We start from the raw sequence: 46,746 nt of genomic DNA on the forward strand, positions 1-46,746 counted from the left end.
CCGAACATATTTTCGTTTGATTCTATGCCGGTTACGGCATTAATGTCACTGGAGTCAATGGCAGGGAGATTATTATATTATTTTCAATATGCAGACATGCACACTCCTGCACTTTCATCTCGGTAATTGAATTGCCGAGGATTCCCGCTTATTGTCCTAAATGATTCTTCCATTGAACGCACACGAAACCTGGCACGCACTTTTGCTTTATTATAACATAAATCTTAAAGAATACCAGAGCGAATCCCGACACGGATACAAGCTTGTTGCTCGCCGTCTTTAGAAGCGAAAGTCCTCTCACATCTGATTTAGCAAACAGAAAACGCTTCAGATGCAGCTCCCTGTCACATCTGTGACTTTGGCTCTGCGTCTAAAGCGTCTGGCTGATTTTTCTATTTTCTGTTTTCCGGAAGATGTTCTCCTGCTTCAATCCCATTCAAAAAGAATACCAGAACAGCGACCACGCATCCGGTCAGTACCTTGATCCATTTTGCCATTTTATTCTCTCCATGGTAAAATTATCGATTACTCCAGTACTTTTTTGTAAAAGTCAAAGCAGTCGAAGGTTGCAAAATAATCTTTCGGTGTCTCTGCACGGCGGATCAGTTTTGCCTCTCCGTCTTCTGTGAGCAGAACTTCTGCAGATTTCAATTTGCCGTTGTAATTATATCCCATGGAAAATCCATGTGCACCGGTATCATGGATGACCAGAAGATCTCCCATATCTACCTTCGGCAGCATACGGTCGATTGCAAACTTATCGTTATTCTCACACAGAGAACCGGTTACATCGTACATATGGTCGCATGGCTGATCTTCTTTGCCCATAACCGTGATATGATGATAAGCACCATACATCGCCGGACGCATCAGATTTACCGCACACGCATCCACACCAATGTATTCTTTGTAGGTGTGCTTTTCGTTGATCGCCTTTGTTACCAGACAGCCATAAGGTCCCATCATAAAACGGCCAAGTTCTGTGTAGATCGCTACATCACCCATGCCTGCCGGAACCAGAATCTCATTGTATACTTTCTCCACGCCTTTTCCGATCACGCGGATGTCATTTGGCTCCTGATCCGGGCGATAAGGGATACCGACACCACCGGAAAGATTGATAAATCCGATGTGTACACCAACTTCTTCTTTCAGGCGTACTGCCAGTTCGAACAGTTTCTGAGCCAGCAGCGGATAATAATCATTTGTGACCGTATTGCTTGCCAAAAATGCATGGATACCAAACTCTTCCACACCTTTTGCTTTCATGATACGGAATGCTTCGAAGATCTGTTCTGTTGTCATACCGTATTTGGAATCGCCAGGATTATCCATGATGTCATTGCTGATCTTAAAGATTCCTCCCGGATTGTAGCGGCAGCTCATCTTTTTCGGCAGCCTTCCAACAGCTTTCTCCACTTTTTCAATGTGCGTGATATCATCCAGGTTGATGATACCGTTCAAAGATGCTGCATAAGCAAACTCCTGTTCCGGTGTATCGTTGGAAGAAAACATAATGTCATCTCCGGTTGCACCGATCGCTTTGGAGAGCATCAGCTCTGTCATGGAAGAACAGTCGCAGCCACAGCCGTATTCTCTTAAAATCTGGATCAGAAACGGGTTTGGCGTTGCCTTGACTGCAAAATATTCTTTATATCCCTTGTTCCATGCAAAGGCTTCTTTTAAAGCTTTCGCATTTTCGCGGATGCCTTTTTCATCGTAAAGATGGAACGGTGTCGGAAATTCTTTTACAATTTCCTGAAGTTTATCGTAAGTCACAAATGGTTTTTTATTCATCGGTACGTTCCTTTCCTGTTCACTTGCATGAACACCTGCAGAATATGCTGCTGACAGATTCCTTTTTATATCTGCAACTTTAGCACGCTGCTCTGTCAGACAACAATATGTAAAAAATATAATACGGAAGCCTTTGTTTGTCAATACCTGCATGCATGCACTTTTGAATTATTCCAGAGCCTTTTCACTGATATCTGCAAAGAAATTTTTTATCCGATGTTTTTTATCAACAAGATTATTATACTGCAAAATTGCATAATCATTCAAAATACCGCTCTGTTTTTCATTGCTCCACTGCTGAAATGTGCCATCTGTTCCCTGATAGAAGTTCGCTGTCACAACCGGATACTGCTGCTGCAGTTTTTCCAGCCAGCTCTGATAACCGGTCTTTTCAAGTCCGGCAGTATCCATCAGCAGACCACTCAAATAATTGGTACTGATCGCATCGACTTCTTTTTCCTCGATGTCGTAATTCGCCCACATGACAAACGGCACTTCGTAGCTGGTTTTCAGTTTGTCCGTTGTATCGTTTCGCGTGGCTGTGTCTTCTCCTAAAACACGCAGAACAGAGTTGGTGATATATTCTGCAGGCTGATGATCACCAAACATCAGAATGATGGTCTTTTCATCCTCATCCTGGAAATAGTCGAGCAGATTTTCAAAAGCCTCATCGGTTTTTTTGATCAGAGTCAGATATTTCTCAGTTGCCTCGATCTGAACCTGATGAACCGAACGCAGATCTTCGCCGGCATCGCTGAACTGGATCTCATTTGTCAGATCCTCATATTCTTTGCTGTAGCCTCCGTGATTCTGCATCGTCACTTCAAATGCAAACAGTGGACTGCCTTCCTCTTTTTCTTCATAAAGCTCGATCAGCTTGTCAAAAGCAGACTCATCATCCACCCAGCCACGCAGCAACGTTGCATCCGGAAAGTCTCCGGTATCCCGGAAATACTCGCTGTCAAAGCCAAGATACTGATAAACTTTGTCCCGGTTCCATCCGGTTGAATAATAAGGATGAAGAGCTGCTGTCTGATAGCCCAGTTTTCCAAGCTGTGATGCAAGGGACGGCATGGCTCCGTTTAAAAACTGCTGATACGGAACACTTCCGGTCGGCAGAAATGCCATCGTATTTCCGGTCAGAAACTCAAACTCGGTATTTGCCGTATTTCCGCCCTTTACCGAAACATAGAGATTGCCGCGGACGGTATTCTTTTTCAGGGACCGCCAGAACGGCATGTAATCTTCCGTTGTGTTAAAGTCTCCATAGACAGAAAGATCTGAAAATGCCTCATTCATGATCACAAGAATATTTGGCTGATCTTCCATATCCGTTTTGTCGGTATGGTTCTCTTCGCCTCCGGATGAAACGGATGTTTCCTCTGCAATCTTCTGTGCCGCATCTGTGGAATATCCCTGCGGCTTTTCAATATGCAGATACTGCAAGTTGGCAAGATACGCTACCATAAAACCATTGTTTCGGTAAAGGACATTTGGCGTAAACAGAATATCATCCAGTCCAAAAATTTCCTCACAGTTTTCTGTCTGCACATAGCTGACAAAAGCAAACATCAGTACCAAAGATACTGCAACGGAGAGCAGGCGTTTTTTCACATTTCCAAAGGGAAAGTGCATCTTTTCTCCGAGGATCGCGAGCCACAGAAATCCCATAAGTACAAAATACAGCCGCCAGGAAACATCCAGCGTATAATTATCTGCCACGCTTGCTGCCGTGCGAAGCGAATACAGATCCCAGGGCACGATTGGAGAAGAACGAAAACTGACCACAAAATAGTTGACTGTCCCTGCCAGAGCCGGAAAAACCGGTGTAAGCATAGCTCCCCATCTCATATTGCCGGATACTGCTGTTACGATCAGATATAACACCAGATAAAACAGGTAGTTCAAAAAAAAGATTAACGGTGTCAGATCCCATGGTACATGGGTAAAAAACTCCATGCAGCACAAGGCTGCCGCCGGAAGTGCCAAAAACACGATCGGGTTTAATTTCTTTGGTATTTTAAAATCCCAGGCGATAAAACCGCCCGCCAGGATTGCAAGGAGCAGTGCCAGTCCTGCTTTTGCCAGCTGAAATCCATCGCCTTTTACTGCCAGTATTTCTAAAATAATCATAAGAAGAGCTGCACCAAGTGCAACTCCTCTTCTCTTCTTCGACTTTGTCATCGCCTATTTTGCCTCAACCACCTGCATTACATTTGTGGAACGTCCACGGCCAGATACCATGTTGGTTGCCGGATCGCCCGCTGTAAATACAGCCAGTTCTCCTTTCTTAATCAGTTTGCGGCGTAAAATGATCTTCATGGAGTTGGTGATCATATGCCTTGTGCTGTCTTCTGTTTCACCCGGCATCGCATAGACACCCCAGTAAAGCTGCATCCTGCGGACTGCCTGCTCACTCGGAGAGATCGCATAGATTGGTGTCTTCGGACGCAGGCTGGAGATCATCCTTGCCGTGTAGCCGGTCATGGTCGGAACAACCAGACAGGATGCTTTAAGAATCTCAGCTGTGGACACACTTGCAAATCCAACTGCCATGGAAATATCTTTTTTACGCTGTTTTTTATTTAATTTCTGAAGATTGGAGTAATCCAGATGAGCTTCTGTCGTCTCTGCGATCTTTGCCATCATGCGGACTGCTTCTACCGGATATTTGCCCATTGCGGTCTCTCCGGAAAGCATGATCGCATCACTGCCGTCGTAGATCGCATTTGCCACATCACCGGCCTCTGCTCTGGTCGGACGCGGATTGCGGATCATCGAATCCAGCATCTGTGTTGCAGTGACAACCGGTTTACATTTGCGGTTGCATTTGTGGATGATCTTCTTCTGGATATGCGGAACCTGGTCTGCCGGGATCTCCACGCCGAGATCCCCTCGTGCAACCATGATGCCGTCTGCCGCATCCAGGATCTCATCAATATTTTCCACACCTTCTGCATTTTCGATCTTGGCAATAATACCGATATCTCTGCCGTGATTATCTTCCAGGATCTCGCGGATATCCATGATGCAGTCACTGTTTCGTACAAAGGAGGCTGCGATATAATCCACACCCTGTTCAATACCAAACAGAATATCTTCTCTGTCTTTCTGTGTCACACCCGGAAGATGTATTTTTACATTTGGAACATTGACGCCTTTTCGCTCACCCAGCTCACCGCCGTTTTTGATGATACACTCAATCTTGTCGGCAGAAACACGCTGTACTTCCAGACCGATCAGACCGTCATCGATCAGGATCGTGTCACCCTTTCTCACATCGTAGACAAGCTGCTGATAGGTGATGGAACATCCTGTTTCATCGCCTTCTCGCTCTTCTGTATACAGTGTAAATTCCTTTCCCTGCTCCAGAGATACTTTCTTGCCGTCTTTGAGAAGCCCGGTACGAATCTCCGGTCCTTTCGTATCCAGCATCAGTGCAACCGGAATGCCAAGCTGTTCGGAAACCTGACGCACCAGTGCGATACGCTCAGCATGTTCTTCGTAGCTTCCATGAGAAAAATTGAAACGTGCCACGTTCATTCCGCCTGCGATCAGTTCTTTGAGAATGATCTTGTCCATCGTTCTTGGTCCCATTGTACAGATAATCTTTGTTTTCTTCATTATTCCTCCTGCTGCCGCTTTGCGGCCTGACCACATTTTTATTTTTTGATATGTTTGTGCGTAAACAGATGATCCTGGCAATACTCATAATTTCCGTCGCATTTGGAACAGAAACGAAATTCGAGATCATCACCGTCCAGCTCGGTTCTGCCGCAGATCGCACACTTGTGCTTGGTAATACCGGATCTGCCTGACTGACTGGTCTGCCTTTTGAAATTTTGCTTCCGACGGATTTCTTTTGGTGAAACCTTGTTGTAATTTCTCGTCATCAGGAAAAACAGGATGAAATTGAACATGGATGCAATGATCGCCACTCTTCCAGCCCAGTTTGTCTGAAGGAAGGAAAGGACAATGAAAGCTCCGTAAAGAATCCCAAACCATTTGACCTTGATCGGTATGATAAAATACAACAGCAACTCCATATTCGGATAGCAGACTGCAAACGCCAGAAAAATGGACATATTGATATAATATGTGGAAAACAGTGCCTGCCCGAACACGATATTTCCGCCCATCACAGCATATAAGATAAATGCTCCGATAATTGTCGAAATAATTCCTGAAAAAATATAAGCATTATACCGGAACGCCCCCCAGGTCTGCTCCAGTGAATTGCCAAGAGAATAATACAGCATCAGCATGATGATCGTAAAAATACCAGGTGATTCCGGCGGAATTAAAACCCAGGTGATCAGTCTCCAGATCTGCCCTCTTAAGATATAATACGGCTCAAGGCTTAAATAGTTATACAGTACACCCGGTGCCAGGAAATACAGAAAATAACCGATAACATAAGCTCCGATGATGTACGTGGACAGATTGTGTATGGCATACCGTCCGAATTTACGTTCCATTTTGTTTAAAAAGTTCATAAAAGTTCTTTCATCTTCCTTTCCGCATCGTGTGTTCTGCAAGCTTTCACGGGACAAAAATGCTCTGTCCCGCCTGCCTGTCAATGCCGAATCTATTATAAATTTGATTGTATCTTTTGTCAATCAAAGTGCCTGATTTTTCACAAAGTTTACAAACACTTTAGATTATGAAAGGCTCTGCATTTCATCCGCTCTTTTCTCATCCAAATTTTCCCCTTTTGTCTCTTTGCATCTTCGGCATCCGAAATCCGGAATGCACAGTTCATCTCCGATCTGCAGATTGTATACGTTTACCCAGGGATTGGCAAACAGAAGGGCCGAAACGGTTACACCATATCTCTTTCCTAGTTTATATAAAGTATCTCCCTGCTCGATCACATGAATAAATCCAAAACGACATGTTTTTGCATTGTCCATTCTCTGTCAGCTCCACGATTGCTTTCTGCTCGCTCTATTATATGAAGCACAGCCTGCTGCTGTTCACAGATATTCGGCAAACGATAGCCTCCAAGGCTTTCCACTATTTCCAACTTTCTATTGAATTTTCTGAAATCTTTCATTATAATAACCTCAAAATGATGATATGGGATATTTAAAAGTAAGAAAATTTCTCTGTAACTCTGTAACAGAACTGTTTTCAGGCATCCGGTATGGGGCAGCTGTCTTTTGGTCCCGACATCTTATTTTACTTAGGAGGTAATTTTATGGCAGGTTCTACATTTGGAACTTTATTTAAAATAACTACATGGGGCGAATCTCACGGTGCCGGCGTCGGTGTCGTTGTGGACGGATGCCCTGCCGGTCTTTCGCTTTGCGAGGACGATATCCAAAAATTTTTAAACCGCAGGAAACCGGGACAGAGTCGTTACACGACTCCGCGAAAAGAGGATGATGCGGTTGAGATCCTCTCCGGTGTTTTTGAAGGAAAGACAACCGGAACGCCGATTTCCATGCTGGTACGCAATCAGAATCAGCGTTCCAAAGACTACAGTGAGATCGCTTCCTACTACCGCCCGGGACATGCCGATCTGACCTTTGATCTGAAATATGGTTTCCGTGATTACCGCGGCGGAGGACGTTCTTCCGGCCGTGAGACGATCGGACGCGTTGCAGCCGGTGCAATCGCCTGCAAGATTCTTGATCAGCTCGGCATCAAGATTTTAACTTACACAAAATCGATCGGTGACATCACCGCAGATCCGGCCTGCTTTGACCGCAGTGTGATCATGGAAAATCCTTTTTATATGCCGGATGCCGACGCAGCAAAAAAAGCAGGGGAATTTCTTGAAGAATGTATGAAAAATGAAGATTCCAGCGGCGGAAGCATTGAGTGCGTGATCCAGAATATGCCGGCCGGTATCGGTGAACCGGTATTTGAAAAATTAAGTGCCAACCTGGGCAAAGCGATTTTATCGATCGGTGCCGTAAAGGCTTTCGAAATCGGTGACGGCACGGCAGTTGCCCATGCACTCGGTCATACAAACAATGACCAGTATACAAGGGATCCGGATGGAAAGATCATCAAACTTACCAACCACTCCGGCGGTATCCTGGGCGGCATCAGCGACGGAAGTGACATCTTTTTGCGTGTATCCGTCAAACCGACGCCTTCGATCTCAAGAGAACAGTCCACCATTACAAAAGACGGAGGCAGCAGACAGATTTCTGTAAAAGGCCGCCACGATCCGGTCATCGTACCGCGTGCCGTTGTTGTCGTTGAATCCATGGCTGCGATCACGCTGGTCGATATGCTGATGTGCAGCATTACTTCCAACATGACAAATCTGGAGCGATTTTTCCGTAAATAAAATGCTGAAAAAGCATATAAGATCATGAATCCTTTCTGTATGATTCGAAAGGCATTACATAAAAAATACCGACTTTCTATTTTTTGATTTTTCAATCTTATTTCAGAGAAAGTCGGTATTTTTTATATTCTTTATGTTTTTCTGAATCCCTTTGATCCGGTGTCCGTCCTTAATCCGGCTGTCCGGCTTTGGAGATCAGGATACAGTTCGGCGTATCGATCTTGATCGGTTTTCCTTTCATATAAAGCAGACCCTTTTCGTAATCCACCGTGAAGAAGCGGATCTCATTGGACTCATGGTTCAGCACGACCATGGTCTTCTCATCCGGGAATACAGCAATATCTTTTGGATACTTTCCGCTGATCGGAAGGATACAGATCTTGGAAAGCATACCTGTCTCTGGATCAATTTTAAACACGCCGGCTGTCTCAGAACCTGCTGTGGTGCAGTAGAGATATTTGCCGCTCGGTGCGATACGCAGTCCGGAAGAAGCACATCCATAGTGGTCTTTGCTGTCGGAGATGTCCACTTTCTGAATCTGTTCGAATTTGCCGCCCTCTCCGCTCGCATCGTATGCATAGACCAGCACTTCGTTGGTCAGCTCGCAGTTCACATAAGCGAAACGTCCGTCTCTGCTGAAACGGATCAGACGCGGTCCGGACTCCAGTTCGCAGCGGATGATATCATAGAGTTTCAGTTTACCGTTCGTCTGATTTACCGTATAGACTTTGATCTGGTCAATACCATTGTCTACCACGCACAGATATTTATCGTCCGGTGTGATCATCGCACAGGTGACACGCGGGCGGAAATTTCGCTCTGCAACGCTGCCGAGTCCCTGATGGAAAATGCCGTCGAGCACTTCTCCAAGACTTCCATCTTCTTTGATACGCACCACTGTGATCTTGCCGTCATGGTAGCCGCAAACAAAAAGGAATTTTCCTTCTTTGTCTGTTGAAAGGAAACATCCTCTCATACCGTCAATACCGACTTTGTTGATTGGTTCCAGTCCGCCGTCCTCTTTGATCTTCAGGACTTCAACACCTTCATCTGCAATCGAATACAGATATTTTCCATTGTTGGATTTTGCCACATGAGATGCGTTATTTACCGGAACGACTTCGCGTTCTGTCATGTAACCATTTTCTACGTCCAGGTCGTATACATGGATACCAATACTGCTTCCGTGTGTATAAGTTCCGACATATGCAACATACTTATCCTTACTCATCTGTAATCCTCCTTTAACTTGTCAGTCTTGTTTTTATTTTACCATATTTTTTTTGATTTGTTAAGACAAATTAAAACATTTTGCACAAAAAAGATATTGCAATTTTTTATCGATACGTGTATGATATTTTTGGAAGCAAAGAGGTCACTGCGTAAGCACTCTGCGCTATATCCGGCAAGATGCCCGATGTTCGCGGAAAGCACTGCAGACGGCCTTTTTTTGTTGTAAGATTAGGAGGTGCTTCACTAAAAAATAAACTCAGACTGGAGGTATAAAGCATGAGCAACAAGCTGATTGATTTTATCAACATTTCAAAATCCTATGGTACACAGACCGTTCTGGATGATCTGAACCTTTATATCCGTGAAAATGAATTTCTGACCCTGCTTGGTCCAAGCGGCTGCGGCAAAACAACGACGCTTCGTATTCTGGGTGGATTTGAAACTCCCGACTGCGGTCAGGTAATCTTTGACGGTGAAGATATTACGAATCTTCCGCCTAATAAAAGGCAGCTGAATACCGTTTTTCAGAAATATGCACTGTTTACCCACATGACTATTGCCGAAAATATTGCGTTTGGCCTGAAGATCAAGAAAAAAAGCAAACAGTATATTTATGATAAGATCAAGTATGCCTTAAAGCTTGTCAATCTGGACGGATATGAAAACCGTATGCCGGATTCTTTAAGCGGCGGCCAGCAACAGCGTATTGCGATTGCCCGTGCGATTGTAAATGAACCGAAAGTACTTCTTCTGGATGAACCGCTCGGTGCCCTTGATCTGAAACTGCGTCAGGATATGCAGTATGAACTGATCCGCCTCAAAAACGAACTTGGCATTACTTTTATTTATGTAACACACGATCAGGAAGAGGCACTTACCATGTCTGACACGATCGTGGTTATGAATCAGGGCTATATTCAGCAGATTGGCACGCCGGAGCGTATTTACAATGAACCGGAAAATGCTTTTGTCGCTGACTTTATCGGTGAGAGCAACATCATTCCGAGCCTGATGTTAAAAGACCGTCTGGTAAAAATACTCGGCGTTCCGTTTGCCTGCGTGGACGAAGGATTCGGACAGAACAAACCGGTCGATGTCGTGATCCGTCCGGAAGATATCTGGCTTCGCAAACCGGGTGAAGGAAGCATTGACGGTGTTGTCACGCATCTGATCTTCAAAGGCGTTCATTATGAAATGGAAGTCCGTGCAAATGAATACGACTGGCTGGTGCACAGCACCAAGATGTTCCCGGTCGGCACACAGGTTTCCATCCATGTAGATCCTTTTGATATCCAGATCATGAAAAAACCGGAATCTGAAGATGAGGAGGCCGTCAACATTGAAGAATAAACGTTATCTTGCAGGGCCGTACCTGTTCTGGTCGATTTCTTTTGTCGTGATCCCTCTGCTGGTGGTCTTCTACTATGCCATGACAAATGATGAAGGCAGTATCACTTTTGCAAACCTTGCCCAGATCACCACACAGGAAAATTTAAAGGCACTTGGCATGTCACTGCTCCTCTCTTTCGTGAGTACAGCGATCTGTCTGCTGCTTGCCTATCCGCTTGCCATGATCTTAAGCAGCAAGAATGTCAATCAGTCCAGTTTTATCGTGCTGATTTTCATTCTTCCGATGTGGATGAATTTCCTGCTCCGCACCATGGCATGGCAGACGCTTCTGGAAAAAAACGGTGTGATCAACAGCATTCTTTCTTTTGTGCATCTCCCGGCACTGGAGATCATCAACACTCCAGGAGCGATCATTCTTGGCATGGTTTACAATTTTCTGCCTTTTATGGTGCTGCCGATCTACAATATACTGATCAAGATCGACCGTGATGTCATCAATGCAGCAAGAGACCTTGGAGCAAGCTCTTCTTATACCTTTTTAAAAATCATACTGCCGCTGAGCATCCCCGGCATCATCAGCGGCATTACGATGGTATTTGTACCGGCTCTGACAACTTTCGTTATTTCCGATCTTCTCGGCGGAGGCAAGATCCTGCTGATCGGCAATGTCATCGAACAGTCTTTCAAGCAAAACAGCAACTGGCACGTCGGAAGCGGACTTTCCATGGTCCTGATGGTATTTATCATTGCCAGCATGGCACTGGTCGCAAAATATGACAAAGAAGAGGAGGGCTCTTCGTTTTGATAAAGAAATATCTCGAAAAAATATATCTTGCCCTGATCTTCATCCTGCTCTACGCACCGATCCTCACTCTGATCGTGCTGTCTTTCAATAATTCAAAGACCAGGGCAAAATGGGGCGGATTTACTCTGAAATGGTACAGCAGCCTTTTTCAGAATGAACAGATCATGAATGCACTTTACACCACTTTGATCATCTCCCTGCTCGCAGCCGTGATCGCAACCGTGATCGGAACAGCCGCAGCGATCGCGATCCATGGCATGAAACAGAAATGGCGTACTTTATATTCCGGGCTGACCAACATCCCGATGATGAATGCAGAGATCGTGATGGGTGTTTCTCTGATGCTTTTATTTATTGCCTTTCACGTTACGCTTGGATTCGGAACAATTCTGATCGCCCATATCACGTTCAATATACCTTATGTCATACTGAGTGTGGCACCGAAACTGCGACAGACGAGCCGACGTACTTATGAGGCGGCACTGGATCTTGGGGCTTCTCCTCTTTATGCCTTTTTTAAAGTGACGTTTCCTGACATTCTGCCGGGTGTGCTCTCCGGTTTTATGCTGGCGTTTACCATGTCACTGGATGATTTTGTGATCACACATTTTACAAAAGGTCCAGGTGTGGATACCCTTTCTACCAAAATCTATTCAGAAGTGCGTAAGGGCATCAAACCGGAAATGTACGCACTTTCTACCCTGCTGTTTGTTACGGTTCTGGTACTTCTGATCCTGGTCAACGTATCACCGAAAAAGGACGCAGAGACAGCGGCAGCCAGAAAACACGTCCGCCGCCGTTCCAGAGCCGGCAGGATCCTGATCAAACGTGTGATCCCTGTCGCGATCTGCCTGGTATTTGTCGGAGGCGGTATTTACTATGCTTCCAAGGGTCAGATGCTGACAAAAGAAAAACTGATCGTCTACAACTGGGGCGAATACATGGATCCGGATGTCATCACCCTGTTTGAAGAAGAAACCGGCATTGATGTTGTATATGAAGAATTTGAGACAAACGAGATCATGTATCCGAAGATCAGTTCCGGTGCCATTGCCTATGATCTGGTATGTCCTTCAGACTATATGATCCAGAGAATGAGGGAAAATGACCTGCTCGCCGAAATCAATTTTGACAATATTCCGAATATCAAAAACATCGGCAAAGACTATCTGGAACATTCAAAAGAGTTTGATCCGGAAAACAAATACTCGGTTCCGTACTGCTGGGGTACCGTTGGTATCCTCTATAATAAGACCATGGTAGATGAGCCGATCGACAGCTGGAGTGTTCTGTGGGATGAGAAATACAAAGACAACATCCTGATGCAGGATTCCGTCCGTGACGCATTTGGCGTGGCACTCAAATACCTCGGCTACTCCTTAAATTCCACGGATCTGGATGAACTGAACGAAGCTAAAGACCTGCTGACCCGCCAGAAACCACTGGTACAGGCATATGTCATCGATCAGGTCCGTGACAAAATGATCGGAAATGAAGCAGCGATCGGTGTCATTTATTCCGGTGAAGCCATCTACACCCAGCAGGAAAACCCGAATCTGGAGTACGTGATCCCGAAAGAGGGAAGCAATCTCTGGATCGATTCCTGGGTGATCCCGAAAAATGCCGAGCACAAGGAAAATGCTGAGAAATTTATCAACTTCCTCTGCCGCCCGGATATCGCCCTGATGAATTTTGAATACATTACCTACTCAACGCCAAACACCGCAGCACGCGAACTGATCGAGGATGAAAGCATCCGCAACAGCAAGATCGCTTTCCCGGATCTTTCCACTGTACCAAATCTGGAAACGTTTCAGTATCTTGGCACAAAGAACGATGAGGTGTATAATGAACTTTGGAATAAAGTAAAATCAAAATAACCCGGAGGTATATACTATGAGTTTTAAAGAGATCAAACCAGAAGAACTTCAGAAAAATCCATTTCAGATGATTGGAAAAGAATGGCTGCTCGTAACAGCCGAAAAAGACGGAAAAGCAAACACCATGACTGCTTCCTGGGGCGGTGTCGGTGTGATGTGGGGCAGAAACGTGGCCTTTATCGTGATCCGTCCGCAACGTTATACAAAAGAATTTATCGACGCTTCCGATAAGCTTTCTCTCTCTGTTCTTGATGAAGAGTACCGCAAGACACTCAGCTATCTTGGCTCCGTATCCGGAAGGGACGAAGACAAGATTGGAAAAAGCGGCCTTACCGTAGTTCACACGGACGATGTTCCGTATTTTGCCGAAGCAAATACCGTGATCACAGGCAAAAAACTCTATGCACAGGAATACAGACCAGAATGCTTTATCGATTCATCTCTTGACGAAAAATGGTATCCTCAGAAAGATTATCATACCATGTACATTCTGGAGATTGAAAAAATACTGGTCCGTGAATAAAACATTTGTACAATCTTGCATAATTGTTCATAGAAAAAGTGACAGATTTCGATTGTGAATCTGTCACTTTTTCTATGATGTGTGACACCATGATGCCAGTTCAAAAGACCGTTTAACCAGGTATCTTATTTATGCAAAGAATTTTGTATAATATCCCATCACAAAGATAAACAGGACGATCAGCGGCAAAATGTATTTCACATAAAACGCGATCTGTCTTGGGAATTTCATACCTTTTCCGGTATTCGTCTCTTTGAGGAAATTCTCATATCCCCATCCAAGCTTCGTCGTACAGAACAGCAGGTAGACAAGACTTCCAAGTGGCAGCAGATTGTTGCTGACAATAAAGTCCTCCAGATCCAGGATCGTGCTTCCAGCTCCAAGTGGTGTGATACCGCTCCATACATTATAGCCAAGCACGCATGGCATAGAAAGAACCAGTACACCGACCAGATTGATCAAAACCGCCTTTTTGCGATCCCATCCTTTCAGATCCATAGTAAAAGAAATGATATTTTCAAAAACGGCGATAACCGTAGATAAGGATGCAAATGTCATAAACAGAAAGAATAACGTACCCCACAATCTTCCTCCTGCCATGGCGTTAAATACATTCGGCAGTGTGATAAAGATCAGGCTCGGGCCGCTGTCCGGCTGCACATTGTAGGCAAAACAGGACGGAAAAATGATCAGTCCTGACATCAGTGCCACAAAGGTATCCAGCACACAGATGCTGACTGCCTCGCCTGTCAGGGCACGCTCTTTTCCAATGTAGCTTCCAAAGATAGCCAGTGCCCCGATTCCGATACTGAGCGTAAAGAATGCCTGTCCCATCGCAGCATAGACCACTTCACCGATCCCGGCTTCTTTTACTTTTCCGAAATCTGGATACAGATAGAACTTCAGTCCTTCCTGTCCGCCCGGAAGCAGGACCGAACGAACTGCCAGAACGACCATCAGGGAGAGCAGACATACCATCATCACTTTTGTGATACGCTCCACACCTTTCTGAAGACCTTTTGCACAAATGCCGAAGCAAAGCAAAACAGCGATCGCCATAAATACCGTCATCAGTACCGGCTGTCCGAGCATATGACTGAAGGCCTCCCCTACCTGATCGGAATTTAAGCCATCAAACTGTCCCGTTGCCATCTTCACAAAATACAGGATCATCCATCCGGCGATCGTTGTGTAGAACATCATCAGCAAATAATTTCCGGCGATCGCACCATATTTATACAAGTGCCATTTCGTTCCTTTCGGCTCCAGAACATCAAACGAACAGGCTGCACTTTTCTGACTCGCACGTCCGACCGCAAACTCAGCTACCATGACCGGCAGACCGAGGATCAGAAGAAACGCCAGGTAGATCAGTACAAACGCCGCTCCTCCGTACTTTCCAACAATGTACGGAAACCTCCATACATTTCCAAGACCGATGGCACACCCTGCCGATATCAAGATAAAACCAAGTCTTGAACCAAACTTCTCTCGTTCCATTTCTTACTTTTTCCTTTCTTTTTCATCTTTTCTTTGACAAGCAAAAATTTGTGCCCTATACTCTTCTTTAGTTTTACAAAAAGTAACTCTGAAAGGATTTTCTATGACACGTACATTTGTTTACTCCATATCTGCCGAAGAATCCGGCACAAAAATAACGGATTACCTGAGAAATCACGGCTATTCCCGCCACATTCTGACCTGTCTGAAGCATACCGACGACACGGTTCTTGTAAACGGTTTAGGCGTTTATATGAACTATGTCCTTCAGCCGGATGACCGGCTGACCATTGTGATACCGGAAGAAACACCGTCGGAACATATCGTTCCTGTAAACCTTCCTTTTCCGGTTGTCTATGAAGATGAAGATCTGATGATCATCAATAAACCATCGGATATGCCGATCCATCCATCGATCCATAATTATGAGAATACACTCGCCAACGCTGCTGCCTGGTATTTTGGGCAAAAAGGAGAAAACTTTGTTTATCGCTGCATCAACCGACTGGACCGTGATACCACCGGACTTCTGATCCTGGCCAAAAACCGTTTAAGCGGTGCCCTGCTCTCCAGAATGAGTGCAGAACGTAAGATCCACCGGCAGTATCTTGCCATCGCTACAGGAGAGATTCCAAAATGTGGTACGATCGATGCACCGATCGCGAGAGCCTGTGATTCTGCCATCCTGCGGCAGGTTGATTTTGTCCATGGTGAACGGGCAATAACGCATTATCGCCTGCTTAAATTTGACGGTTTTTATTCTCTTGTGCTTTTACAGCTGGAAACGGGACGTACGCATCAGATCCGGGTTCATATGAACCACATCGGCCACCCGCTTCCCGGAGACTATCTTTACAATCCGGATTACCGGCTTATAAAAAGACAGGCTCTCCACTCTTGTCGGCTGACTTTCTGCCACCCGATCAGTGGAAAGCCCATGGATTTTACTGCCCCGATTCCGGATGATTTTAAAACATTTGCGTGCGGATGCGTGGAACTTCATCAATATGCAGATAACGGCTGATGCTCTTTACGATCAGATCGTGATCAGAAAAATGATCCTGCCCTTCGACCAGAATGGCTCCGATCACACCTACTTCTTCGATGCGGATCGGAAATCCTCCTCCGCAGGCTGCGTAATCTTTCTCATCAAGATACCAGTCTGCGAGCGTCTCTTCACTTTTACGCAGAAGCACACTCGTATAAAGGGAACTTCTCTCTAAGGTACGCACGGTATTCATTTTTCGCTGAAGCCACCGTTCGCTCTGAAGGTTCACACTGTCAGATGCATACTGAAATACCGTCAGCCCGTTATTCAGACGGATACTGACTGCCACCGGAAGTTTTCTTTTGATTGCTTCCGCCACGATACAGTTGCCCACCTCCCATGCATCTGCATTTGTAAAGTGAGAAAACTGCAAGATCTCTTCCTGCATATCAAGCAGTCCCAATAATTCATCAATCGTCATATGCTATCACTCCTTTTGTATCACTATGACTGTCTTTTATTCTACCACTCTTTTTGTCCGGACTCAACAAATTTCTGCTTTTCACATGCCTTTCAAAATGCTATACTGAAGACAGGATGTCTGGATCAAAACAGGAAGCCGCAATATGTGCCTTCTCGTCTGATACCCACATCAAAAATATTGAAAAAAACAGAAAGAGAGGTTTTTCCATTGAAAAAAATAGCAAGTTTCACCATAGACCATATCAAACTGCAGCCGGGCATTTATGTATCCCGCAAGGACCACATCGGTGCAGATACGATCACAACGTTTGATCTTCGCATGACTTCCCCAAATGAGGAGCCTGTCATGAATACCGCTGAACTCCACACGATCGAGCATCTCGGTGCTACTTTCCTTCGCAATCATCCGACTTTTGCTGATAAAACTGTATACTTTGGCCCGATGGGATGTCGCACCGGTTTTTATCTGCTTCTCGCAGGAGATTATGAATCCAAAGACATCGTCCCTCTGGTCACAGAAATGTTTACCTTTATCCGCGATTTCCACGATGAAGTACCTGGGGCATCACCAAAAGACTGCGGCAATTATCTGGATATGAATCTTTCCATGGCAAACTACCTGGCAAAAAAATATTTAGATGAAGTTCTGACCGATATCAAAGCAGACCGCCTGATCTATCCGGAATGATCACTTTCCTTTCAGGTAAACCTGCCGGATATAACGGTAAAGATAATCTTCGCCTTTTTTATCGAGGATTGTCAACAGTTTTACCAGATCTTTTTCTGTCTGGGGATGCATCATATAATGGTGCTTCCCCTTTTCATAATACTGCAGCGGGAAATGATCGTTATAGTTTTTTCCGTTGTAGATCTTGGATGCCGCCATACGATCCATCATCATCTCTGCGATATATTTTCTCGGCATCGGCATACCGGTCATCGGGTTGCCGTCTTTTTCCACACTGTAATCGATCCAGTATTCAAAATGATGGCGGTTGCGTCCTTTGTGATGCAACCATGCTTTGGATACGCCGGTCTCTTCTCTCTCTGCATTGTTCGGACTGCGGTTGCCCTGATAATATTTGCATCCGACCAGAAACTCCGTCGGCGAATATTTTGACAGGTCGTGTGTCAGTCCCTGTTTGTAAAGTCCGATTTTAAAACACTCTTTCATCACCAGGATCTTATGCCTTGTGATGGTTGTGAAGTGTCCGATTACTTTCTTTAACATCTTTATGCTTCCTTCCAATCAACACAATTACCGTCCTTGACGATACCTGTACCTGTCTGCTGTCCGGCAACAGACGCCATTTGTCCTCTTCCAAAATGCCCTCACTCGTATCCAGAGCCACATTCCAGCGATAGCCGCCCGGCAAAGCCGGAAGTGCAAAAGTATGCTCCATCCAGTGCATATTATAGGCAATATAGATCAGTTCATCCTCATCGGCATATTTGCCGCAGTACATAACACCGATCTTACGGTTCTGCCCGTCCAGTTCCCCATACCACGCACTGCTGCTGTGATAGGAAATCCCCGGAAAACCGCAGGATAAGCTGTCCGTCATGCTCAGTTCCTGTCCCATATGCAGGATTTTATGCTTTTTGCGAAATGCGATCAGATCTTTTACAAACCGGAACATTTCACTGTTTCCGGATTTATATCCTTTCCAGTCAAGCCAGGAAATCTCATTGTCCAGACAATATGGATTGTTGTTGCCAAGCTGCGAGTTGCAGAACTCATCCCCGGCAAGGATCATCGGCGTTCCTGCCGACAAAAGCAGCATACACCATGCATTTTTCATCTGACGGTTTCGAAGCTCCAGAATTTTCTTTTTGCGGCTTTTTCCTTCTTCTCCGCAGTTCCAGCTGTAATTCTGCACTCTTCCGTCACGGTTCTGCTCGCCGTTATCTTCATTGTGACGTTCTTCATAAGATACCAGGTCACATAATGTGAACCCGTCATGGCTTGCTATGTAATTGATCAGCCCGCTGCCCTTTGGATTCCGCCTCATCCGCTCTGCAAATGCTTTCAGGCTCTCTTCGTCTCCTTTTAAGAAACGCCGGACATCGATCATAAACCCATCGTTGCACTCTGCCACCATCCGCTTTTTTGGCAGATTCTTCTTGCCATAGATCTCCTCCACCGGAAAATAAATATTTAAAAGCTTGGTATCTGCAAACAGCGGATCCGTCGCCATCAGGTTACAGATGCCCTGCACGCCGCGGACATGAAATCCATCCACATGATATTCCTGCACCCAGTATTGCAGACATTCCGTAATATAACGCGGGCTGCATCCTTCCGGAAAATAAAATTCCATTAGAACTTCGATACCAAGACGGTGCATGGTCTTTACCATATCTTTAAATTCACGCACCGGATCTTTTGTCGCTGCATAGGCACGTTTCGGGGCAAAATGAAAGGCCTTTGTATAGCCCCAGTAGTTCAGACGCTTCGGAAGCTCTTCTTCTTTACGGTACCGGGCATGTGTTTTCACAGACTCCATTTCAGCGAATTCATAGGCCGGCATCAGCTTGATCTGATTGATGCCAAGCTCTTTGAAATATTCTGCCTTCTCGGTGATTCCAAGGAAGGTTCCCTTATGACGCACACCGGAATAACGCTGTTTTGTAAACCCACGTACATGAAAGCTGTACATCACGGCATCTTCGTATGCGATCTGCGGTTTCCGGTCATCCTCCCAGTCGTAATTTCCGGCGATCATCGCACAGCGGACTTCGTGTCCCTCCGGATGCTCCTCACCAAATTTCCCGGTTCCGATCAGTACTTTTGCATAAGGATCCAAAGTTACTTTTCCATCTATGCAAAAATTGTATTCATATCGTGCAGATGCTATTTTTTCTGCTTTGACACAGACGATATCTCCAATCGTGTTTGTTGCAGGAAACGGTATTTCCTGTATTACTTCTTTACTGCCTTTTTTATAAAGAAGCAGGCTGGCTTCTTCGTTGTTTTTGCGTTCCATCGAAAAGACGATTCCGTCTTTGACCGGAACGGCTCCCATTGCCTGGAATGTTTCCACTTTCATCAACCTTTCTGTGACTCTATTTTTTCCGCCAGATCATTTAAATAAACCCATCGATTCATCTTTTCTTCCAGTGCATGCTCCGCCTTTTCTTTTTCTTTCATCAGTTCGTTTAATTTTCCCGGATTTGTTGCATTTGCCAGAATCTCAGCTTCCAGAGCGGCGATCCCATCTTCTAAGTGTGCGATGTCGTCATCGATCGTTTCAAATTCTTTCTGTTCTTTATAGGAAAATTTCAGTTTTGTCTTACGGTTCTGCTTCCAGTCTCTGGAAGATTTTGAACTCCCTTCCTCAGACTTTCCCTTTCCGGATTTCCCGAAAAGTGCATTCCCGCTTTCCGATGTTTCTTGTGATGTTCTTTTCTGTTTTGTTTCCAGATAGTCGGTATAACCACCTTCGTACTGCTGCAAATGACCGTTTCCGTCAAATTCAAAAATGCGGTCCACCACATTGTCCAGAAAATAGCGGTCATGGGATACGGTGATCACAATCCCCGGAAAACTGTTCAGGAAATCCTCCAGAATCGTCAGCGTCTGAATATCAATATCATTGGAGAGCTCATCAAACAGATATACATTTGCCCCGGTAAAAATAACTTTCAGCAGGTACAGTCTTTTTTTCTCCCCGCCGGAAAGCTTGGATACCGGTGCATACTGCATTTCCGGTGTAAACAGAAATCGCTCCAGCATCTGAGATGCCGAGATCTTCCCGTCTTTTGTCGGCAGATACTCTGCCACATCTTTGATGTAATCGATCACCCGCTGCTCGGTATTCATATCCGGCACTTCCTGTGCAAAATATCCAAGCTGAATCGTCTCACCGATCTCCACGCTCCCACTGTCCGGCTCGATCAGCCCGGCAATGATCTTGATCAGCGTTGATTTGCCGCATCCGTTCGGTCCGATGATGCCAAGCCGCTGATTTTTCAGAACAATGTAATCAAAATCATCGATCAGTACTTTCTCTCCGTAGCGTTTGCTGATATGATGCAGTTCTACTGTCTTTCTGCCCATCCTTGCAGCTGTTGCTTCAATCTCAAGTGTGGCGTCACTGACCGGTGCTTTTCCCGCTTTTAAAGCCTCAAGACGCTCCAGTCTCGCACGCTGTTTGGTACTTCTCGCACGACAGCCGCGTTTTGCCCATTCAAGTTCCATACGAAGGACGCTCTGTCTTTTTCGCTCCGTTGCCAGTGCCATCTCTTCTCTTTGCACTTTCAGCTCCAGAAATTTTGAATAATTTGCTTCATAACTGTAAATTTTCCCGTGATCCAGCTCCAGGATCCGATTACTCACACGATCCAGGAAATAGCGATCATGCGTTACCATGATCACGGTTCCTTTATAACGATTCAAATAGTCTTCCAGCCATGTGAGCATCTCATTATCCAAATGGTTGGTCGGCTCGTCCAGCAGCAGTACATCAAAATCCTGCACCAGTGTCCGTACAAGTGCTGCCTTTCTCCTCTGACCACCGGAAAGCTCTGCCAGCGGCTGCTCATGATCCAAAATGCCCAGCTGATTGAGCATGCTCTTTGCTTCACTTTGCAGTGTCCAGTCCATGTCCCACATACCATCTGTCACATAGGAAAGTACGGTTTTTTCTTCCGGAAATGCCGGATTCTGCTGCAGGTATGCGATCCGGATCCCGTTCTGTGTGATCACCTGCCCTTCATCTGGCTGTTCCAGTCCAGCAAGCACACGCAAAAGTGTTGTCTTTCCGGTTCCGTTGATACCGATCACACCGATCTTCTCTCCTTCGGAAATGCCACAGGAAACGTCATCAAAAATCACTTTTCCGCCAAAAATCTTGCTGATATGTTCTATATTGATAATATTCATAAAATGCCGGCTCCTTGTCTCTGTCTTCTATACAATTATACTAAAGCAAAAGATGCATTGCAATAAGAAACTGTAAATTGTCTCTTTTCACAATGCACCTTGCATTATATTCACACTCTTTTTCCGTTTCAAAGATCAATATCCAGCTCAACCGGACAATGATCAGAACCCATGATTTCCGTGTGAATCTTGGCATCCACCAGTTTTTCCTTCAGACTTTCCGAGACACAGAAATAATCAATACGCCATCCGGCATTTTTCTTCCTTGCCTGGAAACGATAAGACCACCAGGAATAGATTCCTTCCTGATCCGGATAAAAATAGCGATAGGTGTCGATAAATCCCTGTCCCAGCAATGTAGAAAATTTTCCGCGTTCCTCATCCGTAAAACCGGCATTTTTTCGGTTGGTTTTTGGATTCTTCAAATCAATTTCTTTGTGTGCCACATTCAGATCTCCGCAAAATACAATCGGCTTTTTCTCTTCCAGCCCTTTCAGATAGGAAAGAAATGCATCTTCCCATCGCATACGGTAATCCAGTCTTGCAAGTTCACTCTGCGAATTTGGCGTGTAGACCGTCACCAGGTAAAATTCTGCAAATTCCAGGGTGATCACGCGGCCTTCCTGGTCATGTTCTTCGATACCGATGCCGTATGCCACGGACATTGGCTCTCTTCTGGTAAAGATGGCCGTTCCGGAATAGCCTTTTTTTATCGCATAATTCCAGTACTGATGATAACCTTCCAGTTCAAGGCTGATCTGCCCTTCCTGGAGTTTGCTTTCCTGAATACAGAACATATCCGCATCCAGCTCCTTAAAAATATCTAAAAATCCTTTCTGTACACAGGCACGCAGCCCGTTTACGTTCCACGATATCAGTTTCATCCATCATGCTCCTTCCTCTGCTTTCTTTTTATCATATCATCTTTTCTTTTACAAATCTACTTGCATTTCTTGTACTTGTCTGTTAAAGTGGAGGAAGTGTTACAGCGAATCCAAGAATGCCTGGGCATTCTTGCTGCAACGAACAGTAGCATAACTATAAAGAAATGAGGTAAATACGAATGAGCGATTTTGAAAACGGATGTGCTGGTTCCTGCGATGCATGCGGTTCCAAAAGTGACTGTGAAAAAGCAACCGTTACTCTGACACTGGACGATGGTTCCATGATGGAGTGTGCGATCCTGACGATCTTTGAAGCAGATGAAAAAGAATACATTGCACTGCTTCCGCTGGATGAAAAGGGCAATGCTTCCGAAGAAGGTGACGTGTATCTGTACCGTTTCCAGGAAGTAAACGGAAATCCGACACTGGATAACATCGAAAGTGACGAAGAATATGAAATGGTTGCGGATGCATTCGATGAATGGCTGGATAATGCAGAATTTGAAGATATGGAAAACTAATCTTTTTCATGGAGCAATTTTTCTGTGTATGTTAAAATCCCCTGCAGATTTTTGTCTGCAGGGGATTTTTAACTCCTTTAAAAATCATTTCTGCTGTTTTCCGTCACAGTTTGACAGATGGCTTATTTTCTGTTGTTTTTGCGTCGTATGCCGGATACAAACAATGCGATGAGTGCTGCAAGAGACGCTGCAAGCACGATTGAAAGTAAAACAATCGGGGAATTGTCACCGGTTACGGCTGCCACCCGGACATTCGAGTTTGAACCAGAAGCACCTTTGTTCGTGCTGTTGGTGATTGTATTGCCGGTCACATTCAGCTGTACTGTCTGTACATCGGCATCCCCTTTGGCAATCCACTTGCCGTCTTTATAGAGCTGACGCTCATATGTCACATTCAGTGTATAGGTTCCGGCTGTTGTAAACTGGAGTGTTCTGGCATAGGCGTTTGTTTCGTTCAGATCTCCTTTTCCTGTTCCGCAGGTCCAGGATACCGGAAGATAACGCACATCTCCTTCGATCGGTGCTTTGTTATCCATCCGGTCACCAACTGCCTTGAAGGTAATGTTGGCACCGGTCGCATAATTGCCGCCATTTGTCAGTCCTTCAATCTTATTGTTGTCTGTTTCTCCGATCCAGTTGATCTTTGGCAGTGTCTTGGTCTCTTTCTTCTTGCATATGCCACACTTACGTTCTTTTTTACCCTTCTTCTCATGCGTTGCTTCGTCTGTGACTTTCCATTTGCTCCAGGTATGAGCAGCCAGTTTGCCTCGTGTGATCTTGCAGCGTTTGCAGGTGCTCTTTACTTTGCAGGTTGCTTTTGTCCAGTCATGCCCAAGAGCTGCTGATCCTTTGATTCCGCAGCGTTTGCAGACGGCCGCTTCTGTACAGGTTGCTTCCTTCCAGTCATGCCCAAGAGCCGCTGCTCCTGTTACCCCACAGAGCTTGCAGATGGCTGCCTCCGTACAGGTCGCTTCTTTCCAGTCATGTTTGCAGATGGTCGCCGTAACTTTATATTCTCTTGTCACGGTTTTTCCGTCTTCTGCGGTTCTGGTAAGTTTATAGATGACCGGTATTTTATCTGATGCAGAGAAATCTACTTCTTTTTCACTTGCCGGATCTACGGTCACACCTGCCGGAACCGTGATCTTCGGTGCCAGTTTTTTCAGATCTGTATCGCTCTTCTGCATAAGAACGGTGATTGTCTGTTTTTCCTCATCGATCGTCACTTTGGCATCTTTCACTTCAAAAGCAGTGATCTTCAGATTCGTATTTTCTGTTTCAGATTCTTTTGTTTCCGATTCTTTCGTCTCAGACTGTTTCGTTTCGGATTCCTTCGTCTCTGACTGTTTTGTTTCTGATTCTTTTTCAGACTCCGTTGACTTCACATCTTTTGCTTTTGCATCTGCCTTTGTTTCCGGCTGCTTCTCACTGATCTTCGTCTCAGGCTTCTTTTCCGTTGCCTTTGTTTCCGGTTTCCTGACTTCTGTTTCTTTTTCGGTTACCTTTGCTTCCGGTTTCTTCACTTCTGGCGTTTTTTCGGTTGTTTTCGTCTCAGGCTTCTTTGCTTCGGTTGCCTTTGTCTCCGGCTGATTTTCACTGATCTTCGTCTCAGGCTTCTTTTCCGTTGCCTTTGTTTCCGGTTTCCTGACTTCTGTTTCTTTTTCGGTTACCTTTGCTTCCGGTTTCTTCACTTCTGGCGTTTTTTCGGTTGTTTTCGTCTCAGGCTTCTTTGCTTCGGTTGCCTTTGTCTCTGGCTGTTTTGTCTCTGCAGCCTTTGTCTCTGGCTGTTTTTCGGTTGTCTTTGTCTGAGCTTCTGTGATCTCAATCGTCAGTTTCGGAAGCACCACATCTTTTGCCAGCTTATAATCATCCGTAATCTGTGCGGTAAAGGTATACTTGCCTGCTGTGGAATCCTCTTTATAGTCTGTTTTCCATGTAACATCTTTGATCTTGATATCCTCTGCTTTTTTGCTGTCTTTCTCTTTATAGCCTCTGGCAGAAAGCTTATCCGGAAGTTTCATATCTTTGACCTTTGTTCCCCTGGCAAAAGAACCTTTTTCCAGTTTCGGATCCGTAATGCTGATTACACGGATCTGCTCTTTTTTCTCTGCTTTTTCTGTTCCGGCTTTGGCAGAGACTTCCGTTGTCTGTCCGTCCACCGGTGCTGCTATCGCACTGCCCGGCATCGCAGTTGCCATAACTGTGACTGCCAGTAGCACTGCCAGTATGTTTTTCCTTCTCTTCATAATATCCACCTCCTGATTCTTGATCACGGTTTTTATTCTACGATATCCCTGATATTTCGCTGTGATTTTTCTCACATCTGCGGTAACTTCACAAACCCCCTGTAATCATTTATTGTCAGGTCTCACATGCGTTCGCCCTGAATATTCCCACCATAGCGAATTCCGATCAGTGTCAGCCCTTCCGGTCTCGCTGTCTCCCCTGCGAGCGTCCGGTCTTTTGCTTCAAGGATTTTTTTGATCTGCTGCGGCTCGATGAATCCGCCTCCCACGCGGATTAATGTGCCGGCAATGATGCGGACCATGTTGTAAAGAAATCCATTGCCTGTGACACGTATTATGATCATATCACCTTCTTTTATCACATTCAGAGAATAGATTGTGCGAACTGTATTTGTTACTTCCGGTTTCTCGGTACAGAAGCTTTTAAAATCATGTTCTCCTACCAGATACAACGATGCTTCCTGCATCTTCACTACATCTAATGGATAATAATAAAAAAAAGAATTTAATCTTCTGGTCGGATCCGGAAATCGGCGGTTCAGGATGCGATATTCATAGGTTTTGGTGGTTTTCTGAAAACGCGGATGAAAATCAGACGGCACTTCGCAGGAGTCCTGGATACGGATGTCTTCCGGCAGCCTTGTATTTAATGCATAAGAAATCTTGTCGGCAGGCATACGTGCACTGGTATCAAAAACAGCCACGTTTCCCAGAGCATGCACACCTGCATCGGTGCGGCTCGCCCCGATCACTTTGATTTCTTCTTTTAACAGTTCTGATAAATGATGATTTAAGACTTCTTCTATGCTAACTGCATTTGGCTGTGTCTGCCAGCCATGATAATTTGTTCCGTCGTATGCTACAATGAGTTTCACTCGTTTCATATTTTTTCTCCATTCTGCCATCTGATATGGCTTTTATTTTAGATGTATATCAGCCGAGCTGCCCAGAATCGCATGCCGCATCTTATATGCGTTCGACTTGAATTCTGTTTTTTCTTTATTAAAAGCCCTGTTTCACGAAATAATTTTCATGAATCAGGGCTTCTTGTCAAGCGGATATTCGCGATTGAAGCAGAGGACTTCCTTGATTTGGTTAAAATGCTATGATATTGCCCGTTGCAATAATACATACCAGATAAGTCAGCAGTATCACATATGCAACATGGTCTCTTTTTTTATAGATCAGCGGCTTCATCTTCGTTCTTCCCTCACCGCCGCGGTACCCTCTGGCTTCCATCGCCATCGCAAGGTCATTTGCCCGGCGAAATGCCGAAATAAAAAGCGGAACAAGCAGCGGTACCAGGCTTTTTGCTTTCTTGATCAGTCCGCCGCTCTCAAAATCGGCACATCTTGCCATCTGAGCTTTCATGATCTTGTCTGTCTCATCGAGCAAGATCGGGATAAAACGAAGTGCGATGGACATCATCATGGATATCTCATGCACCGGAACTTTGATGACTTTCAGCGGGGAAAGGGCTTTTTCCAGTCCGTCCGTCAGATTATTCGGTGTCGTAGTCAGCGTCAGCACTGAAGATCCAAGGATCAGATAGGTCAGGCGCACAGCCATAAAAGCAGCCTGCCGGATACCTTCCCAGGTAACTTTTAATTTCCAGATCGCAAATGCTGTCGTTCCCGGTGTCAGAAACAGATTAAACACAACGGTGATCATCATCAGCACAAAAATCCCCTTCAATCCCTTGACCATAAAAGAAAACGGCACTTTTGAGATCATGATCACAGCAGCCAGAAACAGTGTTGCCACAACATAGACACTGATCTTCTGAAACAAAAACAGTGAAATAATAAATACGATCGTCCCAAACAGTTTGACGCGGGGATCCATTTTGTGGATTACGGAATCAGACGGATAGTATTGTCCTAATGTAATATCTCTTAACATATCTTTTCCCTTTTCTTGATTGCCAAAAGAATGGCTTCTTTTGCCTCTTCTACCGTGGTTGCTGTCGTGTCAATATCCCAGCCTTTTTCTTTCAGAGCCTTTACCACATAAGTGACCTGAGGTGCTGCAAGTCCGACGCTTTCCAGCTCTTTATAATGCTGAAAGACCTGTTTTGGTGTATCATCAAACAAAATCTTTCCGTCATTTACTACAATAATACGATCTACATATCTGGCAACATCTTCCATGCTGTGCGACACCAGTATAACTGTGATCTTACGTTCTTTCTGAAGCAGTGCTACCTGATCCAGGATCTCATCGCGTCCTTTCGGATCAAGGCCTGCGGTCGGCTCATCCAGGATCAACACCTGCGGATGCATCGCAAGGATACCTGCAATCGCCACACGCCTTTTTTGACCGCCTGAAAGTTCAAACGGTGATTTCTTATAATAGCTTTCATCCAGGCCAACCTGTGTCAGTGCTTTTTTTGCCCGCTCTTCCACTTCTTCTTTGGATAATCCCAGATTTTTCGGTCCAAAGCAGACATCAGAAAAAACATCGACTTCAAAAAGCTGGTGCTCCGGATACTGGAAGACCAGACCGACCTTACTTCGCAGGGTACGCATGTCGTAACCTTCCTGATAAATATTTTCTCCATCATAATAAATCGCACCGGAAGTTGCCCGAAGCAGTCCGTTTAAATGCTGGATCAGCGTAGATTTCCCGGAGCCGGTATGACCGATGATCCCGATAAACTGTCCGTCCGGAATTTCCAGACTGATCTCATCGAGTGCTTTTTTCTCAAACGCATCGCCCTCACTGTAAACGTAGCTTACTTTTTTTAATTTCATTGACATAATGCTTTTACTAACTCCTCCGTACTTAGTACACATTCCGGCAGATCAACACCGGCTTTTCTCAGTTCGTGTGCCAGAAGAGTCACCTGTGGCACATCCAGACGGTATTTTTTCAGAGTGTCCACCTGAGCAAAAATCTCGAACGGTGTCCCCTGCATAACGATTTTTCCATCATCCATCACGATTACTTTATCTGCATAGATAACTTCTTCCATATAATGCGTGATCAAAATGGCAGTTACTTTTTCTACCTGATTTAACGCACGCACGGCACGAATCACTTCTTTTCGGCCGTTCGGATCCAGCATTGCGGTCGGCTCATCCAGAACGATGCATTTTGGATGCATTGCAACCACGCCGGCGATCGCCACACGCTGTTTTTGTCCGCCGGAAAGTTTGTTTGGAGAATTTTTGCGATATTCCCACATGCCGACACTTTTGAGACTCTCTTCAACTCTCTCCCAAATCTCCTCGGTCGGTATTCCCATGTTTTCCGGTCCGAATCCGACATCTTCTTCGACCACCGTACCGATGATCTGGTTGTCCGGATTCTGAAATACCATCCCGGCCGTTTTACGTACGTCCCAGATATTCTTTTCATCCCGCACATCCATACCGTCCACATACAAGGTACCGTCTGTCGGTGTCAAAATCGCATTGATCTGCTTGGCAAGCGTGGACTTTCCGGAACCATTATGCCCCAGAATTGCCACAAAATCGCCTTTTTTCACATCCAGATCCACACCGTCCACGGCACGGATCGTCTCTTCGACTTCCCCATTTTCGTCATACTTTTTATATTCAAATGCCAGCTTCGCCGCCTCAATGATTCCCATGGTCCACCATACTTTCCTGTATTTTTAAGATACTTTTACGCAAGTTTTCGGAGTGCTTTTTTGCACTCGCATTTTATTGTAAAGGATTTAGATGTTAATTACAAGTCTCTTCCAGCTGTTTTTTTAAATATCTTCCGACTACTGCCGAAAAATTATCAATTCTGCGGATATAGGCAAAATCTTTGCCGAAAATTCTCCGCTCCGCCTGAAGATCCCCTTCCTCCCCAGTAAAAACACCGAGTACGGATACACCCGCATTTCGCAGATGCCGTACTTCCATTGCCGTATCTTTTGTGCCATAATCACCGAAATAAGGCCTGGGATTGCGGCTGTTCGGGCGATTGACTACAATATCATTTGGTCTTCCGTCACTTAACACGATCAGGATTTTGTTTTCTTCGTCTCTTTTCAGAAGCCCTGCGGCTGCAGCACGCACAGCCAGTCCGTCCCGGTTGTTGGAAGAGCCGTAAAATTCAAAAATACGCAGGTTTGCTTCTCTTCCATCCTCGTATTCCCGAAATCTCCGCATGACCGTATAATCCCAGAACGTGCAGAAACTCATAACCCGGTGTGGGATTCCAACATTGGTGAGTGCCTCACTGATCATAAAAGCCTGCAGTGCCACATGGCTCTGTCTGCTTCTCTGGGAACCGCTGCCGTCGATCAGCACTTCAACCACAAAATCGGTATTATAACGCCTGCTCTCCTGCAGAAACAATTTTCTGTTCTCTGTCCGTCCGATATTCCAGAGGCGATTTGGCAGGATTCTACCAGATTCTCCCACATAGGTTTCTTTTTCGTTCCTGGCTACCAGTGCACGTTTTAAAACATTGGTCAGCATATCAATATTCTGTTTTGCCATTCTGCGGTTCTGCTCGTATACACGCCAGTTGACTTCTTTCGTCCTTCTGGCATACTCTGACTGGGCGTTGACTTTCACCATATTTGCAAGGATCCCATCTGTAAAATATAAAGTACAGTCTGCATGTGCCCCTGTGCAGATCTGATGGTTGATGCGTTCTGCCTCCAGCGGTGTCAGGTAACTCCTGCCATAATTGAGTTCAATGTAACTGTTCATTTTTGCAATTGCTTCATCATCCAGCCCGATCACCTGCGTACCGCCCTTTTGCTCCTGTTCCTTTTTTTCCTTTTCCTTCTCAGAAAAAGAAGTCATGGCATCTGCCAGCTGATGCTGCATCCTCCGATAAGCATCTTCCGCCGCTTCTTCTTCCAGAAAATCCTGCCAGTCAAAGCCAGATAATTCTTCTGTGCTGACGGAAAGGACTTTTTCCAGATCTCCGACTCTCTTTTCAAACGTCGGATCCACCATCTGATTGTAAAACCAATCAACCGCCTGCACCAGTTCTTCCGTTTTCTGTGCCTGTTCCAGCCTTTTCAGCTGTTCAAACGGGCGGATCACGCGGCTGTCCGCCGGAGCACTCCCGGTCAGTGCTTCTCTCATATAGGCAAGTTTGACTTTTCCGGTATACGTGTCCAGCATTTTTTCAAAATCGTGGTCCATGATCGCCTCAAACGCTTTTTTGCGGATATCCGGGACACCGGGCCGCTCCCTTGCGATCTTGTCATGGCATGCCGCCTCCACACAGATCTGTCCCAATGTCACAAGCTGACTTTCATCTGCCCCGAGATACACTTTTTTCAGAAGATAGAGTGCAAAAGCATCCTTGTCAAAAAACCTAGAAAAAGCTCCCTGCTTGATGGCATCGTAAATAGAAATGTATTTTGATTTGTAAAAAGATGTCACATCCGGCTTCGTATCCAGATCATAATCTCCGCTGATCGTCCACATCAGGTTGCGGATGCGGTTCTCAATCTCAAAACTGCCATGTTCCAGCTCTTCGTTTGTCAATCTTCAAACACCTCCGCTGCTTCAAGCGATGACGGGATTCTGGTCATAATGATATCTTCTACCATCTCCCTTTCGAACAGGTCAAAGCTTTTGTTGCCCACGCCCATATGGATTGCCCGGATCGGAGAAAGTCCGATCTTCATCAGCCCGATCGCCGCCAGGAGCCCTCGAAGATCCAGTGCTTTGACAGAAATCTCGCTGTTCTGGGCTTTTGTCTGAAGATCCAGAAACAGACCGACAAACTGCTCTGCCGCAGATTCTTTTAAGGTTGGATACATGCTCTTTAAAATATGATTCAGAGTTTCCTCATCCGGTGACGGCATATTGATAACCACAAATCTGGAAACAAGTGCTTCGTTTAACTCTTTTGTGCCGGCATAGCCATAGTTCATTGTACCGATAAAACGCGTAGCCGGATGAAGTACAACTCTTTCGTATCCCGGCACATCAATTGCTCTGCGGTAATCCAAAGTTGCATGCAACACCGATACGGCATCGTTTTTTGCCATGTTGATTTCATCAAGGATCCCAAAACCTCCGGTTTTTGCACACTGGATAATCGGACCTTCCCGCAGCTGGACTTCGTTGTTGCGGAACGTATCCGTACCGATCAGTGTACTGCTGTCTGTATTGACATGAAAAGAAATATTATAAGTTGGCCTTCTAAAAAGCCAGGCAAGATTTTCTGCAAGAATATTTTTCCCGGTGGCCTTTCCGCCGCAGAGCAGCACGTTTTCGCCCGCTAACAGAGCCGCGATCGCCATTTCCAGAACCTCTTTTCCGAAAAACGGGATCTGCGGACGGATGCAGCGTTCTTCTGCCGCATCGCCCGTATCATTTTCTCTTCGAAATTCCATAAGTTCTTCTAAAATATGCCCGGAAATGCCCTGTTCTTCCAGCCTTTGTATCTCTTCTTTTAAAATCTGCAAACTTTTCTCTGTATTTGATGTCATATCGTCTGTCTCCTTTTTTCTCCCTGTCCGGGTTTTGGTGTGCCGTCTCCTCGCAGTTCTTCAATAAATCTGGAACAGGACAGCTCCTGCCCATAGCGTTCTTTTGCATAATACAGATAGAGCTTGTCTTTTGCCCGCGTCATGCCCACATAAAACAGACGGCGTTCTTCCTGGATATCCACATCCATTACTGCTTTCCGGTGCGGCATATTGCCTTCCACTGCATCCACAAGAAATACCACCGGAAACTCCAGACCTTTGGCACTGTGCAGTGTTGTAAAAACAACCGCCTTTGCTTCTTCTTTCTGCTCACTGCTCTTTTTCTGCAAAGCTTCTTTATATTCTTCCATATGGACACACCAGGCATCAAAAGTATCAAAACTTCTGGCTGCTTCCTGAAGTTCATCTAAAACCTCATACAGCTCTTCCGGCTTGATCCTGCGAAACTGTGCATATTCTCTCAAATATTCTTCATATCCTACCGCATGCCTGATATAATTAATCGCCGCATAAGGCTTCATTTTCGCAATACAGGAAAGATCATATTCCAGGCGGTCGATCCGATCTTCCATCCAGTCCCGCCCCTGACATTTCTGCCGCAGTCCTTCCAGTGTAACCGTCTGGGAATCCAGATAATCACGGCTGATATAACGGTTCGGACGGTTTATGATCTGCAGAAAATCTTTCCGGCTGCGATTTCCGTTTGCAATGCGTATGTAGGTAAACAGATCGTTTGCGATCCAGTGTTCGTAAATATTCGGCAGTCCGTCCCGCATCCGGAACGGGAGGTTGTATTCCATGAATTTTTCCAGATAAATACGTGCTCCGGTATTCGTCCGGAACAGAACTGCGATCTCCTGCGGCTCTCTTCCGTCTCGCAGCATATCCTGCACTTTTTTGACAACCGCCAGAGCCTCCATTGCCTGATTCTGAAAGAAAGAGATTGTGATCTTCTCTCCGTTTCCGCGGATGCCATGTGTGCTTTTCTGAAAACGGTTGGTGTTGTGAGCGATCACCCTGCCGGCTCCTTTGATGATGCACTCCGTCGAACGGTAATTCTCTGCAAGCTGGATCATCACAGCTTTCGGAAAATCTTTCTGAAAATTCAACATAATCTCCGGCTTTGCACCGCGAAAACGATAGATAGACTGGTCATCATCGCCGACGATAAACAGATTGTTTCCAGGCTGTGCCAGAAGTTTGACCGTCTCATACTGGATCGCATTGATATCCTGAAATTCATCGATCAGAATATAGCGGAAACGTTTCTGCCATCCCCTGCAGATATCCGGTCTTGCTTTTAACAGTTCGTAAGTGCAGACCAGCATATCATCAAAATCCAGTTTCCGTTTCCGTATCAGAGCCTGCTGATATTCTCTGAAAATACTGCGGAACACATCTTCCGGGCAATTAGAAGAATAATAATGCTCAAGCGATATCCGCTCGTTTTTGATCAGACTGATCTCCTCTGTGACACCCAAAAGAAACTCCTTCTCATCTTCGATCTCCAGATCCATCGGTTCCAAAATATCACGCAGGATCGTATATTTCTCTTCTTCTCTTAAAATATTTTCTGCCGTATAGTGATAGGCAGCTTTAAGGATCGTAAAAAAGACCGCATGAAAGGTACCAAAAGTAACCGGTGCATAACGTCCCTTCATTGCATTGTGAAAACGCTCCCGCATCTCGATGGATGCTGCTTTGGTAAACGTGATGACCAGGATTTCCGATGGGCTGATCCCCTGCTTTTCGATCAGGTATTTTGTTCTCTCGGTGATAACGGTGGTTTTTCCGGAGCCAGGCCCTGCAAGACAGATGCAGGGACCTGCTCCATGGGCGACTGCCCTGGACTGAGTTTCACTCAAACTCATAGATTATTTCTCCAATTTCTCTATTGCCGCATGGATGCGTTTGATGGATTCTTCTTTTCCAAGAATCTCCAGGATCTCGGTTGCACCTGCCGGTGTTGTCTGTTTACCGGAAAGAGCAGTACGAATCGGCCACATGATATACCCGGTCTTATATCCATGTTCTTTACCGAATGCTACCAGTGCCTCAAACAGTGCATCGTTGCTGTAATCATCCTGTGCCTCAAGCAGAGGAAGTACTTCTTTTAACAGGTTCAGAGAAGTTTCCTCTGTTGTTTTCATTTTTTTGTGGCAATACATCTGTGTATCATACTCCGGAACTTCTTCATAAAAATCGATCAGCTCTTTGATCTCCGGGAATACTTCGATACGTGTCTTAACCTGAGATGCGATCTTTTTCAGATCCAGATCTTTGTGGATCGCTTCTTTCAGATATGGCAGTGCACGCTCGTAGAATTTATCAAAATCCATCGCCTTGATATATTCACCGTTCATCCATCTTAATTTGCCCATATCAAAAACAGCCGGTGATTTATTCATATGATGATAATCAAAAGCTTCTACCAGCTCCTCCAGAGAAAAGATCTCACGGTTGTCAGACGGACACCATCCAAGCAGTGCCACATAGTTTACAACTGCTTCTGTCACAAATCCCTGCTCGATCAGGTCTTCGTAAGAAGAATGACCGCAGCGTTTGCTCAGCTTTTTATGCTCTTCGTTTGTGATCAGCGGGCAGTGCACATAAACCGGAACATCCCAGCCAAATGCCGCATACAGACGATTGTATTTCGGTGAAGATGACAGATATTCATTTCCTCTTACCACATGAGTGATGCCCATCAGGTGGTCATCAACTACATTTGCAAAATTGTAGGTCGGATATCCATCAGATTTAATCAGAATCATATCATCCAGCTCTGAGTTCGGAACTTCAATCTTTCCGTAAATCTCATCTTCGAAAGAAGTCGTTCCTTCATTCGGGATGTTCTGACGGATAACATACGGAACGCCTGCTGCCAGTTTGGCTTCTACTTCTTCTTTGGAAAGATGCAGACAGTGTTTGTCATAAACAATAATTTCTTTTCCGGCAACTTCCTGTTTTAAAGATTCCAGACGCTCTTTGCCGCAGAAACAGTAATATGCTTCCCCTTTTTCAACCAGCTCTTTGGCATATTTCAGGTAAATGCCCTGTGCCTGACGCTCGCTCTGTACATACGGACCAACGCCGCCATCCAGATCCGGACCTTCATCATGAACCAGACCTGTTTCTTTGAGTGTATGGTAAATAATATCCAATGCACCTTCCACGTAACGCTCCTGGTCGGTGTCCTCTATACGGAGAATAAAGTCTCCTCCTTCATGTTTTGCAATCAGATATGCATATAATGCAGTTCTTAAATTTCCTACGTGCATCCTTCCTGTCGGACTTGGTGCAAAACGTGTTCTGACTTTGCTCATATCTTTCCTCCTCATCCTTGGGCTTTTCTATGCTTCCCAAAACGTCATTTCACTTCATTATATACTCTGTTTTGTAATTTGTACAGAGAAAAAAATCCCCGGAATTCTGAAAACAGACAGATATCTGCATTTCCAGAATTCCGGAGATTTTACTTTAGTTCTTCCATAATGTCCGCCACATGCTCCAGTTTTTCTGCCTTCCAGGCATTTGCCCCACAGAACAGCAGTGCTTCGTCCAGATTTCCTTTCGCCGCCGCGATCAATGCACGTGTGATACAGTAAGGGATTTCTTTTGGATTACAGTGTTCCAGGCAATGGAGACATTTTTTATCAATTTTATGCGAACCATGTTTGATAAAGGTATTGAAAATAGCACGACCCGGCATGCCGACCGGGCTTTTGACAATACCGATCTGTTCTTTTTTACAGTCGATGTACGCCTGTTTATAAGACAGATCTGCGTCACACTCGTATGTCGTGACAAAGCGTGTCCCCATCTGTACGCCATCCACGCCAAGTGCCAGAGCCCGATCCATATCGGCACGGTCATAGATCCCGCCTGCCAGCACGACCGGTATATTTTTGTGGCTGTCCGCTTCGATTTCTCTTACCACGGTCAGGATTTTTTTTACTTCCTGTGCATAGGTCTCATCCGTAAATATTTCCAGCTGTTCCCGGTGAAAGCCCAGATGTCCGCCTGCTTTTGGTCCTTCGATCACCAACAGATCCGGCACAACATTGTATTTTCTTTTCCAGATCCGCAGCATCACTTTGGCCGCTTTTTCTGTGGAAACGATCGGTGCGATCTTCGTGTTGCTGCCTTTTACATATTCCGGGAGTTTTTCCGGAAGCCCTGCCCCGGAAATGATCAGATCCGCCCCGGCTTTTACAGCAGCCTTCACGTAATCTGCATAATCTTTTGTGGCAACCATGATATTAAATCCGACGATTCCGCCGCCTGCAAGTGCTCTTGCCTTTGCAAGCTGGGACTGTATGGCACGCAGATTCGCTTCTTTTGGATGTTCTTCAAAATCTGGCTCTCGAAATCCGATCTGTGCGGCAGAAAGGATACCGACACCGCCATTTGCCGCCACACTGCCTGCCAGATGCGAAAGACTGATCCCAACACCCATTCCGCCCTGAATCACCGGAATCCTTGCAGTTAAGTCTCCGATTTTTAATGGTTTTCTGTCCATATATATTCCGTCCTTTTGTACGATGTCAAAGTCAGACATCTAATACCTGCGAAAACGCTCGTAGCGTTCTATGGCAAGCTGATCTTCGCTTTTTTCTTCCTGTTTTTCCAGGAAACAGAGCATATGTTCTTTCATGTTTCCTGCAATCGTTTCCAGATTTTTCTTCTGTGCCGGCTCGACTTCCGGAACGATCCACTCGATCACACCAAGTTCTTTTAAATCTTTTGCCGTGATCTTCATGATCCCTGCCGCTTCTTTTGCACGTTTTCCGTCTTTCCAGAGAATCGATGCAAATCCTTCCGGCGAAAGGATCGAGTAGGTGGCATTTTCCATCATCCAGACTTCATTTGCCACGGCAAGGGCAAGTGCCCCTCCGCTTCCGCCTTCTCCGATCACAATGCTGAGTACCGGAACTTTCAGACCTGACATCTCACTGAGATTTTCTGCGATCGCTCTGCCCTGTCCGCGTTCTTCTGCTCCGATCCCGCAGGCAGCCCCCGGCGTATCCACAAAACAGATGATCGGACGATGGAATTTTTCTGCCTGTTTCATCAGACGAAGTGCCTTACGATAGCCTTCCGGAGATGCCATGCCAAAATTGCAGCGGATATTTTCCCTGGTATTTTTCCCCTTCTGCTGTCCGATGACTGTAACCGGAATACCTGAAAGTGTGGCGATTCCGCCGATCACAGCTCCATCATCTCCAAAGCAGCGATCCCCGTGAAGTTCAGTAAAATCTTCAAAAATCTGATCGATATAATCTCCCGCCGTGCATCTTGCCGGACTGCGTGACAGTTCCACCCGCTCCCAGGCACTTTTCTCCTTTTTATTTTCTTTATCAGAGTTCTTTTCTTCTATGGGATCTGCTTGGAACATGCTTGCTTTTGATGCAAAGGTTTCTGCTGCTTTCTGACTGTGAAGCCTAAGTAATTTTCCAAGTTCTTCTCTCATATTTTTACGCTCAATAATCGCATCGATCATGCCTTTTTCCAGCAAAAACTCCGCTCTCTGGAATCCGTCCGGCAGTTTTTCTCCGGTTGTCTGACGGATCACACGCGGACCTGCAAATCCAATCAGGGCTCCTGGCTCTGCAAGGATCACATCGCCAAGCATGGCAAAACTTGCCGTCACACCACCCGTTGTCGGATCCGTCAGCACCGGAATGTAAAGAAGGCCTGCATCGCTGTGACGTCTGATTGCCGCTGTTGTTTTTGCCATCTGCATCAGAGAAATAATCCCTTCCTGCATTCTCGCCCCACCGGAACAACAAAACAGGATCACTGGCAGTTTTTCCTCTGTCGCTTGTTCAAATGCCTGCGTGATACGCTCTCCTACTACATATCCCATGCTGCTCATCAGAAATCTGGCATCGCATACACCGATTACCGTTTCCCATCCACAGATGCTTCCTTTTCCGATCGTAACGGCTTCCTTTAATCCTGTTTTTCTTCTCGTATCAGAAAGTTTTTCTTCGTATTCCGGAAAATCAATCGGATTTTTCTCTTCGATATCCGTTCCCCATTCCTGAAAGCTTCCTTTATCAAGCAGCAGGCGAAGTCTGGTCTTTGCCTTGATTCGAAAATAGTCACCGCATTTCGGACAGGTGTAAAACTTTTCTTTTACATCTTCCCGATAGACCATTTTTTTACATTTTGAGCATTTCAGCCACATACCATCCGGTACAGACGGTCCCTTCTCTTCTGGCTGCGATCCAATTTTTATATAGCCTGTCTTTTTAAACATGGATTTGAAAATTGCCATGCTTTGGCCTCCTTATTCTTTTTCCATCTGAAACTTTTTCTCTATAAAAGAAGTATCAAAATTTCCATTGATAAAATCCTCATCATCCAGAATCTGAAACTGAAAATCAAGATTTGTTGTGATCCCTTCCAGAACCAGTTCGCCAAGGGCACTTCTCATTTTCTGGATCGCCCCCTGTCTTGTCCTGTCATGAACAATCACTTTTGCCGCCATTGAATCATAGTAAGGCGATATCTCACATCCACCGTAAATAGCAGTATCAACCCTCACGCCAAAGCCACCCGGCAAATGTATCTGACCGACCTTTCCTGGACACGGCATAAAATTCTTCTTTGGATCTTCGGCGTTGATGCGACATTCCAGTGCATGACCGCGTAACGTGATCTCTTCCTGCGTCAGATCAAGCGGCAAACCGGCTGCAATATAAATCTGTTCCTTGATCAGATCCACGCCAGATACCATTTCGGTCACCGGATGTTCTACCTGGATCCGGGTGTTCATCTCCATAAAATAATAACGCTTCTGCTTATCCAGAAGAAATTCAATCGTTCCGGCATTTTCGTAAGCTGCTGCTTTTGCGGCACGCACTGCCACCGCTCCCATTTCTTTTCGCAGTGTTTCATCCAGCACGCTGCTTGGAGATTCTTCAATCACTTTCTGATGATTTCTCTGAATGGAACAGTCACGCTCCCCAAGTTGAATGACGTTGCCGAATTTATCGGCAAGAATCTGAAACTCAATATGTTTCGGCTCTTCGATATATTTCTCGATATACATGGAGTCGTCTCCGAAACCGCGGATTGCTTCCAGCTGTGCTACCTTGAAATTTTCCAGAAAATCTTCCGCTGTCTGCGAAAGCCGCATGCCTTTTCCTCCGCCTCCAAGTGCCGCTTTTATCATGACCGGATAGCCGATCTGATCTGCCGCCTCTTTTGCTTTCCCAGCATCGGTGAGTGGTCTTTCGGTTCCCGGCACAACCGGGATGCCGGCTTTTATCATGGTATTTCTGGCTTCGGATTTGTTTCCCATGCGTTCGATCACCTCTGCGGACGGACCGATAAAGGTGATCCCGCATTTTCTGCACATATCTGCAAATTTACTGTTTTCCGACAAAAATCCAAATCCCGGATGAATGGCATCTGCTTTTGCTGCAATACAGGCACTTAAAATACGTTCCATATCAAGATAACTCTCCGCTGCGGCAGATGGTCCGATACAGATGGCTTCGTCTGCCAGCTGAGCGTGCAGTGCTTCCGCATCCGCCTGTGAATAGATGGCAACGGTACGAATGCCAAGTTCTCTGCATGCACGTATGATCCGAAGTGCAATTTCCCCCCGGTTGGCGATCAATATTTTCTGAAACATCTTTCTCTCCTTTTTATCCGATCGCAAAGGTCAGCTCTGCAGATACGGCTACTTCCCCTTCAACCGTTGCCACGGCTTTTCCGATCCCGATCGGACCTTTCTTCTTGATCATTTCCACTTCCAGCATCAGGACATCCCCCGGAACCACTTTCCGTTTGAATTTTGCCTGGTTGATGGCACCAAAATAAGCTGTTTTCCCCTTATATTCCGGACACGATAACATCACAACTGCACCGACCTGAGCCAGAGCCTCAATCATCAGTACACCAGGCATAACTGGTTCCTGTGGAAAATGACCTGCAAAATAGGGTTCGTTGTAACTGACACACTTCTTGCCAATTCCATGCTCGCCCGGTGTCAGTTCTTCAATCGTATCGATCAGAAGCATCGGCTGTCTGTGTGGGATCACTTCCATGATTTCTTTTGCTTTCATCACTGACATTTTTTCTTCCTCCAAAGACGATATTATTTAATACAGAATAGTGGCTGTCCATATTCTACCATCTCACCGTTTTCCGCAAGTACTTTTTCTACGGTACCGTCACACTCTGCCACAATTTCATTCATCAGTTTCATTGCTTCAATGATGCCGATTGTCTGACCTTTTGTCACCGTATCTCCCGGTTTTACAAATGGATCTTCTTCCGGAGACGGTGCCAGATAGAACGTGCCAACCAGCGGTGAGCAGACGAGATTTTCCTCATTTTCGATATTCCCTGTAAAAGATTCTTCTGGATCATGGTTTGCAGGATTACGGGATGCGACGCTGTTTTTCCCTGCTTCTATAAAAACCTCGCCCTGATCTGCTGCGGTATCTTCCGTGCAGATCTTTACGACTTTTTCTTTTTTCATGCAAAGCTGAAGATTGCCTTCTTCTAAAGTAAATTCAGTCAGCCCGGATGCAGAAACTTTATCGATCAGCGTAAGAATTTTTTCGATCTCCATATCTGATTCCTCCTAGTGATACTTTTTGATCAGAATACTTGCATTGTGTCCGCCAAATCCGAAGGAATTGCTTAAGGCATAATCAAACGATTCCCTGATTTCTGTATCTGGCACATAATTTAAATCCATCTCTTCTTCTGCTTCCAGAAATCCGACGGTCGGATGGATATAACCTTCTTCCAGTTCTTTGACGCAGGTGATAAATTCCACCGCACCGGCTGCACCGAGCATATGACCGACCATGGATTTCGTGGAATTGATGCGGATGTTGTACGCATGCTCTCCAAAGGCTTTTTTGATCGCTCTGGTCTCAAAGAGGTCATTGTGATGTGTGCTGGTTCCGTGTGCATTGATATAGGTCAGCTCTGTTTTATCAATGTTTGCCTCTGCAACGGCATCACTCATCGCTCTTGCCGCACCCTCACCGTCTTCCGCCGGTGATGTGATATGGTAAGCATCGCTGGTACAGCCATAGCCGACCACTTCCGCCAGAATATTGGCGTTTCTTGCCTGTGCATGAGAAAGTTCTTCTAAAACAACAACACCTGCACCTTCACCCATCACAAATCCGCTGCGGTCCTTGTCAAACGGGATGGAACAACGTTTCGGATCTGTCGCAGAAGACAGTGCCGTCAGAGCGGAAAAGCCTCCGACACCCATCGGACAGATGGCTGCTTCTGTACCGCCTGCCACGATCACATCGGCATCTCCGATCTGAATACTGCGGAACGCTTCGCCGATGGAATGGGTTCCGGTCGCACAGGCAGTCACCACATTCAGGCTTTTGCCTTTCAGTCCCAGCTGAATGGAAACATTTCCGCATGCCATGTTAGAGATCATCAGCGGAACAAGAAGCGGATTGATCCTGGATGCTCCACGCTCCAGCAGTCTTTTATGCTCCCGTTCCATTGCCTGCAGACTTCCGATACCGGAACCGACATAACAGCCCACACGGTAAGGATCTTCTTTTTCCATATCAATGCCCGCATTCTTCATTGCTTCCGCTGCAGCCACCACTGCATACTGACAGAACAACTCCATACGTCTTGCTGCCTTGAAATCCATAAATTCTTTCGGATCAAAATCTTTGATCTCTGCCGCCAGGCTTGCCTTGAACCCTGTGGTGTCAAATTTGGTGATCTTATCAAATCCGGTTCTTTTTTCTTTGACACTGTTCCAGAAATTCTCAACACCGATGCCAATTGGTGTCACGGCTCCCATACCAGTCACTACAACTCGTCTCATATCTTGCCTCCTGTTTTTACATTACATCGCCATGCCGCCATCCACACAGAGCACCTGACCTGTGATATAGGATGCCGCATCAGATGTAAGAAATGCCACTGCTTCCGCTACATCTTCCGGATGCCCGAATTTTTTCATCGGAATCTGCTGTGTTGCCTGTTCTCTTATAGTATCAGAAAGTTTTTCTGTCATATCTGTCTCAATAAATCCTGGTGCAACGGCATTTACCTGAATATTTCTGCCTGCAAATTCGCGGGCTATGGTTTTGGTAAGGCCGATGATCCCTGCTTTTGCAGCTGCATAATTTGCCTGACCGGCATTTCCAAGCACACCGGATACGGATGCGATGTTTACGATTTTTCCGCTTTTCTGGCGGATCATCTGTCTTGCCGCTGCATGGATCGTATTAAATGCACCTTTTAAATTGACTTCAATCACACGGTCAAAATCTGCTTCGCTCATCCGCATGATCAGATTGTCTTTTGTAATTCCGGCATTATTGATGAGAATATCCAGCCGTCCATATTGCTTTACGATTTCTTTGACCATATCTTCTGTGGCATAAAAATCTGAAATATCACAGCCATAAACCACGGCTTTTCCTCCCGCATTTATGATCTCTTCTGCCGTCTGCTCTGCTTTCTCTTTTGAACCGCTATAATTTACCACAACAAAAATATTTTTCTTTGCCAGTGTTTTTGCGATCTGAGAACCGATCCCTCTGGATGCACCGGTCACCAGTGCGATTTTTTCTTCCATTATCGATTACCTCTGCTTTCCAGTACTTTTTCCAGATCTTCCGGTTTTTCAATGGAAAATCCCTTGACACTGCAGTCGATCTTTCGAAGAAAACCAGTTAGCGTTTTCCCAGGTCCGATCTCCACAAATGTATCAACGCCATCTGCGATCATACGCTCCACACTCTGCTGCCATAACACAGAAGATGCTACCTGCTTTGCAAGAAGTTCTTTGATTGCTTCCTCTTCTGTCACATATTCTGCTGTGACATTTGTCACATATGGGGTCACCGGTGCCTGTACCGTTACCGTTTTTAAGACTTCTACCAGTTTTTTTCCTGCCCCTTCCAGCATTGGAGAATGAAACGGACCGCTGACCTTGAGCGGCAGCACCCTTCTTGCACCGGCTTCTTTTAAAGCCATGCCCGCTCTCTCAACAGCAGTATCTTCTCCTGTGATCACGACCTGCCCCGGACAGTTATAATTCGCCACCGAAACTCTGCCTTCTGTTTCCTGACAGATTTTCCGGATCTGTTCTCCATCCATACCGATCACAGCCGCCATCGCTCCGCCTGTCGGAACTGCTTCCTGCATAAAAATGCCTCTCTGACGCACCACGCGAAATGCTGTTTCCATATCCAGCACACCGCTCGTGATCAGTGCACCATATTCTCCGAGGCTGAGCCCCGCACTGACATCCGCAGCAAGCCCTGCTTCCCTCACTGCTCCAAGGATCGCTGCTTCACAGGCGAGAATTGCAATCTGCGTGTACTGCGTTTCGTTCAGTTTTTCATTTTCTTCAAAACAGAGTGCCGGAATGTCCAGCCCGGTCGCTTTCGAAGCGAGGTCAAAAATCTCTCTTGCCTTTTCACTTCTCTCATAAAATTCTTTTCCCATGCCGGCATGCTGTGCACCCTGCCCCGGGAATACAAATGCAATTTTGCCCATCTTCTATGCCTCTTTCAGAAGTTTTTTTGCCTGATCCATGATCTCTTCGATCATCTCACTGCAAGTCTGTTCCTGTTTCACCAGACCTGCACTCTGACCTGCCATAACGGTTCCTCTTGTCACATCTCCCTCCACAACTGCCTTACGCAGTGTGCCGAGCGTCATCAGCTCCAGTTCTTCAAACGAAGCCCCTTCTTTTTCCAGTTTCAGATATTCTCTGGTCATCTGATTTCTCAGACAGCGGACAGGATGTCCGATGCTCATGCCGGTAACTTCCGAATCGATATCTCTTGCTTTCAGCACACGTTCTTTATAAGCTTCGTGAACAATGGATTCTTTTGAAACGATAAAACGTGTCCCCATCTGAACGGCATCTGCTCCAAGCATCCTTGCCGCTGCAAATCCTCTGCCATCGGCGATGCCTCCGGCTGCGATAACTGGAATGTTTACCACATCCACAATCTGCGGAACCAGTGTCATCGTCGTCTGAGCACCGATATGTCCGCCGGACTCCATTCCTTCTGCAACCAGTGCATCGGCTCCGACGCGTTCCATTCTTCTTGCAAGTGCCACGGAAGCTACCACCGGAATGACGAGAATACCCGCCTCTTTCCACATCTTCATATATTTTTCCGGACTTCCGGCACCGGTCGTAACCGCTTTTACGCCTTCTTCTGCAACTGCCTGTGCCACTTCATCCGCATGCTGACTCAGCAGCATGACATTGACACCAAACGGTTTGTCCGTCAGTTCTTTTGCCTTGCGGATCTCATCACGCACCCATTCGGCTGGTGCATTTGCAGCTCCGATAATACCAAACCCTCCGGCATTTGACACCGCTGCCGCAAGATTATGTTCTGCCACCCATGCCATACCGCCCTGAATGATCGGATATTTTATTCCAAGAAGTTCTGTCACTTCTGATTTCATGTTATACTCCTCCATCTGTTGTTACGGATTCCAAAACAGGCTTTTATGCTTTTCCTGCTATTTACGCTTACGCTTCTACGCCCTTCTGTTTCAGGTAATCCACAACACTTTCAACCGTCGTCAGCTGTTCCAGTTCTTCGGATGGGATTTCCACACCGTAAGTATCTTCCAGGGACATCACAAGTTCAAACAAATCCAGGGAATCTGCACCCAGATCCTCTTTAAAAGAACTTTCCATTTTGATCTCCTCTGCCGGGCAATTTAACTGTTCTGCGATTAATTCTTTCATTTTTTCAAACATTTTGATTTCTCCTTTATTTTTCATGGTTTTATTTGCATCATGCCAGGGACTTGCATACAAAGCATCCTTCTTGCCCACAAGATAAGATTATTTCCCTGACATCTTGTATTTTATTATGCGTCTCAAATATTTTGACTTTCAAAGTATAATGCAAGAAAAATCATTTGTCAAGAAAAATATTTTGATAATCAAAGTTTTTTTGACCATTGAAGATTCCTTCTCTATATGCGGCAAACAACAAATCTGCATCTTTTATCACCACAACAAAAACAGCCCACTGTTTTTACAATGGACTGCTTTTCTGACAAACCGTTCTTTTATGCCATATAATGTTCCCGATATTCTCCTGGGCTCATCCCGGTCTCTTTTTTAAATACTCTGGAAAAATATGAAAAATTCTGATAGCAGAGCTGACTTGCGATCCAGCTGATGCTTTTTCTTGTATTTGCCAGCAGACTTTTCGCCTCCTCCATGCGAAGCTCTGTTGCATATTCATTCAGCGTCATGCCGGTTTCTTTTTTGAAAATCCTTGCCAAATGTACCGGGCTCATATACAGCTTTTTCGCAAGCTCTTCTCTGCTGATCGCCGGATCCTGTTTCATATACTCTGCTGCTTTCACAACCGGTGAATCTTCGATCCCCTCTTCCATGTGCTGCTCAACGGCATCAATCTGGGATTTCAACAAGGCAAGCTTCATATTCTTTCTCTTTTTTTCTGTTTCTGCCTGTTCCAGTGCCTCTTTTAACTGTTCCATATTCAGGGGTTTTTCCAGATAGCGGAAGACTCCGCAGCGGATTGCTTCTGCCGCATAGGAAAATTCCGTATGGCAGGATAATAAAATGCGGATGACTTCCGGATTATGATCTCCGAGCCAGTACATCAGTTCCATTCCGCCCTCTCCCGGCATTTCAATATCACAGATCACAACGTCGATCCGCTTCTGTTTGAAATATTGTTTTGCCTCGTTTACACTGTAAGCCCCATACACTTCTTCCACACCAAAATTTTTCCAGTCGATATAGTGAAGCAGTGTATCCAATACCAGTTTTTCATCGTCCACGCATAATAATCGCACAAGAAATCCTCCTTCCATTTTTTCCTTCTCCATATTTACTTCTATTTTAACATTTTTGATATTCTGAGACTTCCGGAATCTTCCATTTGTACTATAACAATGTTCTTTGATGCCAGAATCAGGTGCTCCATATCATGTTCTTTCTTCTTCGACTAAGGTAAAAGAGCCGGGTTCTGCTCTTTTGCAAAACCCGACTCCTGCCTGTGATATGTGTTTGGAATTTATTTTTTAGAAGTTTGAGATTTTCTCTGCACTGTACTGTAAGATCAGAACTGCATCGTTGGTATCTACGTTTCCGTCACCGTTTACATCTGCACTTTCCAGTGCGTCTGCATCCAGTAGGTCTGTGCCAGTGTCACGCCTACCGGGAAAGCAGTTGCATACTGATAATAAGTTGCATTATCCTGTCTGTCAAATTCTGCTTCTTTTGCTACATAATAGTTGCCGTCCTCATCCTGCTCTACCTGGATCGGAGAAACCAGCTGCCACAATGTCTTCTGGCCGGTCTTTGTGATACGTGCTCCGGCAGGCCATCCGAAAGGTCGGTACTTGGGATCAGCAGTGTGTTGTAATAGTTCGGTGTGGATGCCCAAACGGTACCGGATGTATAAAGTGCTGCCCATCCAAGTGTATTTCCGCCGCTTCTTGTCTCGTTTCCGTTTGCGTCAGTATATTTATAAGTATCTTCATCGCGGTATTCAAACGTACCAAGTTCGCTTCTTCCGGCTGTACTTTCTGTTCCGACGTCAACACCATTTACAATCCAGGACATCTGATCTACACTCAGTCCTGCAATGAACTGTTCCATGGTGATTCTGCCTTTATAAACATCCAGCAGTATCCACTGATTGCTTGTCTCAACCGGAACGAGTTTTTCATCGGTTGCTTTATCGGAGATCCAGCCGCCTTTTGCTGCATATTTTGCAGAATCGGAATCAGCATCATTCTTGCTGTAGTAGGTTACAACATTTTCATCATCTACTTTGGAAGCATTGTCTGGTGCTTCTCCAAATGCATCCTTATCATAACGGGTCGCTATCCTCCGATACGCTTTTAATTTCAAGAACAGCTTTTCTACAAGATGCCGCTCTTTATAAAG

General features: G+C 45.5%; 41 protein-coding genes and 1 pseudogene. 8 read left to right on the forward strand and 34 right to left on the reverse strand.

From position 1 onward, the window contains the following. Window positions 1-525: 525 nt before the first annotated feature. The 5 genes from GPK60_RS09790 to GPK60_RS09810 all read right to left on the reverse strand — a co-directional run bounded on the left by GPK60_RS09790 (window position 526) and on the right by GPK60_RS09810 (window position 6,710). Entirely contained in the window at window positions 526-1,797 is a 1,272-nt protein-coding gene (locus GPK60_RS09790) for a diaminopimelate decarboxylase (protein ID WP_215659738.1), read from the reverse strand. A gap of 168 nt (window positions 1,798-1,965) precedes the next feature. After that, on the reverse strand, window positions 1,966-3,981 hold the full coding sequence (locus tag GPK60_RS09795) for an LTA synthase family protein (protein ID WP_215659741.1): 2,016 nt from the start codon (window positions 3,979-3,981) through the stop codon (window positions 1,966-1,968). A gap of 3 nt (window positions 3,982-3,984) precedes the next feature. Further along, complete coding sequence (pyk, locus tag GPK60_RS09800; RefSeq protein WP_022118664.1) at window positions 3,985-5,421, reverse strand: pyruvate kinase; 1,437 nt, start codon at window positions 5,419-5,421, stop codon at window positions 3,985-3,987. A 38-nt stretch (window positions 5,422-5,459) separates the two neighbouring features. Beyond that, the gene (locus GPK60_RS09805) at window positions 5,460-6,293 is read right to left on the reverse strand and encodes a hypothetical protein (RefSeq protein ID WP_147631571.1); all 834 of its coding nucleotides are present in this window, start codon (window positions 6,291-6,293) and stop codon (window positions 5,460-5,462) included. A gap of 165 nt (window positions 6,294-6,458) precedes the next feature. Then, a complete protein-coding gene (locus tag GPK60_RS09810; RefSeq protein WP_022118666.1) occupies window positions 6,459-6,710 on the reverse strand; it encodes a LysM domain-containing protein in 252 nt (83 codons plus the stop codon). 287 nt (window positions 6,711-6,997) lie between these two features. Between GPK60_RS09810 and aroC the strand changes: the two genes are divergently transcribed. Then, complete coding sequence (aroC, locus tag GPK60_RS09815; RefSeq protein ID WP_022118667.1) at window positions 6,998-8,101, forward strand: chorismate synthase; 1,104 nt, start codon at window positions 6,998-7,000, stop codon at window positions 8,099-8,101. A 169-nt stretch (window positions 8,102-8,270) separates the two neighbouring features. Here aroC and GPK60_RS09820 read toward each other — a convergent pair whose 3' ends face one another. Further along, entirely contained in the window at window positions 8,271-9,332 is a 1,062-nt protein-coding gene (locus GPK60_RS09820; RefSeq protein ID WP_147631573.1) for a lactonase family protein, read from the reverse strand. 278 nt (window positions 9,333-9,610) lie between these two features. Here GPK60_RS09820 and GPK60_RS09825 point away from each other — a divergent pair, with 278 nt between their 5' ends. The 4 genes from GPK60_RS09825 to GPK60_RS09840 are packed head-to-tail and all read left to right on the forward strand — an operon-like array spanning window position 9,611 to window position 13,892. Then, window positions 9,611-10,684 (forward strand): ABC transporter ATP-binding protein, encoded by a 1,074-nt coding sequence (locus GPK60_RS09825; protein WP_215659744.1) that lies wholly within the window; start codon window positions 9,611-9,613, stop codon window positions 10,682-10,684. Next, window positions 10,656-11,489: an ABC transporter permease gene (locus GPK60_RS09830; protein WP_215659747.1), complete on the forward strand. Its 834-nt coding sequence runs from the start codon at window positions 10,656-10,658 to the stop codon at window positions 11,487-11,489. The genes GPK60_RS09825 and GPK60_RS09830 overlap by 29 nt, the downstream gene beginning before the upstream one ends. Then, on the forward strand, window positions 11,486-13,369 hold the full coding sequence (locus GPK60_RS09835; protein WP_215659749.1) for an extracellular solute-binding protein: 1,884 nt from the start codon (window positions 11,486-11,488) through the stop codon (window positions 13,367-13,369). The genes GPK60_RS09830 and GPK60_RS09835 overlap by 4 nt, the downstream gene beginning before the upstream one ends. Window positions 13,370-13,385: 16 nt before the next feature. After that, window positions 13,386-13,892, forward strand: coding sequence for a flavin reductase family protein (locus GPK60_RS09840; RefSeq protein ID WP_215659757.1), 507 nt, complete (start codon window positions 13,386-13,388; stop codon window positions 13,890-13,892). 129 nt (window positions 13,893-14,021) lie between these two features. On the opposite strand, the gene GPK60_RS09845 is transcribed toward GPK60_RS09840, so the two are convergent. Further along, on the reverse strand, window positions 14,022-15,392 hold the full coding sequence (locus GPK60_RS09845) for a sodium-dependent transporter (RefSeq protein WP_173897497.1): 1,371 nt from the start codon (window positions 15,390-15,392) through the stop codon (window positions 14,022-14,024). Window positions 15,393-15,495: 103 nt separating this feature from the next. Here GPK60_RS09845 and GPK60_RS09850 point away from each other — a divergent pair, with 103 nt between their 5' ends. Next, window positions 15,496-16,416, forward strand: coding sequence for an RluA family pseudouridine synthase (locus GPK60_RS09850; protein ID WP_022118941.1), 921 nt, complete (start codon window positions 15,496-15,498; stop codon window positions 16,414-16,416). Here the strand turns inward: GPK60_RS09850 and GPK60_RS09855 are convergent. Then, window positions 16,361-16,861: a heme-binding protein gene (locus GPK60_RS09855; protein WP_022118942.1), complete on the reverse strand. Its 501-nt coding sequence runs from the start codon at window positions 16,859-16,861 to the stop codon at window positions 16,361-16,363. The two genes, GPK60_RS09850 and GPK60_RS09855, sit on opposite strands and share 56 nt — an antisense overlap. A 210-nt stretch (window positions 16,862-17,071) precedes the next feature. Between GPK60_RS09855 and GPK60_RS09860 the strand changes: the two genes are divergently transcribed. After that, window positions 17,072-17,551, forward strand: a complete 480-nt coding sequence (locus GPK60_RS09860) for an S-ribosylhomocysteine lyase (RefSeq protein ID WP_147631585.1) — start codon at window positions 17,072-17,074, stop codon at window positions 17,549-17,551. Here GPK60_RS09860 and GPK60_RS09865 read toward each other — a convergent pair whose 3' ends face one another. The 4 genes from GPK60_RS09865 to GPK60_RS09880 form a co-directional block, all read right to left on the reverse strand. Beyond that, on the reverse strand, window positions 17,552-18,094 hold the full coding sequence (locus tag GPK60_RS09865) for a DUF5662 family protein (protein WP_147631586.1): 543 nt from the start codon (window positions 18,092-18,094) through the stop codon (window positions 17,552-17,554). Further along, a complete protein-coding gene (locus GPK60_RS09870) occupies window positions 18,048-19,913 on the reverse strand; it encodes a hypothetical protein (RefSeq protein ID WP_173895787.1) in 1,866 nt (621 codons plus the stop codon). Before GPK60_RS09870 ends, GPK60_RS09865 begins: the two co-directional genes overlap by 47 nt. Then, window positions 19,913-21,748 (reverse strand): ABC-F family ATP-binding cassette domain-containing protein, encoded by a 1,836-nt coding sequence (locus GPK60_RS09875; RefSeq protein WP_173897495.1) that lies wholly within the window; start codon window positions 21,746-21,748, stop codon window positions 19,913-19,915. The genes GPK60_RS09870 and GPK60_RS09875 overlap by 1 nt, the downstream gene beginning before the upstream one ends. Before the next feature lie 128 nt (window positions 21,749-21,876). Continuing rightward, window positions 21,877-22,632, reverse strand: coding sequence for an exodeoxyribonuclease III (locus GPK60_RS09880; protein WP_022119472.1), 756 nt, complete (start codon window positions 22,630-22,632; stop codon window positions 21,877-21,879). Window positions 22,633-22,811: 179 nt separating this feature from the next. Between GPK60_RS09880 and GPK60_RS09885 the strand changes: the two genes are divergently transcribed. Beyond that, entirely contained in the window at window positions 22,812-23,153 is a 342-nt protein-coding gene (locus GPK60_RS09885) for a DUF1292 domain-containing protein (protein WP_022119471.1), read from the forward strand. A 122-nt stretch (window positions 23,154-23,275) separates the two neighbouring features. On the opposite strand, the gene GPK60_RS09890 is transcribed toward GPK60_RS09885, so the two are convergent. From GPK60_RS09890 to GPK60_RS09995, 22 genes and pseudogenes are all read right to left on the reverse strand, one after another. Continuing rightward, the gene (locus tag GPK60_RS09890; RefSeq protein ID WP_215659760.1) at window positions 23,276-25,399 is read right to left on the reverse strand and encodes a hypothetical protein; all 2,124 of its coding nucleotides are present in this window, start codon (window positions 25,397-25,399) and stop codon (window positions 23,276-23,278) included. Window positions 25,400-25,521: 122 nt separating this feature from the next. Continuing rightward, window positions 25,522-26,283, reverse strand: a complete 762-nt coding sequence (truA, locus tag GPK60_RS09895; RefSeq protein WP_022118618.1) for a tRNA pseudouridine(38-40) synthase TruA — start codon at window positions 26,281-26,283, stop codon at window positions 25,522-25,524. Between the two features lie 211 nt (window positions 26,284-26,494). Continuing rightward, entirely contained in the window at window positions 26,495-27,301 is an 807-nt protein-coding gene (locus GPK60_RS09900; protein ID WP_022118617.1) for an energy-coupling factor transporter transmembrane component T, read from the reverse strand. After that, entirely contained in the window at window positions 27,295-28,158 is an 864-nt protein-coding gene (locus GPK60_RS09905) for an energy-coupling factor transporter ATPase (protein WP_022118616.1), read from the reverse strand. Before GPK60_RS09905 ends, GPK60_RS09900 begins: the two co-directional genes overlap by 7 nt. Continuing rightward, complete coding sequence (locus GPK60_RS09910) at window positions 28,149-28,994, reverse strand: energy-coupling factor transporter ATPase (RefSeq protein ID WP_173895796.1); 846 nt, start codon at window positions 28,992-28,994, stop codon at window positions 28,149-28,151. Before GPK60_RS09910 ends, GPK60_RS09905 begins: the two co-directional genes overlap by 10 nt. 94 nt (window positions 28,995-29,088) lie before the next feature. Then, complete coding sequence (locus GPK60_RS09915) at window positions 29,089-30,864, reverse strand: nitric oxide reductase activation protein (protein WP_346727758.1); 1,776 nt, start codon at window positions 30,862-30,864, stop codon at window positions 29,089-29,091. Continuing rightward, window positions 30,861-31,817: a MoxR family ATPase gene (locus GPK60_RS09920; protein WP_215659763.1), complete on the reverse strand. Its 957-nt coding sequence runs from the start codon at window positions 31,815-31,817 to the stop codon at window positions 30,861-30,863. Before GPK60_RS09920 ends, GPK60_RS09915 begins: the two co-directional genes overlap by 4 nt. Continuing rightward, window positions 31,814-33,688, reverse strand: a complete 1,875-nt coding sequence (locus GPK60_RS09925) for an ATP-dependent helicase (protein WP_215659766.1) — start codon at window positions 33,686-33,688, stop codon at window positions 31,814-31,816. The genes GPK60_RS09920 and GPK60_RS09925 overlap by 4 nt, the downstream gene beginning before the upstream one ends. A gap of 3 nt (window positions 33,689-33,691) precedes the next feature. After that, window positions 33,692-35,143 carry a glutamate--tRNA ligase gene (gene gltX, locus GPK60_RS09930; RefSeq protein ID WP_215659769.1) on the reverse strand — a complete coding sequence of 484 codons (1,452 nt, stop codon included), beginning with the start codon at window positions 35,141-35,143 and terminating at the stop codon, window positions 33,692-33,694. Window positions 35,144-35,292: 149 nt separating this feature from the next. Further along, a complete protein-coding gene (locus tag GPK60_RS09935; RefSeq protein ID WP_215659772.1) occupies window positions 35,293-36,339 on the reverse strand; it encodes a nitronate monooxygenase in 1,047 nt (348 codons plus the stop codon). A gap of 39 nt (window positions 36,340-36,378) precedes the next feature. After that, window positions 36,379-38,100, reverse strand: a complete 1,722-nt coding sequence (locus GPK60_RS09940) for an acetyl-CoA carboxylase carboxyltransferase subunit alpha (protein ID WP_215659775.1) — start codon at window positions 38,098-38,100, stop codon at window positions 36,379-36,381. Window positions 38,101-38,112: 12 nt separating this feature from the next. Beyond that, entirely contained in the window at window positions 38,113-39,465 is a 1,353-nt protein-coding gene (locus GPK60_RS09945; RefSeq protein ID WP_215659778.1) for an acetyl-CoA carboxylase biotin carboxylase subunit, read from the reverse strand. Window positions 39,466-39,478: 13 nt separating this feature from the next. Then, the gene (gene fabZ, locus GPK60_RS09950) at window positions 39,479-39,907 is read right to left on the reverse strand and encodes a 3-hydroxyacyl-ACP dehydratase FabZ (RefSeq protein ID WP_022118607.1); all 429 of its coding nucleotides are present in this window, start codon (window positions 39,905-39,907) and stop codon (window positions 39,479-39,481) included. 23 nt (window positions 39,908-39,930) lie between these two features. Continuing rightward, window positions 39,931-40,410, reverse strand: coding sequence for an acetyl-CoA carboxylase biotin carboxyl carrier protein (accB, locus tag GPK60_RS09955; RefSeq protein ID WP_215659781.1), 480 nt, complete (start codon window positions 40,408-40,410; stop codon window positions 39,931-39,933). A gap of 12 nt (window positions 40,411-40,422) precedes the next feature. Then, window positions 40,423-41,655: a beta-ketoacyl-ACP synthase II gene (gene fabF / locus GPK60_RS09960; protein WP_173895799.1), complete on the reverse strand. Its 1,233-nt coding sequence runs from the start codon at window positions 41,653-41,655 to the stop codon at window positions 40,423-40,425. Window positions 41,656-41,676: 21 nt separating this feature from the next. Further along, window positions 41,677-42,417 (reverse strand): 3-oxoacyl-[acyl-carrier-protein] reductase, encoded by a 741-nt coding sequence (gene fabG / locus GPK60_RS09965; protein ID WP_147631604.1) that lies wholly within the window; start codon window positions 42,415-42,417, stop codon window positions 41,677-41,679. Further along, window positions 42,414-43,340, reverse strand: a complete 927-nt coding sequence (gene fabD / locus GPK60_RS09970) for an ACP S-malonyltransferase (protein WP_173895800.1) — start codon at window positions 43,338-43,340, stop codon at window positions 42,414-42,416. Before fabD ends, fabG begins: the two co-directional genes overlap by 4 nt. Before the next feature lie 3 nt (window positions 43,341-43,343). Beyond that, window positions 43,344-44,270: an enoyl-[acyl-carrier-protein] reductase FabK gene (gene fabK, locus GPK60_RS09975; protein ID WP_215659795.1), complete on the reverse strand. Its 927-nt coding sequence runs from the start codon at window positions 44,268-44,270 to the stop codon at window positions 43,344-43,346. A gap of 67 nt (window positions 44,271-44,337) precedes the next feature. Next, on the reverse strand, window positions 44,338-44,571 hold the full coding sequence (gene acpP, locus GPK60_RS09980) for an acyl carrier protein (RefSeq protein ID WP_022118600.1): 234 nt from the start codon (window positions 44,569-44,571) through the stop codon (window positions 44,338-44,340). 317 nt (window positions 44,572-44,888) lie between these two features. Beyond that, window positions 44,889-45,647, reverse strand: a complete 759-nt coding sequence (locus GPK60_RS09985) for a helix-turn-helix domain-containing protein (protein ID WP_215659798.1) — start codon at window positions 45,645-45,647, stop codon at window positions 44,889-44,891. Window positions 45,648-45,952: 305 nt separating this feature from the next. Beyond that, on the reverse strand, window positions 45,953-46,138 hold the full coding sequence (locus tag GPK60_RS09990; protein ID WP_215659801.1) for a hypothetical protein: 186 nt from the start codon (window positions 46,136-46,138) through the stop codon (window positions 45,953-45,955). Window positions 46,139-46,659: 521 nt separating this feature from the next. Then, window positions 46,660-46,746, reverse strand: a pseudogene (locus GPK60_RS09995) (IS4/IS5 family transposase); the annotation flags it as partial.

The sequence above is a fragment of the Ruminococcus sp. MCC718 genome (assembly GCF_018783905.1).
Lineage (GTDB): Bacteria > Bacillota > Clostridia > Lachnospirales > Lachnospiraceae > Hominisplanchenecus > Hominisplanchenecus faecis.

What these genes read in the sequence shown, in the direction of transcription:
- accB (WP_215659781.1), bottom strand. Translation starts at nt 40,410, where the DNA reads ATGGAGATCGAAAAAATTCTTACGCTGATCGATAAAGTTTCTGCATCC.
- GPK60_RS09855 (WP_022118942.1), bottom strand. Translation starts at nt 16,861, where the DNA reads ATGACGATTGATGAATTATTGGGACTGCTTGATATGCAGGAAGAGATC.
- GPK60_RS09845 (WP_173897497.1), bottom strand. Translation starts at nt 15,392, where the DNA reads ATGGAACGAGAGAAGTTTGGTTCAAGACTTGGTTTTATCTTGATATCG.
- GPK60_RS09920 (WP_215659763.1), bottom strand. Translation starts at nt 31,817, where the DNA reads ATGACATCAAATACAGAGAAAAGTTTGCAGATTTTAAAAGAAGAGATA.
- GPK60_RS09865 (WP_147631586.1), bottom strand. Translation starts at nt 18,094, where the DNA reads ATGTTAAAGAAAGTAATCGGACACTTCACAACCATCACAAGGCATAAG.
- fabZ (WP_022118607.1), bottom strand. Translation starts at nt 39,907, where the DNA reads ATGTCAGTGATGAAAGCAAAAGAAATCATGGAAGTGATCCCACACAGA.
- GPK60_RS09885 (WP_022119471.1), top strand. Translation starts at nt 22,812, where the DNA reads ATGAGCGATTTTGAAAACGGATGTGCTGGTTCCTGCGATGCATGCGGT.
- GPK60_RS09875 (WP_173897495.1), bottom strand. Translation starts at nt 21,748, where the DNA reads ATGAATATTATCAATATAGAACATATCAGCAAGATTTTTGGCGGAAAA.
- GPK60_RS09935 (WP_215659772.1), bottom strand. Translation starts at nt 36,339, where the DNA reads ATGGACAGAAAACCATTAAAAATCGGAGACTTAACTGCAAGGATTCCG.
- GPK60_RS09850 (WP_022118941.1), top strand. Translation starts at nt 15,496, where the DNA reads ATGACACGTACATTTGTTTACTCCATATCTGCCGAAGAATCCGGCACA.
- gltX (WP_215659769.1), bottom strand. Translation starts at nt 35,143, where the DNA reads ATGAGCAAAGTCAGAACACGTTTTGCACCAAGTCCGACAGGAAGGATG.
- aroC (WP_022118667.1), top strand. Translation starts at nt 6,998, where the DNA reads ATGGCAGGTTCTACATTTGGAACTTTATTTAAAATAACTACATGGGGC.
- GPK60_RS09840 (WP_215659757.1), top strand. Translation starts at nt 13,386, where the DNA reads ATGAGTTTTAAAGAGATCAAACCAGAAGAACTTCAGAAAAATCCATTT.
- GPK60_RS09905 (WP_022118616.1), bottom strand. Translation starts at nt 28,158, where the DNA reads ATGTCAATGAAATTAAAAAAAGTAAGCTACGTTTACAGTGAGGGCGAT.
- GPK60_RS09870 (WP_173895787.1), bottom strand. Translation starts at nt 19,913, where the DNA reads ATGAAAGTGGAAACATTCCAGGCAATGGGAGCCGTTCCGGTCAAAGAC.
- fabK (WP_215659795.1), bottom strand. Translation starts at nt 44,270, where the DNA reads ATGAAATCAGAAGTGACAGAACTTCTTGGAATAAAATATCCGATCATT.
- GPK60_RS09880 (WP_022119472.1), bottom strand. Translation starts at nt 22,632, where the DNA reads ATGAAACTGATATCGTGGAACGTAAACGGGCTGCGTGCCTGTGTACAG.
- GPK60_RS09820 (WP_147631573.1), bottom strand. Translation starts at nt 9,332, where the DNA reads ATGAGTAAGGATAAGTATGTTGCATATGTCGGAACTTATACACACGGA.
- GPK60_RS09795 (WP_215659741.1), bottom strand. Translation starts at nt 3,981, where the DNA reads ATGACAAAGTCGAAGAAGAGAAGAGGAGTTGCACTTGGTGCAGCTCTT.
- GPK60_RS09945 (WP_215659778.1), bottom strand. Translation starts at nt 39,465, where the DNA reads ATGTTTCAGAAAATATTGATCGCCAACCGGGGGGAAATTGCACTTCGG.
- GPK60_RS09825 (WP_215659744.1), top strand. Translation starts at nt 9,611, where the DNA reads ATGAGCAACAAGCTGATTGATTTTATCAACATTTCAAAATCCTATGGT.
- GPK60_RS09890 (WP_215659760.1), bottom strand. Translation starts at nt 25,399, where the DNA reads ATGAAGAGAAGGAAAAACATACTGGCAGTGCTACTGGCAGTCACAGTT.
- GPK60_RS09940 (WP_215659775.1), bottom strand. Translation starts at nt 38,100, where the DNA reads ATGGCAATTTTCAAATCCATGTTTAAAAAGACAGGCTATATAAAAATT.
- truA (WP_022118618.1), bottom strand. Translation starts at nt 26,283, where the DNA reads ATGAAACGAGTGAAACTCATTGTAGCATACGACGGAACAAATTATCAT.
- GPK60_RS09925 (WP_215659766.1), bottom strand. Translation starts at nt 33,688, where the DNA reads ATGAGTTTGAGTGAAACTCAGTCCAGGGCAGTCGCCCATGGAGCAGGT.
- GPK60_RS09805 (WP_147631571.1), bottom strand. Translation starts at nt 6,293, where the DNA reads ATGAACTTTTTAAACAAAATGGAACGTAAATTCGGACGGTATGCCATA.
- pyk (WP_022118664.1), bottom strand. Translation starts at nt 5,421, where the DNA reads ATGAAGAAAACAAAGATTATCTGTACAATGGGACCAAGAACGATGGAC.
- GPK60_RS09810 (WP_022118666.1), bottom strand. Translation starts at nt 6,710, where the DNA reads ATGGACAATGCAAAAACATGTCGTTTTGGATTTATTCATGTGATCGAG.
- GPK60_RS09910 (WP_173895796.1), bottom strand. Translation starts at nt 28,994, where the DNA reads ATGGGAATCATTGAGGCGGCGAAGCTGGCATTTGAATATAAAAAGTAT.
- GPK60_RS09830 (WP_215659747.1), top strand. Translation starts at nt 10,656, where the DNA reads ATGAGGAGGCCGTCAACATTGAAGAATAAACGTTATCTTGCAGGGCCG.
- fabF (WP_173895799.1), bottom strand. Translation starts at nt 41,655, where the DNA reads ATGAGACGAGTTGTAGTGACTGGTATGGGAGCCGTGACACCAATTGGC.
- fabD (WP_173895800.1), bottom strand. Translation starts at nt 43,340, where the DNA reads ATGGGCAAAATTGCATTTGTATTCCCGGGGCAGGGTGCACAGCATGCC.
- GPK60_RS09790 (WP_215659738.1), bottom strand. Translation starts at nt 1,797, where the DNA reads ATGAATAAAAAACCATTTGTGACTTACGATAAACTTCAGGAAATTGTA.
- acpP (WP_022118600.1), bottom strand. Translation starts at nt 44,571, where the DNA reads ATGTTTGAAAAAATGAAAGAATTAATCGCAGAACAGTTAAATTGCCCG.
- GPK60_RS09900 (WP_022118617.1), bottom strand. Translation starts at nt 27,301, where the DNA reads ATGTTAAGAGATATTACATTAGGACAATACTATCCGTCTGATTCCGTA.